The sequence below is a fragment of the Phenylobacterium sp. genome (assembly GCF_035539035.1).
Lineage (GTDB): Bacteria > Pseudomonadota > Alphaproteobacteria > Caulobacterales > Caulobacteraceae > Phenylobacterium.
In genome coordinates, this window is record NZ_DATLJI010000015.1 from 1 (window position 1) to 56,299 (window position 56,299).

The following is a 56,299-nucleotide window of genomic DNA, read 5'->3' on the forward strand; positions in this document are numbered from 1 at the left end:
GTGGCCGCTGAGCCGATGGGAGCTTCGCGTATGGGCGCCGCGCCCAACGGCGTTCATCGCCTCGTCATCCAGCAATCACCACCATCCCTTCCCTTCCTCCATCGAGGAGGAAGGGGTGCTCTTCCCGGTAAGCGCTGACCGTCGTCGGGGAGAGGCGGCGCCTGATCGCGGCTTCCCCACCCCGCTCGCCTTTGGCGAGTCGACCCTCCCCATCAAGGGAGGGAGAGGGCCTCACTTCGGGAGCGTCTTGGTCCCCGCGGTCTGGAAGCGGGTGCGGCCGCCGGGGGGCTGGGCGAGGCCGGCGCGGGAGAGCGGCTGGCCGCCGCCGACCCAGACCTCCACGGGGCCGGGACGGATCGCCCGCTGCCCCGCCTCGTCGACGAGGCTCAGGGCCCGGTCGCTCAGGGTGAAGCGCACCGTGCGGGTCTCGCCGCGCTTCAGGTGGACGCGCTCGAAGCCGGCCAGGGCGCGGACCGGGGCGCCGGCCTGGCCAGGGTGGGTGAGGTAGAGCTGGACCACCTCGTCGCCGTCCATGCCGCCGGTGTTGGTGACGTCGGCCGAGACGGTCACCGTCCCGTCGGCGGCGATGCGGGGCGCATCGACACGGACGTTGGCGTAGCGGAACCGGGTGAAGGAAAGGCCGTGGCCGAACGGGTAGAGGGCCTCGCCCGTGAAGTAGCGGTAGGTCCGGCCCTTCATGGCGTAGTCGCTGAACGGCGGCAGGTCGTCGGCGGACCTGTAGAAGGTCACCGGCAGGCGCCCCGCGGGGCTGTAGTCGCCGGCGATCAGGCCGGCCACGGCATGGCCGCCTTCGCCGCCCGGGTACCAGGCCTCGATGATCGCCGGCACGTTGCGGTCGGCCCAGTTCACCGACATGGCGCTGCCGTTCATGAGCACGAGGATCACCGGCTTGCCGGTGGCGTGGAGCTGTTCGAGGAGCTTCTGCTGCGGGCCCGGCAGGTCGAGGCTGGTGCGGTCGCCCCGCGAGAAGCCCGGCGCCTGGACGCGCAGCTCCTCGCCCTCGACGCGGGCCGTCAGCCCGCCGGCGAAGACGATCAGGTCGGCGTCGCGGGCGGCCTGCAGCGCGGCCTCGATCTCGCCGCCCGGCAGGCTCCAGACGAGCTGCTGCTCGCCGCGGCGGCCGCGCTGGAACGCCTCCACCCGGATGGCGTGGCGGCCGGGCGCCAGTTCGATGGCCCCGTCGGCGATGGAGGCCTTGTCCGTCACGTCCCACTCGTCGACCAGCAGCTTGCCGTCCACCCAGACGCGGTAGCCGTTGCGGCTGGCGACCCGGAACCGGTGCTCGCCGGGCTTGGTGGTGACGAGGGTCCCGGTCCAGCGGACGGAGGTCTCGCGCGTCTCGTCGCGCCACGACAGCCGGGCGTTGGCCTCGTTGCGGACCAGGGTGGGGGCGCCGGCCAGGTCGGTCCCGGCGAAATGCTCGGCCTTGAGGCCCGGCGTGCGGCAGTCTGGGTCGACGCAGAGCGCCGCGTCGGGGACCGGCGGCGAGGTCGGGCCGATCAGGTCGGTTCCCTGGACGTAGGTCACCTGAGCCGTGGGATAGCGGGCGCGCAGACCGGCGAGCACGGTCACCGGCTTCGACGGGGTTCCCGAGTAGTTTCCGGTCAGCGCGTCGACGCTGTCGGCGTTCGGGCCGATCACGGCGATCCGGGCCGGCGCGGCCTTCAGGGGCAGCAGGCCGTCGTTCTTCAGCAGCACCATGGCGGCCTTGGCGGTCCTGAGCGACAGGGCGCGGTGCGCGGGGGTGTCGTTGTCGGCCGGGGTGATCCCGGCGAACGGCAGGGTGGCGGGCGGGTCGAACATGCCCAGGCGGATGCGGGCCTCGAACAGCCGGCGCAGCGCCCGGTCCACGGTGGCCTCGGACAGGGCGCCGCTGCGGACGGCGCGGATGATGGGTTCGACCTCGGTCGTCATCTCGTTGCGGTAGTCGCCGCAGATCACGTCCATGCCCGCCTCGAAGGCCAGGGCGACCGCCTCCTCCGGCGTGCGCGTGTAGCGCAGGGCGTCCTCGCGGTAGATGTTCGCCGCTCCGCCGCAGTCGGAGACCACATGGCCGGTGAAGCCCCAGTCGCGGCGCAGGCGGGTGTCCATCAGCGCCTCGCTGGCGCAGGCGGGCACGCCGTCCACGGCGTTGTAGGCGCACATGATCCCCTGGACGCGTCCCTCGACAACGGCGGCGCGGAAGGCCGGCAGGTAGGTGTCCTCCAGGTCGTGCGGCGAGGGGTGGACGTCCTCCCGGTGGCGGTTCGATTCGGGACCGGAGTGGACGGCGTAGTGCTTGGCCGTGGAGAGCGCCTTCAGGTACTTCGGGTCGTCGCCCTGCAGGCCGCGGATGAAGGCCACGCCGATCCGCGAGGTGAGGAACGGATCCTCGCCGTAGGTCTCCTGGCCGCGCCCCCACCGCGGGTCGCGGAAGATGTTGATGTTGGGCGACCAGACCGTGAGGCCCCGGAACCAGTCGCTGCCGCCGTCGGGGTGCAGGTTCTCGACGTACTTGGCGCGGAACTCGACGCCGATGACGTCGGCGACCTCGTGGGTGAGCGGCGCGTCGAAGGTGGCGGCCAGTCCCACGGCCTGCGGGAAGACGGTGGCGACGCCGGCCGCGGCGACGCCGTGCAGGCCTTCGTTCCACCAGTTGTAGCGGGGCACGCCCAGGCGCGGGATCGCCGGGGCGGTGTTGCCGAGCTGCGGCGCCTTCTCCTCCAGGGTCATGCGCGAGACGAGATCGGCGGCGCGGGCCTCCACGCTCAGGGTCGGATCGCGGTAGGGCGGCGGGGTCTGCGCCTGTGCCGGACCGCAAAAGAGGACGGCCGCCAGAATCCCGAGCACGGGCAGAGCTTCACGCGCCACAGATATCCCCCCTGTATGTTGTCGCGGGGGAAGCTAACGGAGTTAGCGCTACCAGTCCATCGGACGGGTCAGACGAAGCGCCAGGATTCCTCGGCGGCGTCGCGGAGCGCGCGGGCCTTGTGCAGGGTCTCGTCGTACTCGGCGTCAGGGTCGCTGTCGGCGACCACCCCGCCGCCGGCCTGGACGTACATCACGCCGTCCTTGAAGAGGGCGGTGCGCAGGACGATGCAGGTGTCCACCGAGCCGTCCGCGCCGAAATAGCCGACGCCGCCGGCGTAGCCGATGCCGCGCTTCTCGATCTCCAGCTCGTCGATGATCTCCATGGCCCGGACCTTGGGCGCGCCCGACAGCGTGCCGGCGGGCAGGGCGGCCATCACCACGTCCACGGGGTCGAGTCCCTCCGGCGCGTCGCCTTCCACGTTGGAGACCAGGTGCATCACCCGGGCGTAGCGTTCGACGAAGAAGCTGTCGGTCACGCGCACGCGGGGCCCACGGGTCGCCGGCGCCGGCGGCTCGTTGGCGCCCCTGCTCTTGAGCATCGCCACCCGGCCCACGTCGTTGCGCCCGAGGTCGAGCAGCATCAGGTGCTCGGCGCGCTCCTTGGGGTCGTTGACCAGCTCCTGCTCGAGACGGCGGTCCTCCTCGGGGGTCGCGCCGCGCGGCCGGGTGCCGGCGATCGGGCGGATGGTGATCCTGCCGTCGCGCAGGCGGACCAGGATCTCCGGCGAGGAGCCGGCGAGCTGGAAGTCGCCGAAGTTCAGGTAGAACAGGAACGGCGAGGGGTTCGACCGGCGCAGCGACCGGTAGAGGGCGAAGGGATCGTGGGCGAAGGGCGCCCGGAAACGGTGGCTGGGCACCACCTGGAAGATGTCGCCGGCCCGGATGTAGCCCTTGGCCTGCTCGACGATCTCCCGGTAGCGCTCGCGGCTGACCGGGGTGGTGAAGCGGTCGGGCTCAGGCACGCCCTGGTGGGTCAGCGGCGGGGCGGGGCGCCTGAGGTCGGCCATGACCCCGGCCAGCCGCGCCTCGGCGGCGGCGTAGGCCTCCTTCGCCGACGATCCGTCCGGCCGCACCGGGGTGACCAGGATGATCTCCTGGGCGATGCCGTCGAAGATGGCGACGATCGAGGGACGGGTCATCACCCCGTCCGGCAGGTCCAGCGGGTCCGGATTGACGTTGGGCAGGCGCTCCACCAGCCGGATCATGTCGTAGCCGATGGCGCCGAAGACCCCGGCCGACGGCGGCGGCAGGCCGGGCGGCAGCTCGATCCGCGAGGACGCCACCAGGTCGCGCAGGCTGTCCAGCGCGCCGCCCGCCTGGGGCGTGAAGCGGCCGGCGGCGATGTCGTCGCCCGTGGCGATCTCGGCCTGGTCGCCGCGGCAGCGCCAGACGAGGTCGGGGTTCAGGGTGATGATCGAATAGCGGGCGCGGAAGGCGCCGCCCTCCACGCTCTCGAACAGGAAGGCGTAGGGGCGGCCGTGGCCGATCTTCAGATAGGCCGAGACCGGCGTCTCCAGGTCGTCGATCAGGCGGGTCCAGACGAGCTGGGGCGCGCCGGCGTCGTATCGCGACTGGAAGGCGGAGAACTCGGGCTCCGCCTTCACTTAGGCGTTCCCTGGGCCTTCCCGGCGGCCTTGCCCGCCGGGGTTTCGGTGGTCTCGAGGCCGAGGGCGGCGCGGGCGCGGGTCTCGTCGATCTTCACCTTCATGGACCGGCGGGCGGCGGCGCGGGCGGATTCCTCCAGCTCGCGGAACAGCTCCATGGTCATCTGGTCGCGGCCGAACTCGGTGATCTGGGCGATCATCGCGGGGTCGCCGGGGCGCACGGCCTCCAGCTTGCCGACCAAGAGGGCGAACTGCACGTCGCGGGCGGTGAAGGCCTCGCCCGGGCGCACGGCGAAGGCCTGGCCCAGCAGCTCGCGGGACAGCTCGCGGTTCTGGCCGGCGCTCTGGCGGCTGAGGCCGGTGACGCGGCGCACCTGGGCGCCGGTGGAGGCGGCGACGGCGTCGATCGCCTCGCCCTTGCGGATCCGCTCGGCCAGGGCGTCGGCGCGGGTCTGCATGCGGCGCAGGGTCTCGCGGCCGGTCCAGACGCGGGTCAGCTCGGCGCGCAGGGCGGCGTCGAGCGGCGGCAGGGACGGCGGGATCACCCGCTCGACGCGGACGGCGAAGTACTCACCCTCGCCGACCTCGACGAGGTCGCTCTCGCCGCCGGCCGGCAGGGCGAAGGCGGTCTCCATCAGCTTCTGGTTCAGGCCGGCGACCGGCTGGTTCTGCTGGTCGCGGCCGGCCTGGGACACCGGGCCCAAGGTCATGGTCGGCACGCCGGCCTTCTGGGCCGCCTCGGCGAGGGTGCCGCCGGCGGTGTGGGCCTCCTCGTAGGCGTTGGTCAGGGCCAGCACCTTCTCGACCGCCGCGTCCCGGCGCATCTCGGCCTCGAGGGCGGGGCGGGCCTCCTCCAGGGTGACGACGCGGCCGGGGGTGACCGAGACGACCTTGACCACCTGGGCGCCGAGCTCGCTCTGCACCGGGGCCACCTGGCCGGCCTGCATCCGGAAGGCGGCGGCGGCGACGCCGCGGTCGGGGATCGCGGTCTGCGGCCGGTTGTCATAGGTGATCAGGTCGACGCCGATCGACTTCGCCACGGCGGCGGGGTCCTCGCCGCGCTGCAGGCGGGCGGCGACCTGCTGGGCGGTGGCGGCGTCCTTGGCCGGGATCTGCACCACGGTGCGGGTCTCGGGCGTGGAGAGGGTGTCCTTGCGGAACTCGTAGCGCTTCTTCAGCTCCGCCTCGTCGATGGCGACGGCGCCGCCGGTGAGCGCCGGCGAGAAGCGGACGACGGTGAGGATGCGGAACTCCGGCCGGGTGAGCTGGGCGGCGTTCTCGCGCATGAAGGCCTGCAGCTGGGCCTCGGTGGGCGGGGCGGGGGCCTCGACGCTGCCGGGGCCGACGCTGAAGAAGGCGACGTCGCGGTTCTCCAGGCCGTAGAGGGCGTTCAGCGCCGACATGGCGCGCGGCGCGCGGACCCCGGCGACGATGCCGGTCAGCGCCATCTGGCCGGCGATGTCGTCGCGGGCCATCTGCTCGAACTGGTCGGTCGTGAAGCCGCCCTCGGCGAGCTGGCGCTCGTAGGCGGTCTTGTCGAAGCGGCCGGAGACCGGATCGAAGAAGGCCGGGATCTTGGCGATCTCGTCGACCACCAGCTTGTCGGAGGGCTTCAGGCCGATCTTCGACAGCAGGGCGGCGAAGGCCTCGCGGCTGGCCATCAGCTGCAGCACCTGCTTGTCGAAGCCGCGCTCGACGGCGAGCTCGATCGGCACCGGCTGGCCGGCCTGCTGCTCGATGCGGCGCTTCTGGGCGTCGAACTCGCGGCGGAAGTCGGCGGCGCTGACGACGCGGTCGCCGGCCTGGATCACGGCGTCGCGGACATTGCCCTGGAAGACGTCGTTGATGCCGAAGACGGCGAAGCTGACGATCAGCAGGCCGATGAGGACGGCGGCGACCCAGGACTTCGCGAAGTTGCGAATGGCGGTGAGCATCAATTTCCCTTCCCGGGCGCGAACTTGAGGGCGGGTATAGTGGAGGCCTCTCGCTCCCCGCAAGGAGGTGACAGCGGCGGCCGCTTGGCTTAACCGCGCCCGGCACAGGACAGAAGTGAGGCCAAATGACCGCTCCGACGCCGCTGATCGCCGGAAACTGGAAGATGAACGGGCTGTCCGCCTCGCTGGCGGAGGCCGAGGCGATCGCCAGGGGCGTGGGCGACTGCCCCGGCCGGGTGGCGATCTGCCCGCCGGCGGTGCTGACCCACCAGATGGCCGAGGCGCTCTCCGGGACCAGGGTTCTGGTCGGCGGCCAGGACGCCCACTGGGACGACTTCGGCGCCTTCACCGGCGACATCTCGGCGGAGATGCTGGCCGACGTGGGCGCGAAGCTGGTGATCCTCGGCCACTCCGAGCGGCGGGAGGGCTATCGCGAGACCGACGAGATCGTGGCGAAGAAGGCGCAGGCGGCGCTGCGCGCGGGCCTCGAGCCCATCGTCTGCGTCGGCGAGACGCTGGCGCAGCGCAAGGCCGGCGAGGCGCTGGCGGTCGTCACGGGGCAGGTGAGGGGCTCGCTGCCGCCGGAGCTGGCGGGCCAGGCCTTCTCGGTGGCCTACGAGCCGGTCTGGGCGATCGGCACCGGGCTCACGCCGACCACGCCCGAGATCGAGGAGGTCCACCGGGCGATCCGCGCGACGCTGGTGGAGATGTTCGGCGAGGCCGGGCGGGCGCCGCCGATCCTCTACGGCGGCTCGGTGAAGCCCGGCAACGCCGCCGAGATCCTGCACGCCGACGAGGTGGGCGGGGCGCTGGTGGGCGGGGCCTCGCTGAAAGCCGCCGACTTCCTGGCGATCGTCCAGGCGCTCTGAGCGGCTAGGCGGGCGGGCCCTTCAGCTCGACGGTGTTGCCCTCGGGGTCGCGGACGTAGAGCGAGAAGCCCGTGCCGTCGGCGCCGTAGCGCTGGCCCTCCTCGACGACCTCGCAGCCGTGGGCGGCCAGGTGGGCGCGGATAGCGGCCTCGTCGAACGGCCGCACCTGCAGGCAGAAGTGGTCGAGGTTGCGGCCCCCGGGGCCGGGCGCCGCGCCGCCCATCCGGCCGAGCGGGCCGTCGAGGGTGACGAGGTCGATCATCTGCGGGCCGCAGCGGACGTGGGTCATGCCGAGCTCCGGCCGGTCGCGGTCCACGGAGAGGCCCAGCACGCCCACGTAGAAGCCGAGCATCCGCTCCCTGTCGCGGACCCGCAGCACGATGTGATCGAAGCCGGTGACGGAGATGGGGGAGGGCATGGCGCAGAGATAGCTTCCTTTCCCGCGCAGCGGGAGAGGGGGACCACGTCGAGCCTCCGGCTGGAAACGCGGCTGCCCCACCCCGCTCGCTTCGCGAGTCGACCCTCCCCATCAAGGGAGGGAGCGGTCAGAGCATCAGGCCGAAGAGGCGGCAGTCGCGGCGGTCGCCGTCCTCGCGGATGTGGCCGCGGACCAGGCCCTCCTCGTGGAAGCCGAGCTCCTCCAGGACCGACTCGGAGCGGCGGTTGCCGAGGTGGGTGCGGGCGGTGAGCTTGCGCAGGCCGCTGGCCGCGGCGTAGGCGACGACGGTGCGCATCGCCTCCCGGGCGTAGCCCTCGGCCCAGGCGTTGCGGCCGAGCATGAAGCTGACCTCGGCGCGGCGGTGGCGGCGGTCGATGTCGGAGAGCTCGCAGGCGCCGACGAAGGCGCCGTCGGCGAGCGCCCGCATGGTCCAGTGGATGGCGCGGCCGGCGTGCATGGCCTCCACCTGGGTCCGCACGATGCCGGCGACCACGTCGGGGTCGTCGATCTCGGGCCAGTCCCAGTAGGCCATCACCTCGGGATCATCGACGATGGAGAAGACGTCGCGGGCGTCGGCGTCGGTCAGCGGATCGAGCCGCAGGCGCTCGGTCTCCAGGATGGGCAGGCGCTTCAGTTCGAGAATCATTCTTGCCACGGGGCTGCGACGTCCTAGGTATGGCCTTGGCGTAAGCTCAGTGATAGAGCGCGCGCTTCATTTCAGGGTGGTGAACCGCCCGACCGCACGGACGCGCAAAAGAAGCTCATGCTGCTCACCATCCTCCTGGTCATCGAGATCCTCGTCAGCCTGGCGCTGGTCGGCGTCGTGCTGCTGCAGCGTTCGGAGGGCGGCGCGCTGGGCATGGGCGGCGGACCGTCGGGCTTCATGACGGCGCGCGGGGCGGGCGACCTGCTCACCCGCGTCACCTGGATCCTCGGCGGGCTGTTCTTCGTCATCGCCCTGCTGCTGACCATCCTGGCCGGCCGCGAGCGCGGCGCCTCGTCGGTCGTCGACCGGCTGAAGGTCAACGCCATCGACCCGACCACCCTGAACCAGCCGGCCCAGCCGCCGGCCGGCACGGCCCAGCCGGGCGCCCCCGGCAGCGCGCCCGCGCCGCTGACCGCGCCGACGCCCACGGTGCGCAACCCGTTCCTCGGCGACGCGCCGGCCGCCACGACCCCGGCCGCGCCGCAGCCCGCCGCGCCCGCCCCGCAGTAAGCCGTGGACGAATCGCATCGAAGGCGAGGTCCAGCCGGCGAATCACGGCTAATCTGAACGCCCATGGCCCGGTACATCTTCATCACCGGCGGCGTGGTCTCTTCCCTTGGCAAAGGTCTCGCGTCCGCCGCCCTCGGCGCGCTTTTGCAGGCGCGAGGCTACAAGGTCCGCCTGCGCAAGCTCGACCCCTACCTCAACGTCGACCCGGGGACGATGAGCCCCTACCAGCACGGCGAGGTCTTCGTGACCGACGACGGGGCCGAGACCGACCTCGACCTCGGCCACTACGAGCGGTTCACGGGCGTCAACGCCACCCGCGGCGACAACATCACCACGGGGCAGATCTACAAGACCATCATCGAGAAGGAGCGCCGCGGCGACTATCTCGGCGCGACGGTGCAGGTGATCCCGCACGTCACCGGCGAGATCAAGGAGTTCGTCCTGGCCGATCCGGGCGAGGGCGTGGACTTCGTGCTGGTCGAGGTGGGCGGCACGGTGGGCGACATCGAGGGCCTGCCGTTCTTCGAGGCGATCCGCCAGCTCGGCCAGGAGCTGCCGCGCGGGCATGCCTGCTACATCCACCTGACGCTGCTGCCGTACATCAAGACGGCCGGCGAGATGAAGACCAAGCCGACCCAGCACTCGGTGAAGGAGCTGCGGTCGATCGGCATCCAGCCGGACATCCTGCTGTGCCGGACCGAATATGCGATCCCGGAAGGCGAGCGGAAGAAGATCGCCCAGTTCTGCAACGTGCGGCCGAGCGCCGTCATCCAGGCGATGGATTCGGCGAACATCTACGCCGTGCCGCTGGACTACCACGTGCAGGGGCTGGACTCCGAGGTGCTGGACGTCTTCGGCCTGAAGGACCAGGCGCCGGCCCCGAACCTGGCCCGCTGGGAGCAGATCTCGCACACCCTCAGCCACCCCGACGGCGAGGTGAACATCGCCATCGTCGGCAAGTACACCGGCCTGACCGACGCCTACAAATCCCTGGTCGAGGCGCTGATCCACGGCGGCGTGGCCAACAATGTCCGGGTGAAGTTCGACTGGATCGAGGGCGAGGCCTTCGAGAAGGACGAGGACCTGATCGGCGAGCGCCTGACCGGCGTGCACGGCGTGCTGGTGCCCGGGGCGTTCGGCGAGCGCGGCTCGGAGGGGATGATCCGGGCGGTGCAGTTCGCCCGCGAGCACGACATCCCCTATTTCGGCATCTGCTTCGGCATGCAGATGGCGATGATCGAGGCGGCCCGGAACCTGGCCGGCATCCAGCAGGCGTCCTCCACCGAGTTCGGACCCACGTCGGAGCCGATCGTCGGGCTGATGACCGAATGGGTGCGCGGCAACGAGAAGGAAGTCCGCCAGGCGGGCGGCGAACTCGGCGGCACCATGCGCTGCGGGGCCTATGACGCCGTGCTCGCGCCGGGCTCGAAGGTCGCGCAGATCTACGGCGGCATGGCGATCTCCGAGCGCCACCGGCACCGTTACGAGGTCAACATCGACTACCGCGACCGGATCGAGGCCACCGGGCTGAAGTTCACCGGCCTGTCGCCCGACGGCATCCTGCCGGAGATCTGCGAGCGCTCGGACCACCCGTGGTTCGTGGGCGTGCAGTACCACCCGGAGCTGAAGAGCCGGCCGTTCGACCCGCACCCGCTGTTCGCCAGCTTCATCGGCGCGGCCAAGGAGCGGAGCCGTCTGGTCTGACGGCGCGGTCTGCGGGATGATGCCCGCATGATCACCCGCGACGACGTCCGCCGCGAGGCGCTGGCGCTGCCCGAGGCCTACGAGGAAGGGCATTTCGACATCCCCTCGTTCCGGGTGGCGAAGAAGATCTTCTGCACCATCCACCAGGACCAGCCGCGGATCGTCCTGAAGCTGGACCCGGAGGACCAGCACATGCTGGCCGACGGGGCGGGGGTGCGGCCGGCGGACGGCGCCTGGGGGCGGAAGGGCTGGACCTACGCCTACTACGAGGAGCTGGCGCCGGAACGGCTGGCGCAGCTCCTGCGGCTGGCCTGGGCGACGGTGGCGCCGAAGCGGCTGGTGAAGGCGTCAAACGCGGCTTGAAACCGGCAGGGGTTTCATGCATACACCCGCGCTCACGTCGGCGGCCCTCACCGGCCGCCGCTTCCATTTTCCACGCCTGCGAGATCCTCCCATGGCCGTTCCCAAGCGAAAAACATCGCCCTCCCGGCGCAACATGCGGCGCTCGCACCACGCGCTGGGCCCGAACTCCTTCGTCGAGGACAAGGAGACGGGCGAGCTGAAGCGCCCGCACCACGTCGACCTGAAGACCGGCATGTACAAGGGCCGCCAGGTCCTGACGCCGAAGGAAGACTAGGCGCTTCTTCGAGCCGTCTGGCTTACGAGACGCCGGCCGAAAGGCCGGCGTTTTGCGTTTGTGGCCTTCCTTTCCCGCGCAGCGGGAAAGGAAGGGGCTCGGGTTGCCCGGCGGGCGGAAGGTGGCTAAGCCACGGCCGCCCCCCGAGAAGCCTCCAGAGGAAGACATGACCGAGATCGTCGACATCAACGCCCGCGAGATCCTGGACAGCCGCGGCAATCCGACGGTCGAGGTGGACGTGGTGCTCGAGGACGGCTCCATGGGCCGCGCGGCCGTGCCCTCGGGCGCGTCGACCGGCGCCCACGAGGCGGTCGAGAAGCGCGACGGCGAGAAGGGCCGCTACGGCGGCAAGGGCGTGCGCCAGGCGGTCGAGGCCGTGAACGGCGAGATCTACGACGCGCTGGCCGGCATGGACGCCGAGGACCAGCGGCGCGTCGACCGCACCCTGATGGAGCTGGACGGCACGCCCAACAAGAGCCGGCTGGGGGCCAACGCGATCCTGGGCGTCAGCCTGGCCACGGCCAAGGCGGCGGCGAGCTCGGCGGCCCTGCCGCTCTACAAGTACGTGGGCGGCGTCTCGGCGCGGGTGCTGCCGGTCCCGATGATGAACATCATCAACGGCGGGGCGCACGCGGACAATCCGATCGACATCCAGGAGTTCATGATCCTGCCGACCGGCGCGGACAGCTTCGCCGAGGGCCTGCGCATGGGCGCGGAGATCTTCCACGGCCTGAAGAAGGCCCTGAAGGACGCCGGCCACAACACCAACGTCGGCGACGAGGGCGGCTTCGCCCCGAACCTGAAGAGCGCCGAGGAGGCCCTGGCCTTCATCGTCAAGGCGGGCGAGGCGGCCGGCTACAAGGTGGGCGACCACTTCGTGCTCGGCCTCGACGTGGCCTCCACCGAGTTCTTCAAGGGCGGCAAGTACGTCATGGAGGGCGAAGGCAAGACGGTGGACCCGGCCGGCATGGTCGACTACCTCGCCGACCTGGTCTCGAAGTTCCCGATCGTGACCATCGAGGACGGCTGCGCCGAGGACGACTTCGATGGCTGGAAGCTGCTGACCGAGCGGCTCGGCAAGACGGTGCAGCTGGTCGGCGACGACCTGTTCGTGACCAACCCGGTGCGCCTGAGCCAGGGCATCGACAGGGGCCTGGCCAATTCGATCCTGATCAAGGTCAACCAGATCGGCACGTTGTCGGAGACGCTGGACGCCGTCGACATGGCCCACCGGGCCGCCTACACGGCCGTGATGAGCCACCGCTCGGGCGAGACCGAGGACTCCACCATCGCCGACCTGGCGGTGGCCACCAACTGCGGGCAGATCAAGACCGGCTCGCTGGCCCGCTCCGACCGGACGGCCAAGTACAACCAGCTGCTGCGCATCGAGGAGGAGCTGGGCGACCAGGCGATCTACCTCGGCCGCAAGGCGCTGAAGGTCGGCTGACGTGGCCGCGGGGGACGCGATCGACGCGTCCCTCGTCCGGCGGCTCGTGGCCGCCCAGTTCCCGCAGTGGGCCGACCTGCCGGTGAAGCCGGTGGCGAACGGCGGCTGGGACAACCGCACCTTCCATCTCGGCGAGGCGCTGAGCGTCCGATTGCCGGCGGCCCGGCGCTATGCGGCGGCGATCGAGAAGGAGCAGCTCTGGCTGCCCAGGCTCGCCCCGCACCTGCCGCTGCCAATACCGGAGCCGATCGCCCTGGGCCGGCCGGGGGAGGGGTGCGACTGGCCGTGGTCGGTCTGCCGCTGGCTGCCCGGCGAGACGGCGGAGGAGGCCGCGCCGACGGACCTCGTGAGGTTCGCCGAGGATCTGGCGGACTTCCTGCTGGCGCTCCAGAGCGCCGATGCGGGCGGCGGGCCGCCGGCCGGCCAGCACAGCTTCCACCGCGGCGGCGACCTGGCGGTCTACGACGCCGAGACCCGAGAGGCGCTGGGGAAGCTGGAGGGCGAGGTCGACACCCGCCGGGCGCGGGCGCTGTGGGACGCGGCGCTGGCCAGCGCCTGGGACCACCCGCCGGTCTGGGTGCACGGGGACGTGGCGCCCTCCAACCTGCTGGTCGAGGGCGGGCGGCTCTCGGCGGTGATCGACTTCGGCCAGCTCTGCGTCGGCGACCCGGCCTGCGACTACGGCATCGCCTGGACCTTCCTCGACGCCGACGCCCGCGCGGCGTTCGGCGCGAGGCTGGCGCCCGATCCCGGGACCTGGGCGCGGGCCAAGGGCTGGACCGTGTGGAAGGCGCTGATCGTCGTGGCCGGCCTGCCGGGCAGCAACTTCCGACAGCTGGCCCTGTGGCGCCGAGCGCTCGGGGAAGTGCTCGCAGATCCGGAAGGTTAGCTGGCCCTTAACCATGCCGGACGAATCTCGCGGCTGCGTCCCAGAAGGATTCGCCGTGTTCGCCCGCCTTCGCCCGTACCTGCCGACCGCAGCGCTGGCCTTCCTGATCTTCTACTTCGGCTTCCACGCCTTCACCGGCGAGGGCGGCCTGCTGCAGTCGGACCAGCGCGACGCGACCCTGGTGGCCAAGTCCCGCGAGCTCGCCGCCCTGCGCGCCCAGCGGCAGGACCTGGAGGTCCGCGCCCAGCTGATGCGCGACACGAGCCTTTCGGCCGATCTCCTGGAGGAAAGGGCGCGCTCCCTGCTAGGCTTCGCCGATCCAAGAGACTATGTGATCCGCATGAAGCCGTAGGGCCGCTTCGTCGGTTCTATAGAAGCGGACAAAAAAACATCACGGAGAGACGCATGGCGCGTGGTCAGGCTGGCGGCGCCAGCCGGCGGAAGGCCAATGGCTCGCATCCCAAGGGTGACGTTGGGGTAGGGGCCGCGAAGGAAGAGCTGCTCGGGTACTACCGCGACATGCTGCTGATCCGCCGCTTCGAGGAGCGGGCGGGCCAGCTCTACGGCATGGGGCTGATCGGCGGCTTCTGCCACCTCTACATCGGCCAGGAAGCCATCGCCGTCGGCGTGCAGGCGGTGAAGCAGCCGGGCGACCCGGTGATCACCGGCTACCGCGACCACGGCCACATGCTGGCCTGCGGCATGGACCCGCGCGAGGTCATGGCCGAGCTCACGGGGCGGGCCGGCGGCTCGTCCAAGGGCAAGGGCGGCTCCATGCACATGTTCTCGATGGAGGCCGACTTCTACGGCGGCCACGGGATCGTCGGCGGCCAGGTGAGCCTGGGCACGGGCCTGGCGCTGGCCAACCGCTACCGCGACAACGGCAAGGTCGCCTGGACCTATTTCGGCGACGGGGCGGCCAACCAGGGCCAGGTCTACGAGAGCTTCAACATGGCGCAGCTGTGGAAGCTGCCCGTGGTCTACATCATCGAGAACAACCAGTACGCCATGGGCACCTCGATCGAGCGCTCCTCGTCCGAGACCCACCTGTACAAGCGCGGCGCCTCGTTCCGGATCCCGGGCGAGGAGGTGGACGGCATGGACGTGCTGGCGGTGAAGGCCGCCGCGGCCAAGGCCGCCGAGCACGCCCGCTCCGGCAACGGGCCCTACATCCTGGAGATGAAGACCTACCGCTACCGCGGCCACTCCATGAGCGACCCGGCCAAGTACCGGACCCGCGAGGAGGTGGACGAGATCCGCAAGACCCGCGACCCCATCGACCACGTCGAGGAGCTGCTGGAGAAGCAGGGCTTCGCCGACGAGGCCACGCTGAAGGCGATCGACGCCGAGGTGAAGCGGATCGTCGCCGACGCGGCGGAATTCGCCCGCACCTCGCCCGAACCCGCTCCGTCCGAGCTCTACACCGACGTCTACACGGAGGTGCGGGCGTGAGTGCGCGTAGTGACCTACCCGGTTGGGTGGCCGACGCGCTCGACGAGCTCGGCGGTTCTGCCCCGGTAGTCGAGGTGGCTAAGACGATCTGGAAGAAGCACGAGGGTGATCTCCGTGCCTCCGGCAATCTCTTCTACACTTGGCAATACGACATGCGTTGGGCGGCCCAGCAGCTCCAGATGGATGGACGGCTCCTGAAAGGTGAGCCGAAGCATGGGCACTGGTCGCTCGTAGGAGCTTCAAAATGACCGACGTACTCATGCCGGCCCTGTCGCCGACCATGGAAGAGGGCACGCTGGCCAAGTGGCACGTGAAGGTGGGCGACACGGTCCGGTCCGGCGACGTGATCGCCGAGATCGAGACCGACAAGGCCACCATGGAGGTGGAGGCCGTCGACGAGGGCGTGATCGAGGCCATCCTGGTGCCGGAAGGCTCCGAGGAGGTGAAGGTCAACACCCCGATCGCGCGCCTGGCGGGCGAGGGCGGGGCCGCGAGCCCCGCGCCGGCCGCCCAGCCGGCGCCCCAGCCGTCGACGGCTGACACCGGTGGCGGCAAGGGCGAGGGCGAGGCTTCGGCCGGCGACCCCGAGAAGAAGCCCCCGGAAGCGGCGAAGCCGAAGCCCGAGGGCGAGGGCCCCGCGGCCGTGACGCCGGCCCAGCCGCTGGCCGACCCGGAGATCCCGGCCGGGGTGAACCTGGTGAAGACCACGGTCCGCGACGCCCTGCGCGACGCCATGGCCGAGGAGATGCGCCGCGATCCGGACGTCTTCCTGATGGGCGAGGAGGTGGCGCAGTACCAGGGCGCCTACAAGGTGTCCCGCGACCTGCTGCAGGAGTTCGGCGACCGGCGGGTGATCGACACCCCGATCACCGAGTACGGCTTCACCGGCGTCGGCGTCGGCGCGGCGATGGCGGGCCTGAAGCCGATCGTCGAGTTCATGACCTTCAACTTCGCGATGCAGGCCATTGACCACATTGTGAATTCGGCCGCGAAGACCCTCTATATGTCGGGCGGCCAGCTGCGCACCTCGGTCGTGTTCCGCGGCCCGAACGGCGCGGCGGCCCGCGTGGCGGCCCAGCACAGCCAGGACTATGCGGCCTGGTACGGCCACGTGCCCGGCCTGAAGGTGATCGCGCCCTATGACGCGGCCGACGCCAAGGGTCTGCTGAAGGCCGCCATCCGCGACCCGAACCCCGTGGTCTTCCTTGAGCACGAGATGCTCTACGGCCAGGAGTTCGACGTGCCGGAGGGGATCGACTGGGTCGTGCCGATCGGCAAGGCCAAGGTCCGCCGGGAAGGCGATGGCGTCACCATCGTGGCCTACAGCCGCATGGTCGGCCTGGCCCTGAAGGCCGCCGAGGAGCTCGCCGCCGACGGCATCGAGGCCGAGGTGGTGGACCTGCGCACCATCCGGCCGATGGACATCGGCACGGTCGTGGAGAGCGTCAAGAAGACCAACCGGCTGGTGACGGTCGAGGAGGGCTGGGGCCCGATGGGCATCGGCGCCGAGGTCTGCGCCCGGGTGCTGGAGGAGGCGTTCGACTACCTCGACGCCCCGCCGGCCCGGGTCTGCCAGGAAGACGTGCCGCTGCCCTACGCCGCCAACCTCGAAGCCCTGTCGCTGCCCTCGGTCGACCGGATCGTGAAGGCGGCCAAGGCCGTGAGCTACAGGTGAGGGATTCCTACGAGCGCGATCGGCTGCCCGAGGGCGCGACGGCTCGCGCGCGTGGTATGCGCCGCCGGATGAATGGCGCGGAGCAGCGGCTCTGGGGCGAGCTTCGGAAGCTGGACGTGAACTTCCGGCGGCAGGCTCCCATCGGACGCTACTTCGCGGACTTCCCCGCCCACGGCCGCAAGCTGGTGATCGAGGTGGACGGCGGCGTCCACGAGCGGATCGCGGACGTCGCGGCGCGGGATGCGGAGCGCCAGCGGTGGCTGGAAGGCGAAGGCTATCGGGTGCTGCGCTTCAGCGACCGCCAGGTCTACGACGACGTGCACACCGTGATCGACGCCATCCGCGAAGCCCTCCTCCTCGATGGAGGAGGGTTGGGTGGTGGTGTGGCCGCTGAGGTGAAGCTTGCAGTTCCGGTCGGCGCCGGCGCCCAACAGAGCCTGGAACGTCCCCTCACTGCGCACACCACCATCCCCGGCCCTTCCTCCATCGAGGAGGAAGGGAGGGCGTTTCTTGCGGCGCCGACGGTGGAGACAGGAGGGGCGCATGTCTGACGCCTTCCAGTGGCGCGCCGGAGGCTGCCATTGCGGCGGGGTGCGGTTCGAGGTGCTGCTGGCCGAGACGGTCGAGGCGCAGACCTGCAACTGCTCCATGTGCGCCAAGACGGGCTTCGTGCACATCATCGTGCCGGAGAGCCGGTTCCGCATCACCCGGGGCGCCGAACGGCTGGCCGAGTACAGCTTCAACACGCGCGTGGCGAAGCACCTGTTCTGCGCCGAGTGCGGGGTGAAGGGCTTCTACCGGCCCAGGTCCAATCCGGACGGCTGGAGCGTCAACGCCCGCTGCCTGGACAGCCTGGAGGGGGTGAGCCTCGACCTCACCGCCTTCGACGGCCGCAACTGGGAAGCCAACGCCCACGAGCTTTCGCACCTGTCGAAGGAGCCGGCATGACCCCGCGCGCCGCCCTCGTCCACGCCCAGACCAAAGCCTGAGAGAGCGCATGCCGATCGACGTCCTCATGCCCGCCCTGTCGCCCACCATGGAGGAGGGCACGCTCGCCAAGTGGCACGTGAAGAAGGGCGACACGGTGCGCTCGGGCGACGTGATCGCCGAGATCGAGACCGACAAGGCCACCATGGAGGTGGAGGCCGTCGACGAGGGCGTGGTCGAGGACATCCTGGTGCCCGAGGGCTCCGAGGGGGTGAAGGTCAACACGCCGATCGCCCGGCTGGCCGGCGAGGGCGAGGCCGCCGCGCCGGCCCCCGCCGAGGCGCCCAAGGCCGCCGCTGCTCCGGCGCCCGACGCGGAGACCGACGCCGCACGAGGGTCGCGCGAACAGAAGACCGATCCCGTCCAGAAGGGCGCGCCCGCCGCCGCCCCGCCGGCCGCGCCCGAGCCGCAGAAGGCCGCGCCCTTCCAGGCGCCGCGCGGCCCGCGGGTGTTCGCCTCGCCGCTGGCGCGGCGGATCGCCGAGCAGAAGGGCGTGGACCTTTCGGCCCTGCAGGGCTCGGGACCGCACGGGCGGATCGTCAAGGCCGACGTGGAGAAGGCCCAGCCCGGCCAGGCCCGCGCGCCGGCCGCCGCCCCGCAGGCCCAGCCCGCCGCCCGCGCCGAGCCGCGCCAGGTTCAGAGCCTGGAGCAGATGGGCATCGCGCCCGGCAGCTACGACCTCATTCCGCTCGACGGCATGCGCAAGACCGTGGCGCGGCGGATGACCGACAGCTTCCGCGACGTGCCGCACTTCCCGCTGACCGTCGACCTGGAGATCGACGGCCTGCTGGCGGCGCGCTCGAAGATCAACGGCCTCCTGGAGAAGGAAGGCGTGAAGGTCAGCGTCAACGACCTGGTGATCAAGGCGGCCGCCATCGCCCTGAAGCGCGTGCCGGAGGCCAACGCCTCCTACACGCCGGAAGGCATCGCCATGCACCACCACGCCGACATCGCCATGGCGGTGGCGGTGCCGGGCGGGCTGATCACCCCGATCATCCGCCAGGCGGAGCTGAAGGGGCTGGCGCAGATCGCCACCGAGGCCAAGGACCTGGCCGAGCGGGCGCGGACCAAGAAGCTGAAGCCCGAGGAGTTCCAGGGCGGCACCTTCTCGGTCTCGAACCTCGGCATGTTCGGGATCAAGTCGTTCGCCTCGATCCTCAACGAGCCGCAGGGCTGCATCCTGTCGGTCGGCGCGGGCGAGAAGCGGCCCGTGGTGCGCGGCGACCAGCTCGCCGTGGCGACGGTGATGACCGTCACCCTCACCTGCGACCACCGGGTGGTCGACGGGGCCGTGGGCGCGCGCTGGCTGGCGGCGTTCCGGGCCCTGATCGAAGACCCGATCACGATGATCGTCTGAGGACCCGGGCATGGATTTCGACGTCGTCATCATCGGGTCCGGGCCGGGCGGCTATGTGACCGCCATCCGCGCCTCGCAGCTGGGCCTGAAGACCGCCATCGTGGAGCGCGAGCTGCTGGGCGGCGTCTGCCTCAACTGGGGCTGCATCCCGACCAAGGCGCTGCTGAAGTCGGGCGAGGTCTACGAGACCCTCGACCACCTGGCCGACTACGGCCTGTCGGTGGAGAAGCGCGGCTTCGACTTCGACAAGGTGGTGCAGCGCTCGCGCAAGGTGGCCGCGCAGCTGAATTCCGGCGTCGCCTTCCTGATGAAGAAGCACAAGATCGAGGTGATCGAGGGGACGGCGAAGCTCGAGAAGGGCGCGCCTGCGCCGAAGGTGGTGGTGGCGCTGAAGGCCGGCGGCTCGCGCACGGTGCAGGCCAAGCACGTGATCCTGGCGACCGGCGCGCGGGCCCGCACGATCCCGGCGATCGGCCTCGAGCCGGACGGCGAGCGGGTGTGGACCTACCGCGAGGCCCTGGTCCCGAAGGCGGCCCCGAAGAGCCTGGTGGTGATCGGCTCGGGCGCCATCGGCATCGAGTTCGCGAGCTTCTTCCGCGCGCTGGGCTCGGAGGTGACCGTCGTCGAAGCCCTGCCGCGCATCCTGCCGGTCGAGGACGAGGAGGTCTCCAAGGCCGCGCACAAGGCGTTCGAGAAGCGCGGCATCAGGTTCCGCGTCGGCGCGAGCGTGAAGCGGCTGAACAAGTCCAAGACCGGCGTCTCGGTGGAGATCGAGACCGGCGGCAAGGCCGAGACCCTGGCCGGCGACGTGGCCATCGTGGCGGTGGGCATCGTCGGCAATGTCGAGGACCTGGGCCTGGAGGCCCTGGGCGTGAAGGTCGACCGCACCCATGTGGTGACGGACGAGCATGGAGCCACGGGCGTGCCGGGGCTCTACGCCATCGGCGACGTGGCCGGGCCGCCCTGGCTGGCCCACAAGGCGAGCCACGAGGGCGTGCACTGCATCGAGCACATCGCCGGCCTGAAGCCCACGAACCTGAAGTCGCCGATCCCCGGCTGCACCTATTCCAACCCGCAGGTGGCCTCGGTCGGGCTGACGGAGGCGCAGGCCAAGGAGCAGGGGATCGAGGTGAAGGTCGGCCGCTTCCCGTTCAAGGTGAACGGCAAGGCGATCGCCTCGGGCGAGGTCGAGGGCTTCGTGAAGACGGTGTTCGACGGCAAGACCGGGGCGCTGATCGGGGCGCACATGATCGGCGCCGAGGTCACCGAGATGATCCAGGGCTATGTGCTGGCCATGACGCTGGAGGCCACCGAGGCCGAGCTGCACGCCACCGTCTACCCGCACCCGACCATGAGCGAGGCCATGCACGAGGCGTCGCTGGACGCCTTCGGCCAGGTGCTGCACATCTGAGTTCACGGACCCGGCGCCGCGGGGTGAGCGCCCCTTCCTCCTCGACAGAGGAAGGGTAGGGATGGTGGTGATCGCTCGGAGGTGGGACGGGGGCGCTAGTGGGCGCAGGCGCCGACCCGCGCCATCTGCCTCGGCCCAGCAAACACACCACCACCCAACCCTCCTCCATCGAGGAGGAGGGCTAACGCTGGGCCGGCTTCGGCCGGGTGAGCCAGCCGCAGACGAAGGCGGCGACGGCGCCGATCACACCCAGCGGCGCCGGCCCCAAGACCCATAGATCCGGAGGAGGCGGAGTCTCGCCGGGCGGGCTAAGCACGAACCCCAATGCCGTGGACGTGGCCAGCCCCACGCTGGTCACGGTCACGAGGTAGTTCACCGGCCGTTCGAACTCGCTCCGGGCGACGGCGGCGATGAGGGCGGTAAGCCCGGCCGGCGCGGCGCCGAAGCCCGTGCCGGCCAGCGCAAACAGACCGAACGCGCCCATAAGCCCACCAAGCGAGGGCTCGTCGAACTCGGCCAGTCTCCCGCCCATGGCCGCCGAGATGATCGTGGCGGCGGCGACCATGGCGCCCCCGATCAACCCTCCGAGGATCACGAAGAGCGGGACGAACGCGACAGCGCGAAGTGCAGTGCGAAGAATCACGCCGCGCGGCGGATCTCGGCGTCGACGATGCGCTGCAGGGCGACGTAGTCGGTCTTGCCGGTGCCCAGTACGGGGATCTCCGGCACGCGGATGATCTTGCGCGGGACGGCGATCTCGGGCGCGCCGATCGACTGGGCGTGGGCCAGCAGCGGCGCGGGCTCGGCGTCGCGCTTGTCGGTGACCAGCACCAGGCGCTCGCCCTTCTTCGGATCGGGCAGGGCGACGACGGCGTGGCGGCACTCGGGCCAGACGGCCGACGCCAGGTCCTCGGCGGCGGTGAGCGAGACCATCTCGCCGCCGACCTTGGCGAAGCGCTTCACCCGGCCGAGGATCTTCACCCACTGGTCGTCGGAGATGGAGACCACATCGCCGGTGTCGTGCCAGCCGCCGTGCGGGGGCTCGACGCCGCCGCCGGGGGTCAGGTAGCCGGCCATGACGTTGGGCCCGCGGACGTAGAGCTTGCCGCCTCCGGGGATGCCCTCCACCGGCTCCAGCTTGACCTCGATGCCGGGCAACAGGCCGCCGACCGTGCCGCGGCGGTTGTCGTCGGGCTTGTTCACCGCGATCACCGGCGAGGCCTCGGTGGCGCCGTAGCCTTCCAGCAGCGGGATCGGGCCGAACCGCTCGGCGATCAGGTTGTGGGTCTCCTCGCGCACCTTCTCGGCGCCGCAGACCACGAACTTAAGGCCGGAGAGCTCGCCCGGCTCGGCGGCGCGGGCGTACTGGTTCACGAAGGTGTCGGTGGCCAGCAGCACCGCGGCGTTCGAATCCTTCACCAGCGGCGGGATCTGCTTGGTGTGCAGCGGCGAGGGGTACTCGAAGGCCTTCATGCCGGTGAGCAGGGGCAGCAGCACCCCGCCGGTCAGGCCGAAGACGTGGAAGATCGGCAGCGGGTTGAAGAACACCCAGTCCGGGTCGAGGTCGATGTGGGCGGCGATCTGGCGGACGTTGGCGACCAGGTTCGCCTGGGTCAGCACCACGCCGCGCGGGGCGCCGAAACTGCCGGAGGTGAACAGGATGACGCCCGGGTCCTGCGGACTGGTCGGGGCGCGGAAGCGCTTCGGGAAGGCCCCGGCGGCGGCGGCGAACAGCTTGTCGGGCAGGCCGATCGTCTCGCGCACGTCCTCGAGGTAGGTGACCGCCGTCATCGCCTCCAGCGCGTCGATCAGGTCGTGCAGCTTGCCCTGCTCCACGAAGCGGTGGGAGGTGAGCACGCGCTTGACGCCGGCCAGCTCGCAGGCGGCGCGCAGGTTCCGGATGCCGGACGTGAAGTTCAGCATGGTCGGCGTGCGGCCGAAGGCGTGCAGGGCGAAGAAGGTGACCACGCCGCCGGCGCTGGCCGGCAGCATGACGCCCACCCGCTCGCCCGGCGCCGTCATGGCGGCGATCTTGCGGCCGAGCGCGAAGGCGGCGCGGATCAGGTCACGGTAGGCGAGGGGATTGCGCTCCTGGTCCTCCAGGATCGGCTTCTTCACCCCGTATTTGTGGCTGGCGTCGACCAGGGCGTCGAAGAGGGACGTGTCGACCTGGTTCAAGTCCAAGGTACGCGACAAGGGCGTACGCCTCCCGGCTGTTCTCGTTGGCGGGCAACCTATAGCCGGGGTTCACGTCTGAAAAGGTCGGTAACAGTGCGTGAGCCATGGGGCGAACCGCCGGTGGACCCGCCAGCAAGGTTCGCGCCCCTTCCTCCTCGATGGAGGAAGGGTAGGGATGGTGGTGAGTGCAGGGCGGTGGGGGTGAGGCAAGGTCGGCCGAGCCCAACGGAGCCACCTGCGTCCGCTCAGCGGCGACACCACCACCCAACCCTCCTCCATCGAGGAGGAGGGCTGAAGGATCTAGCCCAGGCTGTAGACCACGCAGGCGCTCGCCTCGAGCCGCTGGAGAGGCGGCTGCAGCGGAAGCTGGATCGCGCCGGGATCGAGCCCGACCTCCTGCGCCCGCCGCTGGGCGGTGACCACGATCTCTTCCAGCCCCGGCGCCGCCGGCGGCGGGGGAGGCGGCGGCGGCGGCGGGGGCGGCACGCGGTAGGCCGCGCGATCGCCGCCGTAGGAACGGCCTGCCCCGGCCACCAGCAAGTCGGTCTCGCAGGCCCGGCCGGTGGGGTCGATCAGGCGGACCGCGCCGAGCCGCGTCCCGGCGGCCTCCACCGCCAGCAGGCCGCGGCGACGGGCGTCCTCGACGGCGAGCCTGAACATCTGGGTGCGGGTCTCGTTCTCGGGCTCGAGGCGGAAGCGGACCGGCTGGGTGGAGGTGGGCCTGGCGGCCATCAGCGTCGCGTAGACCCGCTCGGCCAGCCGCACGTCGCGGATCTCCACCGAGACGTTGGCGATCACCTGATAGCGCTCGACCTTGTCGGCGCGCTGGTTCTCGTTCACCTCGCCCTGGCGGTCACGGTACTGGTCGTAGAGCGGCTGGATGCGGAAGCTGGTCTCGATGCGCACCTTGTCGGCGCCGTAGGCGGCCAGCGCCTGGCCGAGCGCGCGGACCTTGTCGGCCGCCGCCTTCTGGGCGGAGGCGGCGTCGCGCTCGATGGCGTCGTAGGTCGCCGACGCGCTGGCCCGGTTGGCCTGGACCTCGGTCCAGACATGGCCGGTGGAGGCGATGATCGGCCTGTCCATCCACCAGGGGGCCGGGTCGTGGGGCTGGGTGGAGGCGGTCTGGCCGAGCGCCGGGGCGGCGACGGCGGACATCAGAAGAGCGGCGGCGAAGGCGCGCATGCGGGCTCCAGTCATGGTCACGTCCCCCGGCCACGTTAGGAGGCCCCGGGGCGGCTGTCTGGCGCCATGAAGCCACAGTGGGCGATCCAAGCTTGATCCCGAGGCCCTGACGGCCGATCTAGGGCCCATGGCCGTGGTCATCGACACCCTGGGCGACAAGCGCCCGCGTCACCCCGAGAAGCAGAACCGCCCGGACACGCCGATCCTGCGAAAGCCGGAATGGCTGCGGGTGCGGGCGCCGGGCTCGTCCGAGTATAACGCCACCCGCGAGATCGTGAAGGGCCACGGGCTCTCCACCGTCTGCGAGGAGGCCGCCTGCCCGAACATCGGGGAGTGCTGGTCGAAGAACCACGCCACCATGATGATCATGGGCGAAATCTGCACGCGGGCCTGCGCCTTCTGCAACGTGGCCACCGGCAAGCCCAATCCGCTGGACCCGACGGAGCCCGCCCGGGTGGGCGACGCGGTGGCCAAGATGGGGCTGGCCCACGTGGTCATCACCTCGGTGGACCGCGACGACCTGGCCGACGGCGGGGCGGCGCACTTCGCCGCCGTCGTGCGGGCGATCCGCGCGGCCTCGCCCACGACGACCATCGAGATCCTGACGCCGGACTTCCTGCGCAAGCCGGTCAGCGCGGCGGAGCTGGTGATCGACGCCAGGCCCGACGTCTTCAACCACAACCTGGAGACCGTGCCGCGGCTCTACCTGACGATCCGCCCGGGCGCGCGCTACTACCACTCGCTGCGCCTGCTGGAGCGGGTGAAGGAGCGGGACCCGACCCAATTCACCAAGTCGGGCGTTATGGTGGGCCTGGGGGAGACGAAGGAGGAGGTCATGCAGGTCATGGACGACATGCGCTCGGCCGGCGTCGACTTCATCACCATCGGCCAGTACCTGCAGCCGACGCGCAAGCACGCGGCCATCGACCGCTTCGTGCACCCGGACGAGTTCCGCGCGCTGGAGGAGATCGCCCGGGCCAAGGGCTTCCTGATGGTCTCGTCGAGCCCGCTGACGCGCTCGTCCCACCACGCCGGCGAGGACTTCGCCCGCCTGCAGGCGGCGAGGCGCGCCCGGGAAGCGGCGGCGTAAGCGCCTTGCGGCACCACGTCTCCAAGCTCCTGCCCTACACGCCCGACCAGCTGTTCGAGCTGGTGGGCCAGGTGCAGCACTACCCGGACTTCGTGCCCTGGGTGACGGCGCTGCGCACCTGGAACCAGCGCCAGCTCAGCGAAGGGGTCGATGCGGTGGACGCCGAGGCCAAGGTCGGCTTCTCGTTCCTGAAGGAGCGCTTCGCCACCCGGGTGCGGCGGGATTCCCGCAACCGGCAGATCGACACCAGCCTGATTTCCGGCCCGTTCCGGAAGCTGGAGAACCGCTGGCGGTTCCTCGACGCCGGCCACGGCTGCACGCGCGTGGAGTTCGACATCGACTTCCAGTTCAAGTCGCGGCTGCTGGAGACCCTGCTGACGGCGAACTTCAGCCACGCCGTGGACCGGCTGATGGGCTGTTTCGAAGCGAGGGCGAAGAGCCTGTACGGCGAGGCTGCGGACATGTCCGCGTCCGTGGGTGAGAGCCCGGCGTCCGACAGCGTCAGGGCCTGAGACCCGCCCGAAGAAGACGAACCACGGAATACACGGAAGACACGGACGGGCCGGCGCTGAGCCAGCCAGACCGGCATGGCCTGTCGGGATGAGTCGCCCGCCTGCGGCGGGCCATCACATTCAACCGCAGGGGACCGATCCGCCTTCCGTGTGGTCCGTGTATTCCGTGGTTCCTCGAACCGGAGGCCACGAGCCCTATACAGGTGGATCAGGTCATCCGGTCGCGGAGCGCCTGGAGGGCGGCCTGGACGGCGGCGAGCTGGATGCCTTCGCGGGTCTCCTCCTCGAAGAGCTCCTGGCGGTGCATCAGGCCGTGGTTGGTGCGGGCGGTGGCGATATGGACGGTGCCCACCGGCTTCATCGGCGTGCCGCCGCCGGGACCGGCGACGCCGGTGATCGCCACGGCCAGGTGGGCGTTGGACGCTTCCAGGGCGCCCTCGGCCATCATCCGGGCCACCGGCTCGGAGACCGCGCCCAGGTCGGCGATCAGGTCGCCGGGGACGCCCAGCAGCTCCTGCTTGGCGCGGTTGGAATAGGTGATGAAGCCGCGTTCCAGCACGTCGGAGGCGCCGGGGATCGAGCAGATGGCGCCGGCCACCAGCCCGCCCGTGCAGCTCTCGGCCGTGACGATGCGGAGCGACCGCTCCCGGGCCTCGTCGATGAGCAGGCGAGCCAGGGTGACGATCTCAAGCGGGAACACGGCGGCTGACCTCACGTAAATTGAGCTAGGCGACGGCGGAGCCAGACCACAACATCCGAGCCGCGTCACCGATTCAAGGTTCAAAGCGCCCATGACCACGATCGCGGCCGAGAAGGCCGGTATCCGGCCGCCGCCGGCGCTGTTCGCCGTCACCGTCTTCTCCAGCGCGGCCCTGGTCTTCCTGGTGCAGCCCATGGTGGCCAAGCTGGTCCTGCCGCTGCTCGGCGGAAGCCCCTCGGTGTGGAACACCAGCATGGCCTTCTTCCAGCTCGCCCTGCTGGCCGGCTACGGCTACGCCCACCTGCTGCAGAAGATCCATTCGGTGGGCCGCCAGGCGATGGTGCACGGGGCGGCCCTGCTGGTCGCCGCCCTGGCCCTGCCGCTGAGGGTCAACGAGCTGGTGGGCGCCCCCTCGTCGGAGCATCCGAACCTGTGGCTGATCGGGGTGCTGGCGCTCTCCATCGGCGCGCCCTTCGCCGTGCTGTCGGCCACCGCGCCGCTGGTGCAGGCCTGGCACGCCCGCACGGTGGGGGCCGAGGAGGGGAAGGAGCCCTACGTCCTCTATGCGGCGAGCAACCTGGGCAGCCTGCTCGCCCTGCTGGCCTATCCGGCGCTGGTGGAGCCCACCACGACGGTGCTGGGCCAGCGGATCGGCTGGAGCCTGGGTTACGCCGCCTTCGTCCTGCTGATGGCGGCGCTGGCCGTCGTGGTGGCCCGGGCCCGCGACCAGGTCCCGCACGTGGCCGAGGTGCGCAAGAGCGCGCCGGTGCCCTGGCGCGACCGGCTGACCTGGGTGGCGCTGGCGGCGATCCCGTCCAGCCTGATGCTGGGCGTGACCACCCACATCACCACGGACGTGGCCTCGGCGCCCTTCCTGTGGGTGATCCCGCTCGCCCTCTACCTCACGACCTTCATCATCGCCTTCCAGGCGAAGCCGACGATCCCGCCGGACCTGACGCTGGTGCTGCAGGCCGCGGCGCTGGCCGGCTGCGCGGCGCTGCTGCCGTTCAAGTCCACCAACCTGCTGATCCAGCTCTTCGTGCACCTGGCGGCCTTCTTCCTGACCGCGCTGATGTGCCACCAGCGGCTGGTGGCGCGGCGGCCCGACCCGGCGCACCTGACGGAGTTCTACCTCTGGCTCTCGGTGGGCGGGGTGGTCGGCGGGGCCTTCAACGCCTTCCTGGCGCCGGTGATCTTCAGCAATGTCTGGGAGTATCCGGCGGTCCTGGCGCTGGCGGCGCTGGCCCGGCCCTGGGGGCCCTCCAGGATCGAGACCTGGAGCTGGGCCATGCTGATCCTGGGCGTGGTGGCCGCGGCCGTCACCCCGGTGCTGATGACCTTCTCGTCGTCCCTCGACACCAAGTCGCTGGTCGGCGACTTCAGCCAGTCCGATTTCTTCGAGCTCGGCGTGCGGGCGCTGCTGTGCGCGGCGGTGATCGCGGCCTTCCTGGTGCGCAAGCACGCGCTGTTCATGTTCGCCATCGTGGTGGTGATCTCGTTCGGGGCCAACGCCACGGCCGACCGGGTGAACACCACCGAAAGCTGGCGGAGCTTCTTCGGGGTCCTGCGGCTCTCCAAGGCCGACGTCCCGGCCCGCGGCGGGGAGATCCGCATGCTGGCCCACGGGACCACCCTGCACGGGGCCCAGGCGACGCACCCCTACTGGGCCTGCCAGCCGATGGTCTACTACACGGTGGGCACGCCGATCGGTCAGGTCTTCCTGCGCCAGCAGGAGGCGCGGCCGCAGGGGACGCGGATCGGGGCGGTGGGACTGGGGACCGGATCGGTCGCGGCCTATGTCCGGCCCGGCGACCACCTGACCTTCTTCGAGATCGACCCGCTGGTGATCCGCGTGTCGCACAATCCGGAGAATTTCACCTACACCAGCCGCTGCGCCCGGGGCCCCGTCGACTTCGTGGTCGGCGACGCGCGGCTGACGCTGGCCCAGCAGCCCGACGAGAGCTTCGACATCCTGCTGATCGACGCCTTCTCGTCCGACGCGGTGCCGGCCCACCTGCTGACCGTCGAGGCGGTGCGCGGCTATCTGGCCAAGCTGAAGCCGGACGGGGTGCTGATCCTCCACCTGTCCAACCGCAACCTCGACCTGCTGGGCCCGGCCCAGGCGGTGGCCAAGGCGGCGGGCGGCCACGGCTTCCTGCAGATGCGGCGGGTGATCGGGGACGGCGCCTTCTGGGAGGCCGACGAGGACGCCATCGTCATCGGCCGCACGCCGCAGGCGGTGGCCGCCTACGGCCGCGACGAGCGCTGGCTGCCGCTGGACCCCACCAAGGCGCGCCCCTGGACCGACGACTACACCAACCTGCCGGGCGCGCTGTGGCGGAAGCTGCGCGAGCGGCACGCGTGGCTGCCGGGGTAGGGCGGCTCGCGCCCCTTCCTCCTCGATGGAGGAAGGGTAGGGATGGTGGTGATCGCAGGGAGCTGAGGTGAAGGGCGCTGGTTGGCTTCGCGCCCACAAGCGCCATCGGCGTCGGCTCGGCGGCCACACCACCACCCAACCCTCCTCCATCGAGGAGGAGGGCTTTGACGCTGGCGCCGCCTAGAGCGGGGTCTCCACGGAGACGATGGCCTGGGCCATGAGGCCTTCCTCGCGGCCGGTGAAGCCCATGCCCTCGGTCGTGGTGGCCTTCACGCTGACCCGGTCGACCGGGAGGCGCAGGAGCTCGGCGATGCGCTGGCGCATGGCGTCGCGGTGCGGGCCGATCTTCGGCCGCTCGCAGATCAGGGTCACGTCGGCGTTGAGGATCCGGGCGCCCTTGGCCGTGGCGAGCTTCACCGCGTGGGTCAGGAACTGGTCGGAGGAGGCGCCCTTCCAGCGCGGGTCGCTCGGCGGGAAGTGGGCCCCGATGTCGCCCTCGGCGATCGCGCCCAGGACGGCGTCGGTGAGCGCGTGCAGGCCGCAGTCGGCGTCGGAGTGGCCGACCAGGCCCAGGTCGTGCTCGATGCGGATGCCGCAGAGCCAGACCACGTCGCCAGGGCCGAAGCGGTGGGCGTCGATCCCCTGGCCCATGCGGATCAGCCGGCGCGAGGCGGCGAGCTGTTCGGCCATCAGGAAGTCGGCCGGCCAGGTCAGCTTCATCAGCATCGGGTCGCCGGGGATCATGGCGACGGAACCGCCGGCCCGCTCGACCACGGCGGCGTCGTCGGTGGGCTCCTCGCCGGTGGGCCAGCGGCGGTAGGCGGCCTTCAGCCGGCCGAACCGGAAGGCCTGGGGCGTCTGGGCCCGCCAGAGCCCCTCGCGGGACACCGTCTCGTCGACCAGGCCCTCGCCGCGCTTCAGGGTGTCGGGGACGGGCAGGGCGGGCACCGCGCCGTCGGCCAGGTCCAGGGCGGCCAGCAGCCGGTCCACGTGATCGCGGGTGACGAAGGGCCGGGCGGCGTCGTGGACCAGGATCGGCTGGTTGCGGCCGGCGGTGATGGCCGCGAGCCCCGCCTGGACCGAATCGGCGCGGGTCCGGCCGCCGGTGACGGCGCGCCAGCCCTCCAGACCCTCCAGGGCCTCGTCCACCTGGGTGAGGCGGTCGCGGGCGACCACGACCACGACCTCGCGGGCGCCGGCCGAGAGCAGGCCCTCCACCGACCAGCGGATCACCGGGCGCGAGCCCAGCATGCGCCAGGCCTTGGGCTCTCCGGGGCCCGCCCTCAGACCCGCCCCCGCCGCCACCACGACCGCCGAAAAACTCATGCGGACCTCTTTAGGGCGCAGGCGGAACTTGTCCAGTTCAGCGGGGCTTTACGGCGCCGCACAATTTGCCTAAAAAGAAGTCGGTGGGGATGAGTAAAAAATGGGCAACACGCTCAAGCTTGGCAGCGTAGAGGTCGGGGGCCGCGCCTGGATCGCGCCCATGACCGGGGTGTCCGACCTGCCGTTCCGCAGGGCCGCCAGCCGGCTGGGCGCGGCCTATGTGGCGACCGAGATGGTCGCCTGCGCCGAATTCTCCAAGGGTCGCCCGGACGTGGTGCGCCGCGCCGCGGTGGGCGAGGGCCTGCCGCTGATGGTGGTCCAGCTGGTCGGCCGCGAGCCGGAGCACATCGCGCAGGGCGCACGGCTGGCGGTGCGGGCCGGGGCGCAGATCGTCGACCTGAACTTCGGCTGCCCGGCCAAGGAGGTCACCGGCGTGCTGTCGGGCTCGGCCCTGATGCGCGAGCCGGACCTGGCCTGCGAGCTGATGGCCGCCGCGGTGGAGGCGGTGGACGTCCCCGTCACGGTGAAGATGCGCCTGGGCTGGGACGACAACTCGAAGAACGCGCCGGACCTGGCCGCCCGGGCCGAGGCCCTGGGCGTGGCGGCGGTGACCGTGCATGCCCGCACCCGCTGCCAGTTCTACAAGGGCGATGCCCGCTGGGCGGAGGTGGCGCCGGTGAAGGCGGCTGTCTCGGTGCCGGTGATCGTCAACGGCGACATCGTCGACGGCGACAGCGCCCGCAGCGCGCTGGAGGCGTCGGGCGCCGACGCGGTGATGGTCGGCCGGGCCGTCTACGGCCGGCCGTGGATCGCGGCCCAGATCGAGGCGGCGCTGGACGGGCGCGCCTACCAGGAGCCGGACGTGGAGGAACGGCTGGCGATCGCGCTCGGCCACTTCCGCGACAGCCTTGAGTTCTACGGCGAGCGCCTGGGCCTGCGGATCTTCCGCAAGCACCTGGCCGGCTACATCGAAAGCGCCCCCTGGCCCGCGTCCGCGCAGGCCAGGCGAGAAGCGCGCGCGGCGCTCTGCCGCCTGGAGGACGCGCCTGAAGTCGAGCGGGGGCTGACCGCCCTCTGGCGCACTCCAGACCGCAGGCTGGCGGCATGACCGGACAGATCCGAACCCAGACACCCGGACCCGACATCGGGATCCTGAAGGCCGCGGCCTTCGATCTCAGTCCCGATCCCTCGATGGTGGTGGATTCCGAAGGCGCCCTGGTGGCCGTCAACGAGGCCGCCGAGGCCCTGTTCGGCCAGGGGCTGGGGCTGCTGGCCCGCGGCCGTTTCCGGGCGGCCCTGCCGCCGGGCTCGGCGCTGGTGTCGCTGCTCAACCGCGCGCTCGAGGAGGACGCCCGGGTCCGTGAGCGGGGGGTGCAGATCAACCTCTTCGGCCTGCCGCCGTTCGAGGCGGACGGGGCGGCCGCGCCGCTGGGCGACGGCTCGGTGCTGCTGACCCTGTCGGTGAAGGCCGGGCTGGGCGTCGAGCGCGGGGTGGGGCCGGAAGCCGCCGGCCTACGCTCGGTCGTGGGACTGGGCCGGATGCTGGCGCACGAGATCAAGAACCCGCTGGCCGGGATCCGCGGCGCGGCCCAGCTGCTGAAGTCCGGCGCCAAGGCCGAGGACGCGCCGCTGGCCCAGCTGATCGTCGACGAGACCGACCGGGTGCGGCGGCTGGTGGAGCGGATGGAGGCCTTCTCCGACGACCACCTGCCCAGCCTGACGCCGATCAACATCCACCAGATCCTCGACCGGGTCCGCGCCCTGGCCGCCAACGGCGTGGCCGACGGCCTGACGCTGCGCGAGCAGTACGACCCCTCGCTGCCGCCGGTGCTGGGCGACGAGGACCAGCTGATCCAGATCTTCCTGAACCTGGTGAAGAACGCCGCCGAGGCCGCGCATTCGCGGGGCGACGGGCGCGGCGAGCTCTCGATCACCACGGCCTTCCGCCACGGCGTGCGCGTGCGCGCCACCAAGGGCCAGCCGCCGCGGGGCGCGCCGCTCGAGGTGCGCATCGTCGACAACGGGCCCGGCGTGCCGGCGCACCTGCGCGAGCACCTGTTCCAGCCCTTCGTCACCTCCAAGGTCAACGGCGCGGGCCTCGGCCTGGCGCTGGTGGCCAAGCTGGTCGCCGGCCACGGCGGCCTGATCGACTTCGAATCCGAGCCCGGACGGACGGTCTTCCGGGTCCTGCTTCCCATCGCGACCGAAGAGGACGTCTCGGCATGAACACGACCGCCAAGAAGATCCTGATCGCCGACGACGACTCCTCGATCCGGCTCGTCCTGTCGCAGGCCTTCACGCGCCTGGGCTATCAGGTGCGGGCCACGGGCAACGCCACGACCCTGCTGAAGTGGGTGTCGGACGGCGAGGGGGACCTGGTCGTCACCGACGTTGTGATGCCCGACGAGAACGTCTTCGACGTCCTGCCGCGCATCCGCAAGGAGCGGCCGAAGCTGCCGGTCATCGTGATGAGCGCGCAGAACAACCTGATCACCGCGGTGAACGCGGCCGAGGTGGGCGCCTTCGACTATGTGCCCAAGCCCTTCGACCTGGACGACATGACCTCGGCGGCGCGCCGGGCGCTGGCGAAGCCGGCGGACGCCGAGGCGTCCAAGGCCCAGGCCCGGGCCGTGCGGGACGACCGCCTGCCGCTGATCGGCCGCTCCGGGCCCATGCAGGACGTCTACCGGACGATCGCCCGGCTGGTGGGGGCGGACCTCACGGTCCTGATCCTCGGCGAGAGCGGCACCGGCAAGGAGCTGGTCGCCCGCGCCCTGCACGACATGGGCCGCAGGCGCGACGGCAAGTTCGTGGTCATCAACCTGGCCGCCGTGCCGCGCGAGCGGGTCGAGACCGAGCTGTTCGGCAAGGAGGACGGCGACTACGGCAAGCTCGTGGAGGCCGACGGCGGCACCCTGTTCCTCGACGAGATCGGCGACATGCCGCTGGACGCCCAGACGCGGCTTCTGCGGGTCATCGACGGCTCGGAGCCGGCGCTGAACCCGAAGACCGGGCGCAGGCCGAACGTGCGGATCATCGCGGCCACCAACCGCGACCTGCGGGCCCTGATCCAGCAAGGGCTGTTCCGGGAGGACCTGTTCTTCCGGCTCAACGTGGCGCCCGTGCGCCTGCCGCCGCTGCGCGACCGGGCCGACGACATCCCGGACCTGGCGCGGGCCTTCCTGCTGCGGGCCAACCGCGAGGGCCTGCCGGCCAAGACCATCGACGCCGGCGCCCTGGAGCGGCTGAAGCTGCACGCCTGGCCCGGCAACGTGCGGGAGCTGGAGAACCTGGTGCGGCGGATCTGCGCCCTCTACGCCGAGGACCTGATCACCGCCCGCATCGTCGAGCGCGAGCTCGCCGACCAGCAGCCGGTCGTGGAAGGGCAGGAGGGGCCGGCGACGCTCGCCCAGCTCGTGGAGCGCAAGCTCGCCACCTATTTCGCCGACCAGCCGGACGGCCTGCCGCCGGCCGGGCTCTACGACCGGGTGCTGGAAGAGGTGGAGCGGCCGCTGATCCAGCTGACGCTGGCGGCGACGCGCGGCAACCAGGTGCGGGCGGCGGAGGTGCTGGGCCTCAACCGCAACACCCTGCGCAAGAAGATCCAGGACCTGGGCGTGGAGATGAGCCGCGGCCGGCGGTAGCGGACGGGGTCCACTGCGCCTCACGCTGACGCTTCTGCGCAACAACGCTGTTGAGTTTGGAGCACAGTTCCTTAGGCTCCCCGGCGATGGCGTTGCTGGCCGACCACATCCGAGATAGCGAGACCGCCGCCCGCGTCTGGCGGACGCTGAACTCCCGGGCGGTGCTGGGCGCCGGCTACGCGGTAGCCGCGACGCTCACCGGGGTGGCCATCCTGCTGGCCGCCTCACCGCCGGAGACGGGGCCGCTGGCGCCGGCCAGCCAGCTGGTGCTGACGGTCCTCTCGCTCAACCTGATCCTGATCCTGGCGCTGACCACGGTCGTCGCCCTGCGCTTCACCGCCCTGCTGAACGCCCGCGAGAGCGACGCGGGCGCCCGGCTGCACCTGCGATTCGTCACCCTGTTCGCGCTGGCGGCCGTGGCGCCGGCCGTGGTCGTGGCCCTGTTCTACGGCGTGCTGGTCAGCCGCGGGGTGGACAACTGGCTGGGCCAGCGGGTGCAGACCGTGGTGGAGAACTCCGCCACCGTGGCCCGGTCCTATGTGGAGGACCAGAAGCGCTACATCGGCGACCACGTGGGGCTGATGGGCGCGGACCTCAACCGCGCCGCGCCCGGGCTCGAAGAGAGCCCGGTGGCGTTCAGCCACTACCTGTCCGAACAGGCGGCCTACCACGCCTTCCCCGCCGCCTACCTGATCGACCGGGAGGGCCGGGTGCTGGCCCGCGCGGAGACGGCGGATGCGCCGGCGTTCCTGATCCCGCCCGAATCGAGCTTCCGCGCCGCCGACGAGGGCGACATCTCGGTGCCGGCCTTCGATTCGCCCGACCTGATGCGCGCGGTCTACCGGCTCACCGCCTACGACGACGCCTATCTCTACATCGCCCACCCGGTGGAGAAGGGGATCATCAACCACCTGCTGGAGGCCGAGGCCTCGCTGGTTTCCTACCGGGAGGCGGCGCAGAACCGCGAGCGGATCCAGACCATCTTCGCGCTCTCCTACGCCGAGACGGCGCTGCTGGTGCTGGTGGGCGCGGTGTGGCTGGGGCTGGGCGCCGCGAACGCCATCTCGGCGCCGGTCGGTCGCCTGGTGCAGGCCGCGGGCCGGGTCGCCGGCGGCGACCTGAGCGCCCGGGTGGACGCCGACGAAGACCCTGAGGAGATCGCGGTCTTGTCCCGCGCTTTCAACAGCATGACGCACGATCTTCAAGTGCAGCAGGAGGCCCTGCGCCGGGCTGGCCGCGAGGCGGAGCGGCGACGCCAGTTCATCGAGACGGTGCTGGCCGAGGTGAGCGCCGGGGTCATCGGCCTGGACGCCAAGGGCCGGATCTCGGCGGCCAACCGCCAGGCGGCCCTGCTGCTCGACCTGCCCGGCGACCACGGCCGCGGCCGCAAGCTCGCCGACGTGGCGCCGGAGATCGCCGCCGTGGTGGAGACCGCCGGCCGCGGCGGCGCCGAGGAGGAGGTGGATGTGGTCCGCGGCCGCGAGACGCGCCGGCTGCGGGTGCGCGCCAGCCACAGCGACGACGGGCCGGTGCTGACCTTCGACGACATCACCCGGCTGGTGACCGCCCAGCGCAACGCCGCCTGGCGCGACGTCGCCCGCCGCATCGCCCACGAGATCAAGAACCCGCTGACCCCGATCCAGCTGTCGGCCGAGCGCCTGCGCAAGAAGTACCGCAAGGACATCGCCGAGGCGGAGCTGGAGACCTTCGACCGCTGCACCGACACCATCGTGCGCCAGGTGGAGGACATCGGCCGGATGGTCGACGAGTTCTCCGCCTTCGCGCGGATGCCGGCGCCGAAGTTCGCCGAGCAGGACGCCGCCGAGCTGGTCCGGGCGGCGGTGTTCGCCCAGCGGGTGGCGAGCCCCGACCTGGAGGTGGTGCTCGAGGAGCCGGCGCCGGAGGTGGTGGTGCTGGCCGACGGCCGGATGCTGGCCCAGGCACTGACCAATGTGCTCAAGAACGCCGCCGAGGCGGTCACCGCCCGCAAGGCGCGTTCGCCGCGGCTGAGGGGGCGGATCAGCGCGCGCCTGGTGTCCGACGAGAGCGGCGTCGCCTTCGAGGTGGAGGACAACGGGGTCGGCCTGCCGGCCAAGGACCGCGACCGCCTCACCGAACCCTATGTGACGACCCGCGAGAAGGGCACCGGCCTCGGCCTCGCGATCGTGAAGCGAATCCTGGAAGACCATGGCGGCGAGCTGGAGCTCACCGACGCCCGCAGCGGGCAGGGGGCGCTGGCCATCCTGCGCCTGCCCGTGGGCGCGCGGGTGCGGGCCAAGCCCGCCGCCGAGGCCGTCACGGCATGAGGACCTAAGCGTATGGCGTCAGACGTACTTGTGGTCGACGACGAGGCCGACATCCGCGACCTCGTGGCGGGGATCCTCACCGACGAGGGCTACGCCGTGCGCACGGCCAACGACTCGGAGTCCGCCCTGGCGGCGGTCCGGGCGCGCAAGCCGGCCCTGCTGATCCTCGACATCTGGATGTCGGGCGGCGGCATGGACGGGCTGGAGCTGCTCGACATGGTCAAGGCGCTGGACCCCGACCTGCCCGTGGTGATGATCTCCGGCCACGGCAACATCGAGACCGCGGTCAGCGCCATCAAGCGCGGCGCCTACGACTTCCTGGAGAAGCCCTTCAAGTCCGACCGGCTGCTGCTGGTCATCGAACGCGCGCTCGAGGCGGCCAACCTGCGCCGGGAGAACCGCCGCCTGCGGGCCCAGGCGATCACGCCGGAGGGCCTGATCGGCCGCTCGGTGGCCGCCCAGCAGCTGCGCCAGATGATCGGCAAGCTGGCCGGCGCCAACAGCCGGGTGCTGATCTCCGGCCCGCCGGGCTCCGGCAAGGAGACGGTGGCGCGGCTGATCCATGCGGCGAGCCCGCGCACCCGCAACGAGTTCGTGGCGATCAGCGCCGCGGGCATGACGCCCGAGCGGATGGACGTGGAGCTGTTCGGGGAAGAGGGCGCGAACGGCCGGCCGGCCAAGATCGGGGTCTTCGAGCGGGCGCACTCCGGCACCCTCTACCTCGACGAGGTGGCGGACATGCCCCGGGAGACCCAGAGCCGGATCCTGCGGGTGCTGGTGGAGCAGCGGTTCCGCCGGGTGGGCGGCGATTCCGACGTGCAGGTGGACGTGCGCGTGGTCTCCTCCACCTCGCGGGACCTGCGCGAGGAGATCGCCGCGGGCCGCTTCCGCGAGGACCTGTTCCACAGGCTGAACGTGGTGCCGGTGAACGTGCCGGGTCTCTCGGAGCGGCGCGAGGACATCCCCGAACTGGTGGAGTTCTTCATCCAGCGCATCTGCGAGGCCACCGGCATGCCGAGGCGCAAGCTGGCGGACGACGCGCTCGCCACCCTGCAGGTGCGCGCCTGGCCGGGGAACCTGCGCCAGCTGCGCAACAATGTGGAGCGGATGCTGATCCTGGCCTCCGGCTCGCCCACCGAGCCGATCACCGCCGACATGCTGCCGGCCGAGGCGACGGTGAACGACAGCCCGTCCTCAATCGGCGCGGAGCGGATCATCGCCCTGCCGCTGCGCGAGGCCCGCGAGGTGTTCGAGCGGGAGTACCTGAACGCGCAGATGCTGCGGTTCTCGGGCAACATCTCCAGGACCGCCGCCTTCATCGGCATGGAGCGCTCGGCCCTGCACCGGAAGCTGAAGTCGCTGGGCCTTTCCGGAGGCCGGCAGCTCGAGGAAGAGGCGATCTGATGGGGCGCATCGCCTATGTGAACGGGCGCTTCGTCCCGCATGGCGAAGCCGTGGTCCACATCGAGGACCGGGGCTACCAGCTGGCCGACGCGGTCTACGAGGTCTGGGCGCTGTTCGACGGCAAGCTGGCCGACGCCGAGGGCCACTTCGCGCGCCTGGAGCGCAGCCTTTCGGAGCTTTCCATCCCCGAGCCGATGAGCCGGCGGGCGCTGACCATCGTGCTGAAGGAGGCGGTGCGCCGCAACCGGGTGCGCGACGGGCTCGTCTACCTGCAGGTCAGCCGGGGCGTGGCGCCGCGCGACCACGCCTTCCCGGCCGGACAGGTGCGCCCGGCCGTGGTGATCACGGTGAAGGCCGTCGACCGCGCCGCCGCCGAGGCCCGCGCGGCTAAGGGCGTGAGCGTGGTGACCACGCCGGAGAACCGCTGGGGCCGCTGCGACATCAAGACGGTGGGCCTGCTGCCCAATGCGCTGGCCAAGCAGAAGGCGCGCGAGGCCGGGGCGGCGGAGGCCTGGTTCGTGGACGAGCTGGGCTTCGTCACCGAAGGCGCCTCGTCCAACGCCTGGATCGTCGACGGGGAGGGGCGGCTGCGCACCCGCGACACCAACGCCAACATCCTGCGCGGCGTCACCCGGCTGACCCTGCTGGACGTGATCCGCGAGGAGGGCCTGCAGGTGGACGAGCGGCCGTTCACGCCCGACGAGGCGGTGGCGGCCAAGGAGGCCTTCATCACCGGCGCGGGCACGCTGGTGCTGCCGGTCGTGTCGGTCGACGGCAGGAAGGTCGGCGACGGCGTCCCGGGCCCGGTGGCGACGCGGCTTCGCCGGCTCTACATCGCGCGGGCCAAGGCCACGGCCATCTAGCGCGCCCGCGCGGCGATCGATTCCTCTTCCCCCGGGAACCTTGAGCTCCACGCACCATCCAACGGTCGAGGAAGCTCAGGGAGAACGGACATGGCGTCGAGATCGCTTCGCAAGCTGCTGGTCGCCACGACCGGCACGGTGCTGGGGGGCGCGCTCGTCGTCCTCGTCGGCTGCGGAACCCTGCGGGCGACCCAGCCGGAGGTCCCGCTGTCGGCGCTGGAGCTGCAGGGCCAGGAGATCTTCCGGCACGACACCTTCGGCGACGAGCAGCACTGGACCGACAAGCTCCGCCTCGCCGAGGTGGTAGCGAAGGACGTGCAGCCGCTGGAGGCCCTCTCGCTGGGCCTCAAGGTGGACATGGACAGGCTCAAGCTGGGCCGCTTCCTGCTGCACAACCCGCTGGCGGCGAGCGGCACGCGCGAGCTGCTGCGCCAGGACGCGGTCGTCGGGCTGAGGGCGACCTTCGACGACCAGGGCCGCATGCAGCGCCTGGGGGTCACCTGCGCGCTCTGCCATTCCACGGTGGACGACGCCCTGCTGCCCGGGATCGGACACCGCCTGGACGGCTGGCCCAACCGGTCGCTGGACGTGGGCGCGATCATCGCCATGTCGCCGGTGATCACCCCGGAGCAGCGGGCGGTCTACAAGTCCTGGGGCAAGGGCCGCCACGACCCGCGCTTCAACATCGACGGCAAGAACACGCCGATCGTCCTGCCGCCGGCCTACGGCCTGGCCGAGGTGAAGAACGAGACCTACACCGGCGACGCGCCGATCTCGTACTGGAACGCCTATGTGGCGGTGACCCAGATGGGCGGGCAGGGGACCTTCTCCGACCCCAGACTCGGCATCGACGTCCACCATTCCCCGGACCTCGTCACGCCCAAGCTGCCGGCGCTGCGGGCCTACCAGCACAGCCTGAGGACGCCGCGGCCGACGCCGGGCTCGTACGATTCCGCCTCCGCCGGGCGCGGCCAGGCCCTGTTCGCCAGCCACTGCCAGAGCTGCCACGTGGGCGGGAGCGGCACCGACAACAACGCCGGCGTCCTGCACGCGCCCTCGGAGACCGGCATGGACGGGGCCTATGCGGCGCGGACGGTCAACAAGGCCTATCGCACCACGCCGCTGCGCGGGCTGCGCCACCATCCGCCGTATTTCCACGACGGCAGCGCCGCGAGCCTCGAGGCCGTGGTGGCGCACTACGACCGGGTGCGGCGGCTGCAGCTCACCGGCCGCCAGCAGCGCGATCTGGTGGAGTACCTCAACACGCTCTGAGGCGCGGCGCGCGAGCGCTTCGGAAAGAACTCGCCGGACTCGGGTGGCGACCCGGCTCCGGCGTCTCTATATCGGGCGCACACTGGAGACGGCGCGCGCGCATCACGGACGCGATTGCGCCTGTCGCGATTTCGGGCCAGCGTGACTTTGCGTGTGTGGGCGGCGCGTGGCCGCCCGATGAAAACAAAAGAGGCGAAAAGCCAATGAGCGACAAGAAACAGAACCTGCAGGACACCTTCCTCAACAGCGTGCGCAAGTCCAAGACGCCGCTGACCATCTTCCTGGTGAACGGTGTCAAGCTTCAGGGCGTGGTGAGCTGGTTCGACAACTTCTGCGTTCTGCTCCGTCGGGACGGGCAATCCCAGCTCGTCTACAAGCACGCGATCTCCACCATCATGCCGGCCCAGCCTGTGCAGCTGTACGAGCCGGCCGAAGACGAGACAGATTGAGCTCCTCCAAATCCGTTGACCGCCAGGCGCCTGTCCAGGGCGCCGTCGTCATCCACCCCGACCGCGAGGGCCGCGGCTTCGCCAGGGACGCCGAGACGCGTCTCGAGGAAGCCGTCGGCCTGGCGCTGGCGCTCGACCTGGAGGTCCGCGAGACCGCCATCGCGCCGCTGCGCAAGCTCACCCCCGCCACCCTGTTCGGGAGCGGCAAGGTCAAGGAGCTGGGCCACCTCATCGAGGCGGTCGAGGCTTCCGTGGCCGTGGTGGACGACGCGCTGACGCCGGTCCAGCAGCGCAACCTCGAGAAGGCCTGGGGCGTGAAGGTCATCGACCGCACGGGCCTGATCCTGGAGATCTTCGCCCGCCGGGCGCGGACCCGCGAGGGCCGCCTGCAGGTCGAGCTCGCCAGGCTCACCTACGAGCGCTCGCGCCTGGTCCGCACCTGGACCCACCTGGAACGCCAGCGCGGCGGCTTCGGGGTGATGGGCGGCCCCGGCGAGACCCAGATCGAGACCGACCGGCGGCTGATCGCCGAGAAGATCGGCAAGCTGAAGCGCGAGCTGACCGAGGTGCGCCGCACCCGGACCCTGCAGCGCTCGGCCCGCCGCCGCGTGCCGTACCCGACGGTGGCGCTGGTGGGCTACACCAACGCCGGCAAGTCGACGCTGTTCAACCGCCTCACCCAGGCCGAGGTGGTGGCCGAGGACATGCTGTTCGCCACCCTCGACCCGACCCTGCGCACCCTGAAGCTGCCCGACGGGCGGCCGGCGATCCTGTCGGACACCGTGGGCTTCATCTCCGACCTGCCGCACGAGCTGGTGGAGGCGTTCCGCGCCACCCTGGAGGAGGTGCGCGAGGCCGACGTGGTGCTGCATGTGCGCGACATCGCCAGCGAGGAGAGCGACGCGCAGGCGCAGGACGTGCGCGCCGTGCTGGAGCGGCTGGGCGTCGACATGGACGAGCGCCGGATCCTGGAGGTCTGGAACAAGGTCGACCTGCTGCCGGCGGAAGACCGTGCGCGCATCGAGGGGGACGCCCGGCGGGCGCATCCGCCGGCCGTGCTGGTCTCCGCCGTCACCGGCGACGGCTGCGAGGCGCTGCTGAAGCAGGTGTCGGGGCTGGTGGACGAGTCGCCGCCGGTGGATGTCTACGCGCCGGCCGGGGAGGGCGCGGCCATCGCCTGGCTCTACCGCCACGGCCGGGTGCTCGAGCGCAACGAGGGCAAGGACGGCAGCGTCCGGCTGGCGGTGAGCCTGACGCCGCAGGCGCTGGGCCAGTTCGAGCAGCTGTTCCCCGGGGCCGAGATCCGCGGCCACTGAGGCCGGCGCTCAGCGGCGGCGCGGTGACCAGGCCTGGGCGGTCAGCAGGAGCGCGGCGGCCAGCAGGACGAGGTCCTTGGCGAACAGCTGGCCGACCTCGACGGTGAGCAGCGGGAGGCCGTCGCGCACGATCCAGGCGCCCGGCGCGGTGGCGACGAAGCTGAGGGTGACGAAGGCGGTCGCCGCGGCGAGCGGCGCGGCCAGCCGGGCCGGCCACGAGGTCGGCCGCACCACGCCGGCCGCCAGCCCGAGGCCCGTCGGGATCTCCACGGCCGCGAAGGCGAAGCTGGCGCCGCGCACGCCGAGGAGGTCGTAGACCCAGGCGAGGAACGGGCTGGAGGCGGCGAGCGGGGCGACCGCATGGGCCTCGTAGGCGGTGAGCTTCTGCAGGCCGATGGCGAGGAAGGGCAGGGCCAGGGCCAGCCAGACTCCGCGGACGGCCAACGCCGCCGCGCCCCTCGAATCCGATCCCGCCAAGCCCGTCTCCTCGCGCCGTGGAAGAGGAACCCGCCGCGGCCGGGGCGGGTTGCGCCCGAGGCGATGTCGCGCTCCGACACCCTGATCCCGCCGCCCTGGCGCCTGGCCGGCGAGGCCTGCGTCTCGGCCTGGCTGGCGCGGATCGCCGATCCGCCCCCGCCGCCGCCGGGCTGGCGGCTGGTCCGGCTGGGACCGTTCGTGGCGGTGGGCGCGGTCTGGGCCCGCTACGGCCCGGGCGGGATGCTGGCCTATGACGAGCTGGCCGTCGGGCTGGTGGTGCGCCGCGGGCTCTCGCTGGGCGTCACCGTGCCGTGGATCTGGGTCGACAGCGCCGTTTCCCGGGACGGCGGACAGCGGCTCTGGGCCATCCCCAAGCAGATGGCGCGGTTCCACAACGGACCCGGGCCGGCGTTCGAGGCCGTGGCGGAAACGGCGGCGGGCGAGGCGGGACGGGTCAGCCTCCGCCCCGCTGGACCGCGGTGGCCCTGTCCGCCGCTTCCGTTCCAGGTGGTGCAGGCCCGCGCGGGCCGCCCGGTCCGCGCCCCGGCCCGGGTGCGGGGACGCGTCCAGCTCGGACGGGCGGCGTGGCGCCTCGCGCCCCTGCCGGGCCTCGGCCGGCCGCTGGTCTCGGTCAGGCTGACCGGGATGCGGCTCGACCTCGGCCCGGCGGCCTAGAAGGCGGTCGTCAGGCTGACCTGCACCGTCCGCGGCGGACCCGGGCGGAAGCTGGCCGGCGTGTTGGTCGTGGTGCTGATGGTGCCGAGGTAGTCCTCGTCGGTGAGGTTGTCGACGTTGACCCGGACCTTGATCTCCTCCAGCGGCCCCCAGCCGAAGCCGTCGCCGAGGTCCACATAGGCGTTCCACACCGTGTAGCCGTCGGTCCGCTCCGTGTTGGTGAAGTTGGTGAAGCGGTCCGAGATGTGACGGGCCGAGACGTTGATGATCGCGCCCTCGACCGGCTCGAAGGTCACCCCGCCCTGGAACAGCCACTCCGGGAAATCCGGGACGCGGTTGCCGGCGATCGTGAAGGCGGCGAAGTTGTCCTTAAATTCCGAGAGATTGTAGGACAGGTTGGCGTTGAAATAGACCTTGCCGCCGAGCAGCTCCGGCTTCCACTGGCCGCTGAACTCCGCGCCCTTGGCCTCCACCGCGCCGACGTTCTGGAAGAAGGTCTCGGTCGTGGTGGAGCCCGGCACCGGCGAGGCGAAGGACTGCAACCGGTTCTCGAAGCGGGTCTTGTAGAGCACCAGCGAGGCGTTGAACGTCGGCTGGTTGGTGCGCACGCCCACTTCCCAGTTCTTCGCGGTCTCGGGCTCCGGGGCGGGCGGCGCGGGACTGGCGGCGGAGAAGATGTCGTCGGCGCCGCGGGGCAGGGCCATGTTCTCCGAATAGGAGGCAAACACCTGGTCGCGGCCGGTGACCGACCACACCGCGGCCACCTGCGGCAGGAAGCCGTCCTCCCAGCTCTTGGAGAGCTTCGGCCGGCGCTGGGCGATGTAGTCGCCGGGGTTGCGGTAGCCCTCGATGGAATAGTCGATGGAAAGCGCCTTGAAGCCGACGTCCAGCTTCAGGCGGTCGTCGAAGAGGGCGATGGTATCCTTCAGGAAGACCTGCACCGTGTCGCGAACCGAGACGTAGTCGCGCTGCAGGTGGACCGGCTCGTCGAGCAGGGGCGCGCCGTCGGGGTGGCCGTTCTCGACGTTGTAGCGCGCCTGGGTGCGGTGATAGTCGTCCTTCTCCACCCAGAGGCCGGCCGAGACGGTGTTGATCCCGATCCGCCAGTCGGCGCGGCTGTTGACGCCCTGGCGCGTGCCGTCGGGGACGGAGAGCCCGTACTGGATGCCGCGCGGCGCGGTGAGCCCCGGCACCACGAGGCGCTCGGCGTTGTGGCTGGCGAGCGAGGTGGCGTAGGCCTCCGGCGAGACGCCGTAGCCGCCCTTGTCCTCGTAGTAGGCGGACGCCATCAGGTCGATCGCCTCGGTGGGCGCGAGGCGCAGGGTCAGGCCGTAGAGGTGGTCCTTCCGGGCGTTGACCGCGAACTTGTAGTACTGGTTGTAGCCGGCATTGGAGAACGGGACGTTCGGCGCCGTGGCGAGCGGCGGCAGCGTCGGCACATAGCCCAGATAGGCGAAGCTGCGGCCCGAGCGGCTGAACAGGTCGCCGGCGGTCCCGGCGTACTGCGCCTTGGTGATCGAGGGGCTGTCGAAGTCGAAATAGTCGTTGTGGACCGTCTGGAACATCAGCTCGCCGAGCTCGAAGCGCCAGCGGATCTTGCCCTCGATATGGGTGCGGTCGATCGTGCCGGGGCCGCGCCACAGGTCGCCCCGGATCCCCGAGGCGCTGACGAAGGCGGAGAAGCCGGCGTGCTCGCCGGTGTCCAGCCGCAGGAAGCCGCGGCGCAGGTCGTCGGAGCCCACGGTGGCGCTGAACAGGCCGCCGGCCTCCTCCTCGGGCGGACGGGTGATGTAGGAGACGATCGGCCCCAGCGAGGCGTAGCTGGCGAGCGAGACGTCGCCGGCCCCGGACGAGGCGGTGACCCGGGCGAGGTTCTCGTTGTCCACGTAGCGGTAGATCGGGCTGCCGCCGAACTGGTCGGACCGGCCCATGGGAATGTCGTCCAGCAGGAAGCCGATTTGCTGGAAGTTGAAGGCCCGCACGGAGACCGAGTTGCCGAACTCGTACATGCCGAGCGCGTCGTTGGCCTGGACGTTGAAGCCCGGCAGGCTCTCCAGCATCTTCAGGCCGGTGATGCCGGCCGGCGCCGAGAGCAGGGCGTCGCGGGTGATGGAGACGGTGGCCGTGGCCTCGTCCGTGCCGATGGCGACGCTGGCCTCGGTGAGGCGCGAGCCGGTGACGACCACCTCCTCCACGTCGGCCTGTTTCGGCTGGGCGAGCGCCGGCCCGGCCAGAGCCAGCATGGACGCGCCCAGCAGGGTGGCGCGCAGCCCCCGGCCCGCGCGCACGGAATGATCGAACGACAACATGATCTGGTACCCCCTCGTCGCCTTTGCGGCTGTTGAGGGTCAGCGTCGGCGGCTGCCGCAGCGTCGGGGAAGCGGCGGGACGGGGCAGCCTTTCATCAAACGCCGAAATGACTGCGAAACGCGCAGGCGCGCGGCCGATCAGCCCTTTTCGGCGACCTTGGCCTCGTCCCAGAGGGCGTCCATCTCGGCCAGGTCGGACTGGTCCGGGGTCTTTCCCCGCTCGGCCAGGCGCTGCTCGATGTAGCGGAATCGGCGGGCGAACTTGGCGTTGGTGAAGCGCAGGGCGTCCTCGGGATCGACGTCGAGGGTGCGGGCGAGGTTGGCGACCACGAAGAGCACGTCGCCCATTTCCTGGCGGGCCTTCTCCAGGTCGCCGGCGGCGACCTCGTCCTCCAGCTCGCGAACCTCCTCGTGCAGCTTCTCCAGCACCTCCTTGGCCGAGGGCCAGACGAAGCCGACGCCGGCCGCGCGCCTGGAGAGCTTCACGGCGCGGGTGAGGGCGGGGAGGCCGACCGGCACGTCGTCGAGAAGGCTGGCCGTGCGGCCCTTCTTCTCCCGTTGCTTGCTTTCGCGCTCCTGGGCCTTCAGCTCCTCCCAGCCGGCCTTCTGGTCGGCGAGCGAGGCGTAGGTTTCCTGCCCGAACACATGGGGATGGCGGCGGACCATCTTGTCGTTGATCGCCCGGGCCACGTCCTCGAAGTCGAAGGCGCCCTTTTCCTCGGCCATGCGGGCGTGGAAGACCACCTGCAGCAGGAGGTCGCCCAGCTCCTCCTTGAGGTCAGCGAGGTCGCTCCGCTCGATGGCGTCGGCGACCTCGTAGGCCTCCTCGACCGTGTAGGGGGCGATGGTGGCGAAGGTCTGCTCCACGTCCCAGGGGCAGCCGGTCTCGGGGTCGCGCAGGCGGGCCATGATCGCCAGCAGGCGGTCGATGGGCCGCAGGTCGCCGGAGGGGGCGGAGGAGGTCATCTGGGAGTTCCGAAATGCAGACGGCGCGCGGCGATGAGACCGCGCGCCGTCTCTGTGGCGCAAGTGCCGGCGCGAGGCTAGCGGCGGGCGACCACCCGGCGGCCCTCGCTCAGGTTCCGGGCGAAGCGGTCGAAGGTGTACTCCGCGTCGCTCCAGATCCAGTTGGCCCAGGTCTGGCGGATGTCGGTCTCGTACCAGCGGTAGCGGAGCGGGGTGACCGTGCCGTCGGCGGCGACGGCCTGGCCTTCGATGGTCGCCCCGCCGATCCCGAAGCTCTGCATGGAGAGGCCGGGCGTGTCGGACATCTGCTTAAAGGTCGGGCGGTTCGGCACCGCGTCGGTCAGCACGAGTTCGATGCGGCCGTCCTGGTAGGCGCCGGTCTTGGCGAGCTCGCGCTGGACGTCCTCGCGCAGGTGCTGGGCGAGGCGGTCGACGTCCTTCACGCCATAGGTCTTGACCGCCTTCTCCTGCAGGTCAGGCCCGACGGTGACCGAGACGCTCGCGGGCGCGGCGACCGCCGCGGCGCCGCTGGCCAGCAGCGCGACAGTGGCGATGGCTAGAGTGCGCATGGGGATGCTCCCGATGATGTACAGTAAAAACTTAACATGGAACGAGGCGCCCGTCACGCACCGTCCTGATCAATATAGGTGCGGAATCGGCGCACAGTAGCGGCCATGCGCTCCGTCCCCGGCCAATTCCGCCTCGCCGATCGTCGGGGAGGGCGGTGATGCGGCCGCGCTGGCTGGTGGCCTCCGGGCTCGGCGTGGCGCAGATGCTGGCCTTCGGGACGACCCTCTACCTGCTGACGGTGCTCGGCCAGCCGATGAGCGAGGACACCGGCTGGCCGCTGCCGTGGATCTTCGGCGGCATGTCGGCGGGCTCCCTGGCCGGCGCGGCGGTGGCGCCCAGGGCCGGGCGCTGGATCCGCAGCCACGGCGGCAAGCCGGCGCTCAGCCTGTCCTCGGGCCTGTTCGCGGCCGGCCTGATCCTGATCGCCGCGGCTCCCCACCTGGCGGTGTATTTCGCGGGCTGGATGGTGATCGGCTTGGCCATGCCGCTCGGCCTCTACGACGCCGCCTTCGGGGCGCTCGGGCGGCTCTACGGCCTGGAGGCGCGCAAGGCGATCACCATGGTGACGCTGTGGGGTGGGTTCGCCAGCACCAGCTTCTGGCCGCTCAGCGGGCTGCTGGTCACCGAGGTGGGCTGGCGCTGGACCTGCGCCATCTACGCCGCCCTGCACCTGGCGATCGCCCTGCCGATCTACCGCTGGCTGTTGCCTGACGCCGAGCCGGTGGGCGGGGCAGCGGGCGGCGAGGGGAGCCGGGGCGAGGCCCACGTCCTGTCCCGCGCCGCGCGGACGGCGGTCGTGGTGCTGGCCTTCCTGCTGATGTTCGAGGTGCTGGTGGCCAACATCATCTCGGTGCACCTGGTGACCATCCTGCGGGAGCGCGGCCTGACGCTGGCGGCGGCGGTGGCGCTGGGCGTCTTCATCGGGCCGTCGCAGGTGAGCGCCCGGTTCGGCGAGTCGCTGTTCGGCGCGCGGATCCATCCGAGCGTGACCATGATCGTGGCCGTGGGCGCGATCACCCTTGGGGTGGGCCTTTTGCCGGTGCTGCCCACCTCGGCCGCGCCGCTGGCGCTGATCGCCTATGGCGCCGGGATCGGACTGGTCTCGGTGGCCCGAGGCTCGCTGCCGCTCTACCTGTTCGGTCCCCTGGAGGCGCCGGTCGTCTCGGGCCGGATCGGGCGGCCGGTGCAGATCACGGCCGCCTTCGCGCCCTCGATCGGGGCCCTGATGCTCTCGCAGCTCGGGCCGACGCCGACGCTCTGGCTGCTGGCCGCGCTGTCGGCGGCGAGCGTCGCGGCGGCCGTCGTCCTGCGTCGCCTGGCGCGCCGGCTGGAGGAGGAAGGCCGATTCAATTGATGAGCGTCAATCCATCGCCACACATCTGCAGTGCAAGTCGATATACTTCAGCAATTCACGCTACATCCGGCAATTAGCAGTATAACGATCACCCGTTATTGTAGAAATTAAGGCCACAACAACTTCCTTGATCTACTGACGAAGCCAGCATCAGGGGCGAGGGCCCCTTGGAATCACTGGACGTAGGTCATGGCGCTCACACTCAAGCTCAAGCTCCGCATCCTCTTCGTGGCGGTGACCCTGGCCTTCGCCGGCTCGGGCCTGTTCGCCGTCTACCAGCTCAGCGTGCTCAATGCCGCGACCCAGGCCATGACCGAAAGATGGCTGCCCCGGGCGCGGATCGCCGAGCAGCTCAATACGACGGTCGCCAACTACCGGGTGGTCGAGGCGCGCCACGCGATGGCCGACACCGACGAGCTGCGGAAGACCGCCGACGGCCAGATCGTCAGCTTCGCCGGCGACGTCGCCCGGCTGATCGGCGACTACCGGGCGCTGCTGCGGCCGGGCGAGGACGCCGCCAAGCTCGACGCCTTCGAGCGCAACTGGGCCGACTACCAGCGCGCCAACGAGGGCATGCTGATCGTGTCGCGCGCCGCGCAGAGCGAGCAGGCGTTCGCCCTGTTCCGCGAGGCCAGGCCGCGGTTCATGAAGCTGTCCAAGGACCTCAGCGCCCTGGCCGGCGAGGAGACCGCCAAGGCCAAGGCGCAGAGCGCGGCGGCGACGCGGATCTATGAGGGCGTGCGGATGGTCATGATCGCTGTGGTGGCGGTGATGGTGCTAGGGGCCGTGGGCGCCGCGATCTACTGCGAGCGGTCGGTGACGGCGGTGCTGGTGCGGCTGGCCGAGCTGATGCGGCGGCTGGCCGGCGGCGACTATGGCCTCGAGGTCGAAGGCACGGGGCGTCCGGACGAGGTCGGCGAGATGGCCCGCGCCGTGGAGGTGTTCCGCACCAACGGCCTGGAGGTGAACCGCCTGCAGGGCGAGACCGAGACCCAGCGGGCGGCCACCGAGGAAGAGCGGCGGCGCAACGAGCGCACCCGCGAGGCGGCCGCCAAGGCCCAGGCCGAGGTGGTGGCGGCGCTCGCCGCAGGGCTCGACCGGCTGTCGGGCGGCGACCTGACCTTCCGCATCGAGACCGCCTTCCCCGAAGAATACGAAGACCTGCGGCGCGACTTCAACGCGGCCATGCAGAAGCTGCAGGAGACCATGGTGGTGGTCGTGGAGAATACCAAGGCCATCGGCTCCGGGGCCGGCGAGATCAGCCAGGCCGCCGACGACCTGTCCAAGCGCACCGAGCAGCAGGCCGCGAGCCTGGAGGAGACCGCCGCGGCGCTGGACGAGATCACCGCCACGGTGCGCAAGACCGCCGAGGGCGCCAGCCACGCCAACGCCCTCGTGGGCCGCGCCCGCGCGGACGCCGAGCAGGGCGGGGAGGTCGTCGGCCGGGCGGTGGACGCCATGGGCGGCATCCAGGCGTCCTCATCGCAGATCAGCCAGATCATCGGGGTTATCGACGAGATCGCCTTCCAGACCAACCTGCTGGCCCTGAACGCCGGCGTGGAAGCCGCCCGGGCGGGCGACGCCGGCAAGGGGTTCGCGGTCGTGGCGTCCGAGGTGCGGGCGCTGGCCCAGCGATCGGCGGAGGCGGCCAAGGAGATCGAGGCCCTGATCCGCGCCTCGAGCGCCCAGGTCGGCGAGGGCGTGGAGCTGGTGGCGGCCACCGGGCAGGCGCTGGAGCGCATCGTGTCCCAGGTCACCGAGATCAGCGGCATCGTCGGCGAGATCACCGCCTCGGCCCAGGAGCAGGCCACCGGGCTCCACCAGGTCAACACGGCGGTCAACCAGATGGACCAGGTGACCCAGCAGAACGCCGCCATGGTGGAGCAGAGCACGGCGGCGAGCCATGCGCTCGCCCGCGACGCCGAGGGCCTCGACCAGCTGATGCGCCAGTTCAACACGGGGAAGGGGGCCGCGGCCGCTGCGCCGGTCCGTCGCCCCGCCGCCGTCGCCGCGCCGCGCTACGCCTCCGGGGCCGCCACGGCCCAGAAGCTGGCCCTGGTCGCCCAGGAGGACACCTGGCAGGAGTTCTAGGGCCGGCTCAGCGCAGCCGATAGTTCACCGTGGTGACGACGCGCACCTTCTTGAACATCTGTGAGTTCGGCTCGTAGCCGACCTCGTCGCGGCCCAGGATCTCGAAGGAGCCCTGGGTCGCCGAGCGGATCGGGCCGAGCTTCGTCCCGGAGTCGCGCGCGAACTGCTCGGCGCCGGTGCGGGCGCTGGCGGTGGCCTCGGCGATCATCGCGGGGCGCACGTCGTTCAGCTTCGTGAACAGGTACGAGGGGCCGTTGAAGTCCTGCAGCACCACGCCCTGGCGCAGGAGCTGGTCGAGGCTGCGGGTGGTGGCCTGGACCCGGTCGACGTTGGCGGTGCGCACGATGACGGTCTGGGCGACCCGGTAGCGGGCGCGGATGTCCTGCGGCTGGTACTCGCGGGCGTACTGGTCGGTGACTTCGAGCCGGCCGAGGTCGACCTCGGCATTCGTGTAGCCCTGGGCGGCGAGGAACCGACGCACCGCGGCGAGGTCGGCGTCGACGTCGGCCTGGACGGCGGTGAGCTCATCGCCGGCGGCGGCGAAGCGCAGCGGCAGCACGGCGAGGTCGGACTTCACGATCCGCTCGGAGAGGCCACGCACGGTGACGCTGCGGTCGCCGACGCGGGCGTTCTCCACGCCGTTGCCGACGAAGGCGCCGCCGGCTGCGACGCCGACGGCCAGCAGGGCGGACGCCACGACGGCGGGAACGAGCAGATTGTCGGCCATGGGATCCTCTGAGGCTTCGAGGAGGGGCTACAGCAGCTCAGCTGTCAATTCGCTGAACGCCCATATCCATTCTTCGCCTAAGGAAGATTATCGGAAATATCAGGTGGCCAGGCCGTAGCCGCCCACCGGTTCGGTCTCGAACCGCTCCCCGAAGCCGGCGATGATCGGACGCGCCCTGGAGATCGCCGCCTGCACCGCCGGAAGCTTCAGCGAGGCCTGGTGGCTGGCGGCGCTGTCCCACACCTCGGTGATCCAGATGGCGTCGGCGTTCGTCGGATCGCGGGCGATGACGTAGCTCAGGCAGCCCGGCATGGCGTCCGTGCCCTCCACAAGGATTGCGATGAGCGCGTCCCGCTCTCCCGGCTGCGCCAGCATCTTGCCGATCAGGCCGTACATGGCGGTCTTCTCCTGGCTCACGGCGGCGCCGGCGACACCCAGCGCCGCGGCTCCGACGACGAATCCGCGCCGTTCCATCTGCATGGCGCCAGCCTAACCGTTAACGGCCATCGGCGGCAGCAGGAGTTCGCCGCTTTCGATCCGGCGCAGCGTCTCGATAAAGAACTGCGGCTCCAGGCCCGTGACGCGGGCCTCGAGGCTCTCCGGCGTGTCGCCCGGCACGACTTCGACGCGGCGGCGCGCGATCACCGGCCCGCGGTCGTATTCCTCGTCCACCAGGTGGATGCAGATGCCGCTCTCGGCCGCGCCGGCGGCGATCACCGCCTCGTGGACCCGGCGGCCGTACATGCCGTGGCCGCCGAACGCCGGCAGCGGGCCCGGATGGATGTTGAGGATCCGCCCGCCGTAGCGCCGCAGGGTCGCGGGCCCGAGCCGACGCAGGTAGCCGGACAGGACGATGAGGTCGACGCCGTGGGCGGCCATCTCGGCGCCCAGGCTCTGATCGGCGCCCTCGGGGTCGACCTGGGTCGGGATGCAGAGCGCCGCCAGGCCCATCTCGCGGGCCCACTCGAGCGCCGGCGCCTTGCGGTTGTTGCTGACCAGCAGCCGGGCGTCCGAGGTGAGCTGCCCTGCCCGGATCGCGTTAACGATCGCGCGCGCGCTGGAGCCGTTGGCGGACGCGAGGAAACCGAGCTTGAGGCCTTGATACGTCACGGGAATTCCGCCCCGAGCTTATGTTCGAACCGCATCCCGTCGTAGGCCGGCTCGACGCCCTCGGGCAGCTCCCTGCGGAGGGTCTCGTAGTCGAGGTCGATGTGCAGATTGGTGAGGATGGCGCGGCGCGGCCGGGCGCGGGCGATCCACTCCAGGGTCCGCTCCAGGTGGGCGTGGGTCGGGTGCGGCCGGTAGCGCAGGGCGTCGACGATCCAGACGTCGAGGCCGGCGAGCGCCTCGAACGCGGCGTCGTCCAGGTCGACCACGTCGCTGGAATAGGCCACCCCGCCGAACCGGTAGCCCACCGAGCGGATGGCGCCGTGGTCCTGGTCGAAGGTGCGCACCGGGATCGGCCCCGAAGGCCCGTCCACCGCCCAGTCGACGCCGTGGGCCGGCAGGGCCCGGGCGTCGCAGATCGCCGGATAGCCCGCCTCCCCCTCGAACACATAGCCGAAGCGGCGGAGCGCGCTCTCGGTCGTGGGTGGGTCCATCCAGACCGGCAGCCGCGCCCTCTGGCGCAAGAAGAAGGCGCGCACGTCGTCGAGGCCGTGCATCTGGTCGGCATGGTCGTGGGTGAGGAGCACCGCGTCCAGGCGCTTGGCGCCGGCCAGGGCGGTCTGCATGCGCAGGTCCGGCGAGGTGTCGACGATGGCCGTGGTCTCGGCCTCGGCCCCCTCCCCGCGCCGGCGGACCAGCATGGAGCAGCGCGAGCGCAGGTTCTTCGGATTGGCGGGGTCGCAGGCGCCCCATTCGCCGTCGGCGCGCGGCACGCCGCCGGAGGAGCCGGAGCCCAGGATGGTGACCTCCAGCACCCCGCTCACGGGCGCGGGACCCGGTCGAACAGGGCGAAGAAGGCGTCCTCGGTCCTCTGCTCGGCCTCCTTGAGGCTCCAGCCGCGGATCTCGGCCAGCTTGGCCAGCACGTGGGGCAGCATGGCCGGCTCGTTGCGCCGGCCGCGGTAGGGCACGGGCGCGAGGTAGGGACAGTCGGTCTCGACCATGATCCGGTCCTCCGGCATGGCGCGGATCACCTCGCGGACGTCCTCGGCGGCCTTGAAGGTGGCGATGCCGGAGACCGAGAACCAGGCGCCGAGCGCCGCGCAGCGGCGGGCAAGCTCCGGGCCCGAAGTGTAGCAGTGCATCAGGATGCGGAACGGCCCGGCGGCGTATTCCTCCTCCAGGATGTCGCCCATCACCTCGTCGGCCTCGCGGGTGTGGACCACCAGCGGCAGGCCGGTCTGGCGGGCGGCGGCCACGTGGGCGCGGAACACCTTGGCCTGCACGTCGCGCGGGCTGAGGTCGTAGTGGAAGTCGAGGCCGCACTCGCCGATGCCGACCACGCGGGGGTCCTGGGCCAGGCGGACCAGGGTCTCGGCCGCGAGGTCCGGGTCCTCCTTGGCCTCGTGCGGGTGCGTGCCCACGGTGCACCAGATGTCCGGGTGCTGGGCGACGTGGCGGACCTTGTCGAAGTTCGAGACCTTGTCGCAGATGTTGACCATGAGGCGCACGCCGGAGGCCAGCGCGCGGCTGATCACCGCCTCGCGGTCCTCGTCGAATTGCGGCGCGTGCAGGTTGACGTGGCTGTCGATCAGCATCGGATACTACGGGTCTCGCCGCTCAGGCCTGCGCGGCCTGACGCAGCTCGCGGAGCGCGGTGAAGAGCGCATCCGTGCGGTCGAGGTTCAACGCCTCGACCTCCCGCGGCAGGCGCTGGAGCGTCTCCCACGCCTGCGCCCAGTGATCAAGCGGGCCCACGCCCTGGCGCGCCCGGTCCAGGCTCATGGCGTGGACGCGGTCGGCGAGGCGGTCGAGCAGCAGGTTGAACTGCGCCTGCCCCTCCCCGCCCCGGAAGCGGTCGGCCAGCGAGAGCGCCATGGCTTCGTCGAGCTGCGGCAGGTCGGCCAGCAGGGCGCGGGCCGCGTCGTCCATGGCCAGCGCCTGGCCGGCGGCCAGCGCCAGCGCCTTGCCGGGCGCGCCGCCGGCCATGCGCGAGAGGCGCAGCGCCTCCTCCTCGGTGACGTCCAGGCGGGCGCGGACGAAGGCGGCGGCGTCCTCCAGGGACAGGGGATGGAAGGCGAGCCTGCGGCAGCGCGAGCGGATGGTCGGCAGCAGCCGGCCCGGCGAATGGGACACCATCAGGAGGACGCCGCGCGGCGGCGGCTCCTCCAGGGTCTTCAGGAGCGCGTTGGCGGCGTTGACGTTGAGGTCGTCGGCGGCGTCGACGATGGCCACCCGGTGCGGCGCGCTGGCCGGCGACTTGGAGAAGAACTCGGCCAGGCGGCGGACGTCGTCCACCGGGATCACCTTGCGCGGCTTGCCGTCCGGCCCCTCGCGCTCCAGCACCAGGATGTCGGGGTGCGAGCGGGCCATGACCTGGCGGCTCACCGGATGGTCGGGGTCGCTCCCCAGGATGCCGTGGCGCGGGTCGGCCGGAGCCCCCAGCAGCCGGCGGGCGGCGCGGTAGGCGAAGGTGGCCTTGCCGACGCCCTCGGGACCGGTGAGCAGCCAGGCGTGGTGCAGGCGGCCGCGGGCGCGGGCGGCCTCGAACGACTCCTCGGCGGCCTCCTGGCCCTCGAGCTCGAACACTTCGCGGGGGTGGCGGACCTCAGACATGGATGGCCAACCGGTCGGTGACCGTGGCCCAGACCTCCGCCTCGACCTGCTCCAGGTCGCCGCGCGCGTCGACGACGGCGCAGCGGTCGGGCTCGGCCGCGGCGATCGCCAGGAATCCCTCCCGCAGGCGCTCGTGGAACGCCATGCCCTTGCTCTCGAAGCGCATCTCCGCGCCGGCCCGGGCGTGCGCCCGCTCCAGGCCGACCTCGGTGGGCAGGTCGAAGATCAGGGTCAGGTCCGGCCGCGTGCCTTCGAGGATGTGGGTCTCCAGGGCGGAGATCAGGCCGGGAGCCGTGCCGCCGGCCGCGCCCTGGTAGGCGCGGGTGGAATCGGCGAACCGGTCGCAGACCACCCAGGCGCCGCGCTCCAGGGCCGGGCGGATCACCCGCTCGATGTGGTCGCGCCGGGCGGCGTACATGAGGAGGGTCTCGGTGACCGGGCTCCAGCGGTCGGCGGCGCCGTTCAGCACCAGCTCGCGGATGCTCTCGGCCCCCGGCGAGCCGCCGGGCTCGCGGGTCGCCACCACCTCGCGGCGGTTCGCCTCCAGGCGCGCCACGAGGCGCCGGAGCTGGGTCGACTTGCCCGCCCCCTCGCCGCCTTCGAAAGTGATGAACCGCCCGCGCGTCACGGGCCCAAATTGGCCGGTTCGCGGCGGATGTCCAGCGGGGCTATTCGACGTTCACGTTGAGGGTCGCGGTCTCGATCCCGGCGCGGCCGACGTAGCGCACGCGGACCTTGGCCAGGCCCTTGCCCTCAAAGCCCAGCCGCTTGGCCGCCTCCTGCGACAGGTCGATGATCCGGCCGTCCACGAAGGGGCCGCGGTCGTTGACCCGCACGCGGATCCGCTTGCCGTTGTCGAGGTTGGTCACCTCCACCACCGACGGCAGCGGCAGGGTCTTGTGGGCCGCGGTGATGGCGTTCTTGTCGAAGCGCTCGCCGTTGGCGGTGGGCTTCCCCTGGTGGTGGCCGCCGTACCAGGAGGCCAGCCCCACCTCGTTGTAGTCCGGCTGCTCGTGCGGCGTGTACCACTTGCCGTTCACCTGGTAGGGCTTCCAGGTCCCGCCGCGCCTGGCGGTCTCCGGCACGTCGCGCGGCCGGCTCTTGGCGCCCTCGACGCCGGTGGCGTAGCGCGGACCGCCGGCGCAGGCGGCCAGCGACGCGGCGGCCGCGATCACGGCGCCGGCGCGCAGAAACGATCCAAAGTCCATGGCGACGCCCCCAGGCTCCAGCGGCTCGCCCCCCGATGGGGCATGGTTAAGGCTGCCTTAGGAAACTTGCTCTGCGGTTAAGCGCCGCGCCGGTGGAGCCCTGCGCCCCACCCTGCTAAGAGGCCGGTTCCGCTCCGGGGACAGGTGGCCGAGTGGTTTAAGGCAGCGGTCTTGAAAACCGCCGTGGGTGCAAGCCCACCGTGGGTTCGAATCCCACCCTGTCCGCCATCGGTGGCGGGTCAGTCCCGCTCCGGCGCGTCCCAGGTCATCTCCAGCATGGTGCGGCGGAAGCCGGCGGCGGCGAACAGCTTCTGGGCGCCGGCGTTGCGCTCGGCCGTGGAGAGCACGACCTGCCGCGCGCCGCGCTCCACGAGGGCGGCGCGCGTCGCCTCGAGCAGCCGGCGGCCGAGGCCGTGGCCCCGCCGCTCCGGGGCCACCAGCAGGTCGTAGACCATCCCCGCCGGCCCGCGCAGGGACATGAAGTCGGTCCCCTCCATCTCGGCGTAGCAGTAGCCGGCGACCTCGCCGTCGACGTCGGCCACCAGCACCAGGGCCTCAGGCTCGCCGATCCGGGAGACCAGGAAGCGGGCGTAGCCATCCTCGGTCCCCGGCGTCGGCGCGAGGAAGCGGGCGGCGTCGAAGTCGTGGTGCACCCGCACGAGCAGGGCGCCCAGCCGTCCCAGGGCGGGGCCGTCGGCCTTGGTCGCCGGCCGGATGGAGGCGGCGCGAGGCGCGCCGGGGCCGCTGGATCGATCAGACATCAGCGAACCCAAAACCGGCTTCCCGCGCGAAGGCAATGGCCCGCCTGCATGGCGGGAATGGCGCGCGGGCGAGATTCCCTCCACTTTCCGGCGCGATGAGCCCCGACGCCGCCCAGGATCCGCCCCGGCCCGCCGCCTTCCGGCGCGTGGTGACCAACGCCGGCCTGCTGCTGGGCGGGCGGACGGTGAACGCCGTGCTGAGCCTCGCCTACCTGGCGGTGGCGGCGCGGGGACTGGGCGTCACGGCGTTCGGGGTGCTGGTGCTGATCCACGCCTTCGCCCAGTTCCTCGGCGACGTGGTCAAGTTCCAGTCCTGGCAGACGGTGAT

At 71.4% G+C, this 56,299-nt stretch carries 54 protein-coding genes and 1 tRNA gene (1 of these 55 cut by a window edge); 32 read left to right on the forward strand and 23 right to left on the reverse strand.

Features of this window, described 5'->3' with window-relative positions:
- Positions 1-231: 231 nt before the first annotated feature.
- The 3 genes from VM685_RS11960 to VM685_RS11970 all read right to left on the reverse strand — a co-directional run bounded on the left by VM685_RS11960 (position 232) and on the right by VM685_RS11970 (position 6,409).
- The gene (locus VM685_RS11960; RefSeq protein WP_325460392.1) at positions 232-2,871 is read right to left on the reverse strand and encodes a glycoside hydrolase family 3 C-terminal domain-containing protein; all 2,640 of its coding nucleotides are present in this window, start codon (positions 2,869-2,871) and stop codon (positions 232-234) included.
- A 68-nt stretch (positions 2,872-2,939) separates the two neighbouring features.
- Positions 2,940-4,475, reverse strand: a complete 1,536-nt coding sequence (gene trpE, locus VM685_RS11965; RefSeq protein ID WP_325460393.1) for an anthranilate synthase component I — start codon at positions 4,473-4,475, stop codon at positions 2,940-2,942.
- Entirely contained in the window at positions 4,472-6,409 is a 1,938-nt protein-coding gene (locus VM685_RS11970) for a peptidylprolyl isomerase (RefSeq protein WP_325460394.1), read from the reverse strand. The genes trpE and VM685_RS11970 overlap by 4 nt, the downstream gene beginning before the upstream one ends.
- A gap of 125 nt (positions 6,410-6,534) precedes the next feature.
- Here VM685_RS11970 and tpiA point away from each other — a divergent pair, with 125 nt between their 5' ends.
- Positions 6,535-7,278 (forward strand): triose-phosphate isomerase, encoded by a 744-nt coding sequence (gene tpiA, locus VM685_RS11975; RefSeq protein ID WP_325460395.1) that lies wholly within the window; start codon positions 6,535-6,537, stop codon positions 7,276-7,278.
- A gap of 4 nt (positions 7,279-7,282) precedes the next feature.
- Here tpiA and VM685_RS11980 read toward each other — a convergent pair whose 3' ends face one another.
- Both VM685_RS11980 and VM685_RS11985 read right to left on the reverse strand, forming a co-directional pair.
- Positions 7,283-7,696, reverse strand: a complete 414-nt coding sequence (locus tag VM685_RS11980) for a VOC family protein (protein WP_325460396.1) — start codon at positions 7,694-7,696, stop codon at positions 7,283-7,285.
- Positions 7,697-7,823: 127 nt separating this feature from the next.
- On the reverse strand, positions 7,824-8,363 hold the full coding sequence (locus VM685_RS11985; RefSeq protein ID WP_325460397.1) for a GNAT family N-acetyltransferase: 540 nt from the start codon (positions 8,361-8,363) through the stop codon (positions 7,824-7,826).
- A gap of 117 nt (positions 8,364-8,480) precedes the next feature.
- Here VM685_RS11985 and secG point away from each other — a divergent pair, with 117 nt between their 5' ends.
- The 14 genes from secG to lpdA all read left to right on the forward strand — a co-directional run bounded on the left by secG (position 8,481) and on the right by lpdA (position 20,492).
- A complete protein-coding gene (gene secG / locus VM685_RS11990; RefSeq protein WP_325460398.1) occupies positions 8,481-8,933 on the forward strand; it encodes a preprotein translocase subunit SecG in 453 nt (150 codons plus the stop codon).
- Between the two features lie 63 nt (positions 8,934-8,996).
- On the forward strand, positions 8,997-10,637 hold the full coding sequence (locus VM685_RS11995) for a CTP synthase (RefSeq protein ID WP_325460399.1): 1,641 nt from the start codon (positions 8,997-8,999) through the stop codon (positions 10,635-10,637).
- A 27-nt stretch (positions 10,638-10,664) separates the two neighbouring features.
- Positions 10,665-11,000 (forward strand): MmcQ/YjbR family DNA-binding protein, encoded by a 336-nt coding sequence (locus VM685_RS12000; protein WP_325460400.1) that lies wholly within the window; start codon positions 10,665-10,667, stop codon positions 10,998-11,000.
- Between the two features lie 91 nt (positions 11,001-11,091).
- The gene (rpmF, locus tag VM685_RS12005) at positions 11,092-11,274 is read left to right on the forward strand and encodes a 50S ribosomal protein L32 (RefSeq protein WP_257818058.1); all 183 of its coding nucleotides are present in this window, start codon (positions 11,092-11,094) and stop codon (positions 11,272-11,274) included.
- 166 nt (positions 11,275-11,440) lie between these two features.
- Positions 11,441-12,721, forward strand: a complete 1,281-nt coding sequence (eno, locus tag VM685_RS12010) for a phosphopyruvate hydratase (RefSeq protein ID WP_325460401.1) — start codon at positions 11,441-11,443, stop codon at positions 12,719-12,721.
- A gap of 1 nt (position 12,722) precedes the next feature.
- Positions 12,723-13,610 carry an aminoglycoside phosphotransferase family protein gene (locus VM685_RS12015; RefSeq protein WP_325460402.1) on the forward strand — a complete coding sequence of 296 codons (888 nt, stop codon included), beginning with the start codon at positions 12,723-12,725 and terminating at the stop codon, positions 13,608-13,610.
- 55 nt (positions 13,611-13,665) lie between these two features.
- Entirely contained in the window at positions 13,666-13,962 is a 297-nt protein-coding gene (locus VM685_RS12020; protein WP_325460403.1) for a septum formation initiator family protein, read from the forward strand.
- A gap of 53 nt (positions 13,963-14,015) precedes the next feature.
- The gene (pdhA, locus tag VM685_RS12025; RefSeq protein ID WP_325460404.1) at positions 14,016-15,062 is read left to right on the forward strand and encodes a pyruvate dehydrogenase (acetyl-transferring) E1 component subunit alpha; all 1,047 of its coding nucleotides are present in this window, start codon (positions 14,016-14,018) and stop codon (positions 15,060-15,062) included.
- Between the two features lie 26 nt (positions 15,063-15,088).
- Entirely contained in the window at positions 15,089-15,310 is a 222-nt protein-coding gene (locus tag VM685_RS12030) for a hypothetical protein (RefSeq protein ID WP_325460405.1), read from the forward strand.
- The gene (locus tag VM685_RS12035; protein WP_325460406.1) at positions 15,307-16,737 is read left to right on the forward strand and encodes a pyruvate dehydrogenase complex E1 component subunit beta; all 1,431 of its coding nucleotides are present in this window, start codon (positions 15,307-15,309) and stop codon (positions 16,735-16,737) included. Before VM685_RS12030 ends, VM685_RS12035 begins: the two co-directional genes overlap by 4 nt.
- A complete protein-coding gene (locus VM685_RS12040; protein ID WP_325460407.1) occupies positions 16,734-17,288 on the forward strand; it encodes an endonuclease domain-containing protein in 555 nt (184 codons plus the stop codon). Before VM685_RS12035 ends, VM685_RS12040 begins: the two co-directional genes overlap by 4 nt.
- On the forward strand, positions 17,281-17,685 hold the full coding sequence (locus VM685_RS12045) for a GFA family protein (RefSeq protein WP_325460408.1): 405 nt from the start codon (positions 17,281-17,283) through the stop codon (positions 17,683-17,685). Before VM685_RS12040 ends, VM685_RS12045 begins: the two co-directional genes overlap by 8 nt.
- 49 nt (positions 17,686-17,734) lie before the next feature.
- A complete protein-coding gene (locus tag VM685_RS12050; protein ID WP_325460409.1) occupies positions 17,735-19,081 on the forward strand; it encodes a pyruvate dehydrogenase complex dihydrolipoamide acetyltransferase in 1,347 nt (448 codons plus the stop codon).
- 10 nt (positions 19,082-19,091) lie between these two features.
- On the forward strand, positions 19,092-20,492 hold the full coding sequence (gene lpdA, locus VM685_RS12055; protein WP_325460410.1) for a dihydrolipoyl dehydrogenase: 1,401 nt from the start codon (positions 19,092-19,094) through the stop codon (positions 20,490-20,492).
- A gap of 181 nt (positions 20,493-20,673) precedes the next feature.
- Here lpdA and VM685_RS12060 read toward each other — a convergent pair whose 3' ends face one another.
- The 3 genes from VM685_RS12060 to VM685_RS12070 all read right to left on the reverse strand — a co-directional run bounded on the left by VM685_RS12060 (position 20,674) and on the right by VM685_RS12070 (position 23,867).
- Entirely contained in the window at positions 20,674-21,072 is a 399-nt protein-coding gene (locus tag VM685_RS12060) for a hypothetical protein (RefSeq protein ID WP_325460411.1), read from the reverse strand.
- 59 nt (positions 21,073-21,131) lie between these two features.
- Positions 21,132-22,688: an AMP-binding protein gene (locus VM685_RS12065; protein WP_325460412.1), complete on the reverse strand. Its 1,557-nt coding sequence runs from the start codon at positions 22,686-22,688 to the stop codon at positions 21,132-21,134.
- A gap of 282 nt (positions 22,689-22,970) precedes the next feature.
- Complete coding sequence (locus VM685_RS12070; protein ID WP_325460413.1) at positions 22,971-23,867, reverse strand: SIMPL domain-containing protein; 897 nt, start codon at positions 23,865-23,867, stop codon at positions 22,971-22,973.
- Positions 23,868-23,979: 112 nt separating this feature from the next.
- Between VM685_RS12070 and lipA the strand changes: the two genes are divergently transcribed.
- Both lipA and VM685_RS12080 read left to right on the forward strand, forming a co-directional pair.
- Positions 23,980-24,942 carry a lipoyl synthase gene (gene lipA / locus VM685_RS12075; RefSeq protein ID WP_325460414.1) on the forward strand — a complete coding sequence of 321 codons (963 nt, stop codon included), beginning with the start codon at positions 23,980-23,982 and terminating at the stop codon, positions 24,940-24,942.
- 5 nt (positions 24,943-24,947) lie between these two features.
- Positions 24,948-25,454: a type II toxin-antitoxin system RatA family toxin gene (locus VM685_RS12080; RefSeq protein WP_325460415.1), complete on the forward strand. Its 507-nt coding sequence runs from the start codon at positions 24,948-24,950 to the stop codon at positions 25,452-25,454.
- 208 nt (positions 25,455-25,662) lie between these two features.
- Here the strand turns inward: VM685_RS12080 and VM685_RS12085 are convergent, their stop codons facing one another.
- Complete coding sequence (locus VM685_RS12085) at positions 25,663-26,154, reverse strand: CinA family protein (protein WP_325460776.1); 492 nt, start codon at positions 26,152-26,154, stop codon at positions 25,663-25,665.
- Positions 26,155-26,245: 91 nt separating this feature from the next.
- Between VM685_RS12085 and VM685_RS12090 the strand changes: the two genes are divergently transcribed.
- A complete protein-coding gene (locus tag VM685_RS12090) occupies positions 26,246-28,531 on the forward strand; it encodes a fused MFS/spermidine synthase (RefSeq protein ID WP_325460416.1) in 2,286 nt (761 codons plus the stop codon).
- A gap of 180 nt (positions 28,532-28,711) precedes the next feature.
- On the opposite strand, the gene VM685_RS12095 is transcribed toward VM685_RS12090, so the two are convergent.
- Complete coding sequence (locus tag VM685_RS12095) at positions 28,712-29,857, reverse strand: bifunctional 2-C-methyl-D-erythritol 4-phosphate cytidylyltransferase/2-C-methyl-D-erythritol 2,4-cyclodiphosphate synthase (protein WP_325460417.1); 1,146 nt, start codon at positions 29,855-29,857, stop codon at positions 28,712-28,714.
- Between the two features lie 100 nt (positions 29,858-29,957).
- Here VM685_RS12095 and dusB point away from each other — a divergent pair, with 100 nt between their 5' ends.
- The 9 genes from dusB to hflX all read left to right on the forward strand — a co-directional run bounded on the left by dusB (position 29,958) and on the right by hflX (position 41,111).
- Complete coding sequence (gene dusB / locus VM685_RS12100) at positions 29,958-30,965, forward strand: tRNA dihydrouridine synthase DusB (RefSeq protein ID WP_325460418.1); 1,008 nt, start codon at positions 29,958-29,960, stop codon at positions 30,963-30,965.
- Entirely contained in the window at positions 30,962-32,083 is a 1,122-nt protein-coding gene (locus tag VM685_RS12105) for a two-component system sensor histidine kinase NtrB (RefSeq protein ID WP_325460419.1), read from the forward strand. Before dusB ends, VM685_RS12105 begins: the two co-directional genes overlap by 4 nt.
- Positions 32,080-33,501: a nitrogen regulation protein NR(I) gene (gene ntrC / locus VM685_RS12110; RefSeq protein ID WP_325460420.1), complete on the forward strand. Its 1,422-nt coding sequence runs from the start codon at positions 32,080-32,082 to the stop codon at positions 33,499-33,501. Before VM685_RS12105 ends, ntrC begins: the two co-directional genes overlap by 4 nt.
- A gap of 86 nt (positions 33,502-33,587) precedes the next feature.
- Entirely contained in the window at positions 33,588-35,807 is a 2,220-nt protein-coding gene (locus VM685_RS12115; protein ID WP_325460421.1) for a PAS domain-containing sensor histidine kinase, read from the forward strand.
- 12 nt (positions 35,808-35,819) lie between these two features.
- Positions 35,820-37,211, forward strand: coding sequence for a sigma-54 dependent transcriptional regulator (locus VM685_RS12120; RefSeq protein ID WP_325460422.1), 1,392 nt, complete (start codon positions 35,820-35,822; stop codon positions 37,209-37,211).
- Positions 37,211-38,074, forward strand: a complete 864-nt coding sequence (locus VM685_RS12125; protein WP_325460423.1) for a D-amino-acid transaminase — start codon at positions 37,211-37,213, stop codon at positions 38,072-38,074. Before VM685_RS12120 ends, VM685_RS12125 begins: the two co-directional genes overlap by 1 nt.
- Positions 38,075-38,164: 90 nt before the next feature.
- Entirely contained in the window at positions 38,165-39,346 is a 1,182-nt protein-coding gene (locus VM685_RS12130; RefSeq protein WP_325460424.1) for a c-type cytochrome, read from the forward strand.
- 203 nt (positions 39,347-39,549) lie between these two features.
- Positions 39,550-39,795 (forward strand): RNA chaperone Hfq, encoded by a 246-nt coding sequence (gene hfq / locus VM685_RS12135; protein WP_257818028.1) that lies wholly within the window; start codon positions 39,550-39,552, stop codon positions 39,793-39,795.
- Positions 39,792-41,111 (forward strand): GTPase HflX, encoded by a 1,320-nt coding sequence (gene hflX, locus VM685_RS12140; RefSeq protein WP_325460425.1) that lies wholly within the window; start codon positions 39,792-39,794, stop codon positions 41,109-41,111. Before hfq ends, hflX begins: the two co-directional genes overlap by 4 nt.
- A 9-nt stretch (positions 41,112-41,120) precedes the next feature.
- On the opposite strand, the gene VM685_RS12145 is transcribed toward hflX, so the two are convergent.
- A complete protein-coding gene (locus VM685_RS12145; RefSeq protein ID WP_325460426.1) occupies positions 41,121-41,555 on the reverse strand; it encodes a DUF417 family protein in 435 nt (144 codons plus the stop codon).
- Positions 41,556-41,651: 96 nt separating this feature from the next.
- Here VM685_RS12145 and VM685_RS12150 point away from each other — a divergent pair, with 96 nt between their 5' ends.
- A complete protein-coding gene (locus VM685_RS12150; protein WP_325460427.1) occupies positions 41,652-42,263 on the forward strand; it encodes a hypothetical protein in 612 nt (203 codons plus the stop codon).
- Here the strand turns inward: VM685_RS12150 and VM685_RS12155 are convergent.
- From VM685_RS12155 to VM685_RS12165, 3 genes are all read right to left on the reverse strand, one after another.
- Positions 42,260-44,572 (reverse strand): TonB-dependent receptor, encoded by a 2,313-nt coding sequence (locus VM685_RS12155; RefSeq protein ID WP_325460428.1) that lies wholly within the window; start codon positions 44,570-44,572, stop codon positions 42,260-42,262. The two genes, VM685_RS12150 and VM685_RS12155, sit on opposite strands and share 4 nt — an antisense overlap.
- 138 nt (positions 44,573-44,710) lie before the next feature.
- Positions 44,711-45,538 (reverse strand): nucleoside triphosphate pyrophosphohydrolase, encoded by an 828-nt coding sequence (gene mazG, locus VM685_RS12160; RefSeq protein ID WP_325460429.1) that lies wholly within the window; start codon positions 45,536-45,538, stop codon positions 44,711-44,713.
- 77 nt (positions 45,539-45,615) lie between these two features.
- Positions 45,616-46,107, reverse strand: coding sequence for a hypothetical protein (locus VM685_RS12165; protein ID WP_325460430.1), 492 nt, complete (start codon positions 46,105-46,107; stop codon positions 45,616-45,618).
- A gap of 158 nt (positions 46,108-46,265) precedes the next feature.
- Here VM685_RS12165 and VM685_RS12170 point away from each other — a divergent pair, with 158 nt between their 5' ends.
- Both VM685_RS12170 and VM685_RS12175 read left to right on the forward strand, forming a co-directional pair.
- Positions 46,266-47,462: an MFS transporter gene (locus tag VM685_RS12170; RefSeq protein WP_325460431.1), complete on the forward strand. Its 1,197-nt coding sequence runs from the start codon at positions 46,266-46,268 to the stop codon at positions 47,460-47,462.
- A gap of 189 nt (positions 47,463-47,651) precedes the next feature.
- Positions 47,652-49,553, forward strand: a complete 1,902-nt coding sequence (locus tag VM685_RS12175) for a HAMP domain-containing methyl-accepting chemotaxis protein (protein ID WP_325460432.1) — start codon at positions 47,652-47,654, stop codon at positions 49,551-49,553.
- 7 nt (positions 49,554-49,560) lie between these two features.
- Here the strand turns inward: VM685_RS12175 and VM685_RS12180 are convergent, their stop codons facing one another.
- The 8 genes from VM685_RS12180 to VM685_RS12215 form a co-directional block, all read right to left on the reverse strand.
- On the reverse strand, positions 49,561-50,280 hold the full coding sequence (locus tag VM685_RS12180) for an SIMPL domain-containing protein (protein WP_325460433.1): 720 nt from the start codon (positions 50,278-50,280) through the stop codon (positions 49,561-49,563).
- Between the two features lie 99 nt (positions 50,281-50,379).
- Positions 50,380-50,754, reverse strand: a complete 375-nt coding sequence (locus VM685_RS12185) for a putative quinol monooxygenase (RefSeq protein WP_325460434.1) — start codon at positions 50,752-50,754, stop codon at positions 50,380-50,382.
- A 15-nt stretch (positions 50,755-50,769) separates the two neighbouring features.
- Positions 50,770-51,390: a phosphoribosylglycinamide formyltransferase gene (locus tag VM685_RS12190; RefSeq protein WP_325460435.1), complete on the reverse strand. Its 621-nt coding sequence runs from the start codon at positions 51,388-51,390 to the stop codon at positions 50,770-50,772.
- The gene (locus VM685_RS12195; protein WP_325460436.1) at positions 51,387-52,211 is read right to left on the reverse strand and encodes an MBL fold metallo-hydrolase; all 825 of its coding nucleotides are present in this window, start codon (positions 52,209-52,211) and stop codon (positions 51,387-51,389) included. Before VM685_RS12195 ends, VM685_RS12190 begins: the two co-directional genes overlap by 4 nt.
- Positions 52,208-52,984: a TatD family hydrolase gene (locus tag VM685_RS12200; RefSeq protein WP_325460437.1), complete on the reverse strand. Its 777-nt coding sequence runs from the start codon at positions 52,982-52,984 to the stop codon at positions 52,208-52,210. The genes VM685_RS12195 and VM685_RS12200 overlap by 4 nt, the downstream gene beginning before the upstream one ends.
- Positions 52,985-53,006: 22 nt before the next feature.
- Positions 53,007-54,002, reverse strand: coding sequence for a DNA polymerase III subunit delta' (locus VM685_RS12205; protein WP_325460438.1), 996 nt, complete (start codon positions 54,000-54,002; stop codon positions 53,007-53,009).
- Positions 53,995-54,630, reverse strand: coding sequence for a dTMP kinase (gene tmk, locus VM685_RS12210; RefSeq protein WP_325460439.1), 636 nt, complete (start codon positions 54,628-54,630; stop codon positions 53,995-53,997). The genes VM685_RS12205 and tmk overlap by 8 nt, the downstream gene beginning before the upstream one ends.
- A gap of 40 nt (positions 54,631-54,670) precedes the next feature.
- Complete coding sequence (locus VM685_RS12215) at positions 54,671-55,210, reverse strand: septal ring lytic transglycosylase RlpA family protein (RefSeq protein ID WP_325460440.1); 540 nt, start codon at positions 55,208-55,210, stop codon at positions 54,671-54,673.
- Between the two features lie 138 nt (positions 55,211-55,348).
- Here VM685_RS12215 and VM685_RS12220 point away from each other — a divergent pair.
- Positions 55,349-55,438: transfer RNA gene (locus tag VM685_RS12220), tRNA-Ser, on the forward strand.
- Positions 55,439-55,449: 11 nt separating this feature from the next.
- Here VM685_RS12220 and VM685_RS12225 read toward each other — a convergent pair.
- Entirely contained in the window at positions 55,450-55,971 is a 522-nt protein-coding gene (locus VM685_RS12225; protein WP_325460441.1) for a GNAT family N-acetyltransferase, read from the reverse strand.
- Between the two features lie 95 nt (positions 55,972-56,066).
- Between VM685_RS12225 and VM685_RS12230 the strand changes: the two genes are divergently transcribed.
- Positions 56,067-56,299: the start of a lipopolysaccharide biosynthesis protein gene (locus tag VM685_RS12230; RefSeq protein WP_325460442.1), read on the forward strand. It continues 1,138 nt past the right edge of the window; 233 of the gene's 1,371 nt are visible here — the first part of the coding sequence; the start codon lies at positions 56,067-56,069; its stop codon lies beyond the right edge, outside the window.

Coding starts and splice junctions, on each gene's coding strand:
- VM685_RS12165 (WP_325460430.1), bottom strand. CDS start 46,107: ATGCGCACTCTAGCCATCGCCACTGTCGCGCTGCTGGCCAGCGGCGCC.
- secG (WP_325460398.1), top strand. CDS start 8,481: ATGCTGCTCACCATCCTCCTGGTCATCGAGATCCTCGTCAGCCTGGCG.
- VM685_RS12150 (WP_325460427.1), top strand. CDS start 41,652: ATGTCGCGCTCCGACACCCTGATCCCGCCGCCCTGGCGCCTGGCCGGC.
- VM685_RS12125 (WP_325460423.1), top strand. CDS start 37,211: ATGGGGCGCATCGCCTATGTGAACGGGCGCTTCGTCCCGCATGGCGAA.
- VM685_RS12120 (WP_325460422.1), top strand. CDS start 35,820: ATGGCGTCAGACGTACTTGTGGTCGACGACGAGGCCGACATCCGCGAC.
- VM685_RS12215 (WP_325460440.1), bottom strand. CDS start 55,210: ATGGACTTTGGATCGTTTCTGCGCGCCGGCGCCGTGATCGCGGCCGCC.
- mazG (WP_325460429.1), bottom strand. CDS start 45,538: ATGACCTCCTCCGCCCCCTCCGGCGACCTGCGGCCCATCGACCGCCTG.
- rpmF (WP_257818058.1), top strand. CDS start 11,092: ATGGCCGTTCCCAAGCGAAAAACATCGCCCTCCCGGCGCAACATGCGG.
- VM685_RS12000 (WP_325460400.1), top strand. CDS start 10,665: ATGATCACCCGCGACGACGTCCGCCGCGAGGCGCTGGCGCTGCCCGAG.
- VM685_RS12200 (WP_325460437.1), bottom strand. CDS start 52,984: ATGCTGATCGACAGCCACGTCAACCTGCACGCGCCGCAATTCGACGAG.
- lipA (WP_325460414.1), top strand. CDS start 23,980: ATGGCCGTGGTCATCGACACCCTGGGCGACAAGCGCCCGCGTCACCCC.
- VM685_RS12115 (WP_325460421.1), top strand. CDS start 33,588: ATGGCGTTGCTGGCCGACCACATCCGAGATAGCGAGACCGCCGCCCGC.
- VM685_RS12105 (WP_325460419.1), top strand. CDS start 30,962: ATGACCGGACAGATCCGAACCCAGACACCCGGACCCGACATCGGGATC.
- VM685_RS11985 (WP_325460397.1), bottom strand. CDS start 8,363: ATGATTCTCGAACTGAAGCGCCTGCCCATCCTGGAGACCGAGCGCCTG.
- VM685_RS11970 (WP_325460394.1), bottom strand. CDS start 6,409: ATGCTCACCGCCATTCGCAACTTCGCGAAGTCCTGGGTCGCCGCCGTC.
- VM685_RS12170 (WP_325460431.1), top strand. CDS start 46,266: ATGCGGCCGCGCTGGCTGGTGGCCTCCGGGCTCGGCGTGGCGCAGATG.
- VM685_RS12180 (WP_325460433.1), bottom strand. CDS start 50,280: ATGGCCGACAATCTGCTCGTTCCCGCCGTCGTGGCGTCCGCCCTGCTG.
- lpdA (WP_325460410.1), top strand. CDS start 19,092: ATGGATTTCGACGTCGTCATCATCGGGTCCGGGCCGGGCGGCTATGTG.
- VM685_RS12090 (WP_325460416.1), top strand. CDS start 26,246: ATGACCACGATCGCGGCCGAGAAGGCCGGTATCCGGCCGCCGCCGGCG.
- VM685_RS12225 (WP_325460441.1), bottom strand. CDS start 55,971: ATGTCTGATCGATCCAGCGGCCCCGGCGCGCCTCGCGCCGCCTCCATC.
- VM685_RS12050 (WP_325460409.1), top strand. CDS start 17,735: ATGCCGATCGACGTCCTCATGCCCGCCCTGTCGCCCACCATGGAGGAG.
- VM685_RS12185 (WP_325460434.1), bottom strand. CDS start 50,754: ATGGAACGGCGCGGATTCGTCGTCGGAGCCGCGGCGCTGGGTGTCGCC.
- eno (WP_325460401.1), top strand. CDS start 11,441: ATGACCGAGATCGTCGACATCAACGCCCGCGAGATCCTGGACAGCCGC.
- VM685_RS12070 (WP_325460413.1), bottom strand. CDS start 23,867: ATGACTGGAGCCCGCATGCGCGCCTTCGCCGCCGCTCTTCTGATGTCC.
- VM685_RS12175 (WP_325460432.1), top strand. CDS start 47,652: ATGGCGCTCACACTCAAGCTCAAGCTCCGCATCCTCTTCGTGGCGGTG.
- VM685_RS12095 (WP_325460417.1), bottom strand. CDS start 29,857: ATGAGTTTTTCGGCGGTCGTGGTGGCGGCGGGGGCGGGTCTGAGGGCG.
- VM685_RS12155 (WP_325460428.1), bottom strand. CDS start 44,572: ATGTTGTCGTTCGATCATTCCGTGCGCGCGGGCCGGGGGCTGCGCGCC.
- VM685_RS12045 (WP_325460408.1), top strand. CDS start 17,281: ATGTCTGACGCCTTCCAGTGGCGCGCCGGAGGCTGCCATTGCGGCGGG.
- ntrC (WP_325460420.1), top strand. CDS start 32,080: ATGAACACGACCGCCAAGAAGATCCTGATCGCCGACGACGACTCCTCG.
- VM685_RS12130 (WP_325460424.1), top strand. CDS start 38,165: ATGGCGTCGAGATCGCTTCGCAAGCTGCTGGTCGCCACGACCGGCACG.
- hfq (WP_257818028.1), top strand. CDS start 39,550: ATGAGCGACAAGAAACAGAACCTGCAGGACACCTTCCTCAACAGCGTG.
- VM685_RS11995 (WP_325460399.1), top strand. CDS start 8,997: ATGGCCCGGTACATCTTCATCACCGGCGGCGTGGTCTCTTCCCTTGGC.
- VM685_RS12205 (WP_325460438.1), bottom strand. CDS start 54,002: ATGTCTGAGGTCCGCCACCCCCGCGAAGTGTTCGAGCTCGAGGGCCAG.
- VM685_RS12035 (WP_325460406.1), top strand. CDS start 15,307: ATGACCGACGTACTCATGCCGGCCCTGTCGCCGACCATGGAAGAGGGC.
- pdhA (WP_325460404.1), top strand. CDS start 14,016: ATGGCGCGTGGTCAGGCTGGCGGCGCCAGCCGGCGGAAGGCCAATGGC.
- tpiA (WP_325460395.1), top strand. CDS start 6,535: ATGACCGCTCCGACGCCGCTGATCGCCGGAAACTGGAAGATGAACGGG.
- dusB (WP_325460418.1), top strand. CDS start 29,958: ATGGGCAACACGCTCAAGCTTGGCAGCGTAGAGGTCGGGGGCCGCGCC.
- VM685_RS11980 (WP_325460396.1), bottom strand. CDS start 7,696: ATGCCCTCCCCCATCTCCGTCACCGGCTTCGATCACATCGTGCTGCGG.